The sequence below is a fragment of the Ureibacillus thermosphaericus genome (assembly GCF_012396605.1).
Taxonomy (GTDB): domain Bacteria; phylum Bacillota; class Bacilli; order Bacillales_A; family Planococcaceae; genus Ureibacillus; species Ureibacillus thermosphaericus.
Window position 1 is genome coordinate 1 of sequence record NZ_JAAXPW010000023.1, and the last position, 53,846, is coordinate 53,846.

Consider the following 53,846-nt stretch of genomic DNA (forward strand, 5'->3'; position numbering starts at 1 on the left):
TAAAGAGAACAGCTATTCACGGAAGTTATAAAGACTTGCGTCAATCATCTTAATTGAACCGCCGTATACGGAACCGTACGTACGGTGGTGTGAGAGGACGGGAGTTAATCGCTCCCTCCTACTCGATCGATAAAATCTGAAAACAAATTCGGTTTATCTCGATTAAGGATTTACTGATTGTTATGATTTTTTAAGGATTTTAACTTTTCATAGATCGTTGCCATCCTTTTTTCTTCTCCTGCAATGACAGGGCGATAAAATTCCATATCTTGAAGATTGTCTGGTAAATATTGTTGATTTACCCAACCACCAAAAGTGCCTATTGGATAGTCGTGAGGGTACTGGTAACCAACGTGACCTAATGTTTTTGCTCCCGCATAATGAGCATCCCTCAAATGCATAGGAATATCCCCAGTTTTTCCTTCATGAATGGCTTTAATTGCAGCGTCTAATGCCTGATATGCGGAATTGGATTTTTCAGATAAACACATTTCAATGACTGCATTGGCAAGGGGAATTCTCGCTTCAGGTAAGCCGAGTACTTTTGCTGCTTCTGTTGCTGCATATACATGGGCGCCTACATTGGGATTCGCAAGGCCAATATCCTCATATGCCATCACCAAAAGTCTTCTACAAACTGCAATTAAATCTCCATTTTCAAGCAAATGGGCTAAATAATATAAACTTGCGTTGACATCGCTTCCTCTCACAGATTTTTGCAAAGCGGACAATAAATTATAAAAATGCGTGCCACCTTTATCTCCATATACGCCGATGCGTTTCGCCAAGTGTTCGATAGTAGAATCTTCCACACGCACAATGTCATCTATTTCTTCTGAAGCATGAAAGACTGATTCTAACAAAGTTAAAGCTTTCCTAGCATCACCATTGGAAGCAATCGCAATTTTTTTTATTTGTTCATCATGAATATCAATTGAATATTTTCCTAATCCTCGTTCTTCATCATGCAATGCGTTTTTTAACAGTTGGACAAGTTCCTCAAGAGTCAAACGTTTTAGTTGAAAAATCTCCCCGCATCGGGAACGGATTGCTGGATTGACATCGTGAAATGGATTTTCTGTCGTAGCACCGATTAAAATAATTGACCCATCTTCCACATGGGGTAATAATGTATCTTGTTGAAGTTTATTAAATCTATGAATCTCATCTAAAAACAGTATGACTTTTCCTGTGAGCCTTGCTTCTGATACAATTTGTTCAACATCTTTTTTTCCAGCAATCGTTGCGTTTAAAGGAAAGAAAGGTAAATTTGTGCTTCCTGCAATAGCATAGGCGATAGAGGTTTTCCCAATTCCTGGTTCACCGTACAATAACATTGACGGAACATGTCCGTTTTGAATCATTTTATATAAAGCGGTATCTTTACCAATAATATGTTGTTGTCCAACTACTTCATCTATATTTCTAGGGCGCATTCGAAATGCCAATGGTTCATTTTGCATAGTACTTCCTCCGATGAACTTAAAAAACTTTTCATTTATAAATTATAATAGACCTTTTCCAAGTGGAATAAAAGGTGTTATGTTATACTAGACGAAGAATATGGGAATAGAAATTTGAGGTGTAGTAAGATGAAAATTTCAACTAAAGGTAGATATGGTTTAACAATTATGATCGAATTAGCAAAACATTATGGGGATGGTCCACTCCCATTACGTAAAATTGCGGAAGAAAAAAATCTATCAGAGGCATACTTAGAACAATTAGTATCTCCATTACGTATTGCTGGTTTAGTAAAAAGTGTGCGCGGTGCATACGGCGGTTATTTACTTGCAATTCCACCAAGTAAAATTTCAGCAGCAGATGTAATTCGTGTATTAGAAGGTCCAATCCAACCAGTGGAGGGAATTGAAGAAGAAGAGCCACCACAACAACAGCTTTGGATTCGCATTCGCGATGCAGTAAAACAGGTACTTGATACGACAACGATTGAAGATTTAGCAAATTATACTGACGAGACAGAGTATGACGGTTATATGTTCTATATTTAATTGCACTTAAGAATAAAGGAGTTTATCGGCACATTATGCAAACGTTTTACTTAGATCATGCAGCAACTTCACCAGTTCATCCAGAAGTCATTAATTCTATGACGGAAGTAATGGCTCGTGTGTATGGAAATCCTTCCAGCATTCATGCAGCAGGACGATCTGCAAGAAAGATATTGGACGAAGCGAGAAGTATTTTAGCTCAATCCATTGGCGCGAAAGATACAGAAATCATTTTAACAAGTGGTGGAACAGAAGCTGATAACACAGCAATATTTGGAGTAGCTCAAGCTTTAAAATCGAAAGGTAAACATATTATCACAACATCAGTAGAACACCATGCTGTTCTACATGCATGTGAACAGCTAGAAAAAGCAGGTTTTGAAGTAACATATTTACCAGTAAATGAAAACGGTCGCATTTCTGTTGAATCTGTAAAAAATGCATTGCGAGCTGACACAATTTTAGTAACGATTATGTATGGAAATAACGAAGTCGGTACGATTCAACCTATTAAAGAAATTGGCGAACTTTTAAAAGACCATCAGGCGATTTTTCATACCGATGCTGTTCAAGCTTATGGATTAGAAAAAATCGATATTAATGAATTACATGTTGATCTTTTAAGTGTCTCCAGCCATAAAATTAACGGACCAAAAGGAATAGGCTTTTTGTATCAACGAGAAAAAACGCCTCTCGTCGCTACTTTTTATGGTGGTTCACAGGAAAGAAAACGTAGAGCAGGGACGGAAAATGTACATGCTGCTGTAGGTTTTGCAAAAGCTGTTGAAATCTCACAGCGGGAAATGGAAAAAAGACAGGAAACATATCTTCAATTTAGAACGATCTTTTTAAACGTATTAAATCGGGAACAAATTACTTACAAGGTAAATGGCGATCATGAATATTTCCTTAAACATATATTAAACATTAGTTTTCCAGGAATGGACGTTGAATCGTTCCTCGTGAATTTGGATATGGACGGTGTTTATGCATCAAGCGGTTCAGCGTGTACAGCAGGTTCCATTGACCCGTCTCATGTGCTTGTTGCAATGTTTGGAAAAGGTGCATCAGAGCTTCGTAATTCCATTCGTTTTAGTTTTGGTTTAGGATTAACAAAGGAAGATGTTGAAATTGCAGCTGAACGTACAGCTAAAATCGTGAAAAGAATGACGAATTCATAGAATTAGAAAAGGTGAAATACATGGTAGAAACTCGTGACCCATCACAAATTCGTGTAGTCGTTGGAATGAGCGGTGGGGTTGACTCATCTGTTGCTGCTTATTTGTTGAAGCAACAAGGATACGACGTGATTGGTATCTTTATGAAAAACTGGGACGATACAGACGAAAACGGTGTTTGTACAGCAACGGAAGATTATGAAGATGTGATTAAAGTTTGTAACCAAATTGGAATTCCGTATTATGCTGTTAACTTTGAAAAAGAATATTGGGATAAGGTATTTACGTACTTTTTAGAGGAATATAAGGCTGGTCGCACGCCAAATCCAGACGTGATGTGCAATAAAGAAATTAAATTTAAAGCTTTCCTTGAACATGCATTAAAGCTGGGCGCTGATTATTTAGCAACAGGACATTATGCTCGAGTGGAAGAGCGAGATGGGGAAGTCGTGTTATTGCGCGGCGTCGATCGGAATAAAGACCAAACATATTTTTTAAATCAATTGAATCAGCAACAGCTGCAAAAGGTCATGTTCCCAATCGGGCATATTGAAAAGCCGAAAGTAAGACAAATTGCTGAAGAGGCTGGTCTTGCAACGGCGAAGAAAAAAGATTCAACAGGCATCTGTTTTATTGGTGAGCGCAATTTTAAAGAATTTTTAAGTAACTACTTGCCCGCGCAACCTGGTAACATGGAAACCCTTGATGGCAAAGTTATGGGGAAACATGATGGGCTAATGTATTATACAATTGGACAAAGACACGGCCTTGGCATTGGCGGTGAAGGTGAACCTTGGTTTGTTGTGGGGAAAGATTTAAAACGCAATGTGTTATATGTGGGACAAGGATTCCATAATGAAGCATTGTATTCTACATCATTAATCGCAACAAATATGGGCTTCACATCCAATCAACCGAAACCAAAGAAATTTACTTGTACAGCTAAATTCCGCTACCGACAAGAAGATACTCCAGTAGAAGTGGAGCTTTTAGATGATCAAAAGGCACATATTACGTTCCAAGTGCCGCAGCGAGCGATTACGCCTGGACAAGCTGTTGTTTTATATGATGGGGAAGTATGTTTAGGCGGAGGAACAATTGATGAAGTAATAAAAAATGGTGAAAAATTAACTTATGTAGGATAATTGGCGGCTAAGTTGGTCGCCAATTTTTGATGAGAGGTGAGAACATGAACTATAATGAAGAAGGCATCAAAGCATTGCAGGAAGAGCGTTATGAAGATGCAGTGAAAGCTTTCACGGAAGCAATTGAACAAAATCCGGATGATCCAGTAGGCTATATTAATTTTGGGAATGTCCTTGCCGCAATGAACGAGATAGAGCGTGCAGAGAGATTTTTTCAAAAAGCGATTACTCTTGATGAAAAAGCTGCAACGGCCTATTATGGATTAGCAAACTTATATTATAATTCGGAGCGATTTGTAGAGGCGGCAAAACTTTATCAAAAGTCGATTGAATATGGAATTGAAGGTGCCGATGCTTATTACATGTTAGGGAAAGCATTAGAAAAGGAAAATAAAGTAAAACTGGCACTTCCATATATGCAACGAGCTGCTGAACTTGCGCCGGATGATATGCAAATTCGTTTAAGTTACGGCATTTTATTATGTAAGTTAGAGATGTTTGATTTAGCAAAAAAGGAATTGGAGTATGTCTTACATAATGATGAACAAAATGCCGATGCTCATTATAATTTAGGTGTGCTCTACGCCCTCTCGACAGAGGATGCAAAAGAGGCGTTATATCACTTAGAACAAGCCTTTACAATTCAACCAGAACATGAACAAGCAAAATATATTTATGACATGGTAATGGAGCGCTTAAAGAATAAAAATTAGAATGTTGAAAGGCTATCTAGAAGTTAAGTTTCTAGATAGCCTTTTGAATTGGAAATTTTTGTATACTAGCCGGTAGATACCCAACATTGATGTTAACCTCTATTTAAGCTTCATATTATTATTTGTTTCAGAAACGAAATTTATCTTATCACGATAATAGATGTCAAGTCGTTGTGATTGAATTTCTATTGGAAAATTCACTATAGCTCATCAAAACTATGACTTACAATAATTCACCACATCTCGATATGGCAAATCGCCTCCAAAAATATCTAATGCACTGCCGATCGTTACGTGCAATTTTCCTCCTGATAATTTTTTAAACCTTTCAAGATCTTGTAATGATCGAACTCCACCTGCATAAGTTGTTGGAATCTTTGTCCATTTCGCTAAATCCTGAACTAATTCTTCCTGCATTCCGCTTTTTTTCCCTTCCACATCCACGGCATGAATTAAAAACTCATCACAATATTGTTCTAGGAAGGAAATATTTTCCTGATTGATTTCAAAATCGCTGAATTTCGTCCATTTATCCGTAACGACAAACCATTTGTCATCTCGTTTTCTGCAACTTAAATCAAGGACAATGTGTTCTTTTCCAATCTCTTGGACTAGACGTTCTAATCTTTCCATATCTAATTGTCCATCGTGAAATATGTATGATGTAACAATGACATGGCTGGCACCCGTATCAATCCATTTTTTTGCATTGTCCGCAGTGATTCCTCCACCGATTTGAAGTCCTCTCGGATATGCAGTTAAAGCAAATTGGGCTTGTTCTTCATTTCCAGGGCCTAACATGATAACATGCCCACCTGTTAAACCATCCTTTTTAAATAGTTCGGCATAATAGGAAGCATCTTTTTCAGAAATAAAATTTTCTACAACAGTTTCTTGTCCTAAAGTACTGCCAACAATTTGTTTGACTTTTCCATCATGCAAATCAATACAAGGTCTAAATTCCATAATGCACTCGAATCCCTTCAATAAGTATTTTTTATATCATATCATTGGTCTATTATTTAATCGAGAAGTGGAAGTTCCTATTTTGTTACACTCCGTAATAATGGTATCATATTAAAGAGATTTTTTCGGAGAGGAGCGTATGAAAGTGGAGGAAAACTTCACCATACTCAAAACGACAAAAACCTTTGTTTTAGGCCGGCCAATTGTTTCCATTTTTCATAACGCATCCAACATGTATTCTATTGTAAAAGTGAAAATTAAGGAAACCAATTTGCAATATACAGAAAAAGAAATCACAGTTGTAGGATATTTTCCAACCCTTGATGAAGAACATGACTATCGTTTTTTTGGAAGTTTGAAGCATCATCCGAAATACGGAATTCAATTCCAAGTAGAAATGTTTGAAAGGGAAGTTCCTGCAACTGAACAAGGTGTCATTCACTATTTATCGAGTGACTTATTTCCGGGTATTGGTCCAAAAACTGCTGAGTTGATTGTCAAAACGCTAGGGACTGATGCGCTGAAAAAAATGATGGAAAATCCACAAATTCTCGATGAAGTTCCAAGGCTATCTGAAGAGAAAAAAATGACTATTCGCAGCACTTTAGAACAAAATTTAGGTTTGGATAAAATTATGATTCAATTGAACGAATGGGGATTCGGACCGCAATTAGGAATGAAAATATATCAAACGTATCGAGAAGAAACAATTCATTTGTTAACCGAAAATCCTTATTGTTTAATTGAAGAAGTAGAAGGGGTTGGATTTACAAAAGCCGATGAATTGGGCAGTAAAATCGGCATAACAGGAAACCATCCCGACCGAATTAAAGCAGCAGTCTTACATGTGTTGAATCAAGCTGCTTTATCTGAAGGGCATGTATATTTAGAAGCGGAACATGTATTGCCTGAGGTTAAAGGTATGCTGGAACAGAGCCAACCTGTAGAAATTCCTTTTGAGTCTATTTCAAAAGCGGTTATTGAATTGGAAGAGGAAGGGAAAATTTGCGGCGAAGAGACGAGAATTTACTTGCCATCCTTATATTTTAGTGAAGTTGGCATCGCCACTAAAATTTTGCAACTTTTAAAGCAAAATGAACAAAGTCAAATTTTTTCAAAAGACGAGATACGAAAAGCAATCGGAGAAGTCGAAGAACGTTTGGAAGTGACTTATGCAGAAACGCAAGCAAGAGCCATTGAACAAGCTCTAAACTCGTCCGTTATGATCTTAACAGGTGGGCCAGGAACAGGGAAAACGACCGTTATTCGAGGATTAGTTGAAGTGTATGCAGAACTTCACGGAATTTCCTTAGATCCTAAAGAATATGCGAAGAGGGAAGAGCCGTTTCCAATTATTCTCGCAGCACCAACTGGTAGAGCTGCAAAAAGACTTTCGGAATCTACGGGTTTACCAGCGATGACAATTCACCGATTATTAGGTTTTAATGGTCAAGAAAAAGAGGAAGAATCAGATCGTGAAATCGAAGGCCGTCTTGTAATAATCGATGAAATGTCCATGGTAGATACGTGGTTAAGTCACCAATTGTTAAAAAGTATTCCTCTCAGTGCTCAAGTGGTTCTTGTAGGAGATCAAGATCAATTGCCTCCGGTTGGACCTGGACAAGTATTAAAGGACTTATTAGCTTCTAAAGTCGTGCCAACCATAGAACTAACAGAAGTATATCGCCAAGCAGATGGTTCTACGATTATCGAACTGGCCCATCAAATTAAAAAAGGGCAAATTCCAACTAACTTTACTGAAAAAACGACCGATCGTTCTTTTATTAAAGCTTCAAAAGATCAAATTGCCAGCGTCGTCACACAAGTTGTAAAAAGTGCATTGGCAAAAGGTCAATCTATACGTGATATACAAGTGTTGGCACCTATGTACAAGGGTCCAGCTGGTATTGATTATTTAAATAAAGAAATTCAAGAGCTTGTGAATTCAAACGAGGATGGAACGAGAAAAGAAGTAAAGTATGGCGATACGATTTTCCGCATTGGTGATAAAGTTTTACAGCTGGTCAACCAGCCGGAAAGTAATGTTTTTAACGGTGATATTGGAGAAATTGTAGCAATCTTAAAAGCGAAAGAAACGGTTGAAAAACAAGATATCGTTGTCGTTTCTTATGATGGCAATGAAGTGACGTATGAACGATCTGACTTAAATCAAATTACCTTGGCTTATTGTTGCTCCATTCATAAAGCGCAAGGCAGTGAATTCCAAACGGTGATTATGCCTATTGTTCGAAGCTATTCAAAAATGCTTCGTAGAAATTTGATTTATACAGGAATTACTCGTGCGAAAAATTATTTAATATTATGCGGAGAGCCAGAAGAATTCATGAAGGGAATTCAACGCACGGACGATTTGAAGCGTTTTACGACTTTGAGGACCCGATTGAATCCCGCGAAGATGAATGATGATCGAAATCAGGAAATGAAGATGGAAGGGGAGAAGCTTGATGAACAAATCGTGCATCTTTCACCGGACGATTGCAATGAACAGCAGACGACAGGCGATACTACTTCCCTTCCTCCAGTCCTTAATGCGGAAACAGCACCTAAAATCCATCCGATGATAGGGATGGATGGTATCACCCCTTATGATTTTTTGGATGAATAAAAGGTTGTATACACTTTGGATAAAAAACCGAACAATTGCCTGAATCTCTGATTCTGAGAGTCTGCAACGTTCGGTTTTACTATTTATATCGACATTCAAATGCAAATTCCGGTTTCCATTTGTTATTGAAAATTCTTCACTTTACGGCCATGAAGGAAAAAGTAAAGGAGCACGGTTGCCAAAACGACAAAACTTAAACTGAAATACAATTGGCTGTAAGTCGTATACGGCTCAATAAATCCCAACAGATATGGGCCAAAGCCCAGACCTGCATCAAGGAAAATGAAGAATGTGGATGTGGCAAGTCCCATTCGATGGATGGGCGTCACTTTCACTGCAACGGCTTGAATGCAGGATTGCATGTTGCCATAACCCAGACCGATCAAAACCCCTGAAAACAGCAGTACAAAACTGTTATGTGCCGCGCTTAAAACAATCAGTCCAATCGAAAAAAGAATAAACGCAGGATACATTACGTAATTTGCGCCTTTCACATCTAACAGACGCCCGGAGAAAGGACGTGAACACAAAATAGCGATGGAATAAACAAAGAAGAAGAAACTGGAGGCTTCCATCAAGCCGATTTCCTGTGCATAAAAATTTATGAAGGATAAAACTCCGGAATAGCATAAAGCGGCAATGAGCATAATGAAAGAAATCGGTATGGCTTTCGATTCAATAAAATTCGAAAGTTTGAACCCTTTAACGTCTTTCTCCGCCTTTTTCACCGCTTTAGGCTCTGATACTTGAATAAAGAATGAAGTGATGAATGCGATGATTCCTAATAAACTACACAATCCAAATACGATCAAAAAGCTTACATGCTGGCTCAAAAACAACCCTATGAAGGGACCGATGGCTGTCGCCAAAGTGGAACTCATACTGTAATACCCAATCCCTTCGCCCTTGCGGCTGTTGGGAATGACTTGGGCGACAATGGTTCCGGTTGCCGTTCCAGCAATACCGAGGGTCAAACCGTGCAAAAATCGCACAATTAAAAAGAACCAAATATTTAATTGAATAAAATAGAGGAAGCTTGATAATGCAAATAGGCAAGTGCCAATCAGCAATGTCCTTTTGTAGCCAATCGAATTGATGCCGCGGCCTATAAACAGTCTTCCAATTAATGTGGCGATGATGAAAATGCCTGTTGCAAGACCCGCTTGACTCGTGGTTGCGTGAAATTCTGTTTTTGCATAAACGGCTACAATGACAACTAGTAGATAAAAGACAGATGTTAACAAAAAATTAATGGTTGATGTGATAATAAAATCTTTTGTCCATAATTTTGATTCATTCATTGTTGTTTTCCTTCTTTACTGTAAAATTGCTGTTGAATTTTTGAAAGTGTATGGAAAAAGTTTTGCAGTTCATCCTCTGTAAGGTGTTCCATCATCTTTCTTTCGAAGCTCGATATTTTTTTACGGCAGGATGCATAAATTTCTTCACCCAACGGCGTTAACTGGATCACCTTTTCTCTCCGATCTCGGCTTTCCCTTTTTTCAATTAATCGAAGTTCCTCCAAAGCGTTCACCCTGCGAGTGATGGACGGCTTCTCTACACTGTATCGTTTGGCGATTTCCACCAGAGTTGACGGACCGTTATGCTTTATGTAATAGATAACTTGCCATAAAGAATAGGAAAGATTGTATTCGCTTAAAAGTTCATTCAAAGCATTGATCAGTGGCCGATACAATCGTAAATAATGTTGAAAAAATCCTTCCAAAGGATTTCACCTCCGATAAAATAGTTACCCTAGGTAACTATATCACTAAACTATTATATGTCAATAAAATGTTCTTTTCCAGTCATCCATTTTTTGCCCCTATCCGATTCAATGGCCATTTACCTGAATTGCGATGTATCCATGTTGGATCATCCCTTATGTACGATGTTATATATCAAATCGAGAATGTTTGTTAGCGATTTGAGAATTAAAAAGGATTTAAATGATATAAAAATATAGATTTATTTGAAAATTTTGTGTTTAGGTTTGATATAATTTAGAATTTAAATGCTGATTTTTGTAGTATTTACCAATTATTCATATGGATATTAGATAGGTTTCATTTAAAAATGAAATTGTTCTTTATAAACAAAAAATCATAAAATGAATAACAAGAAAAAATTATACTACGAAAGAGTGATGGATGATGTGTGGAATTACGGGCTGGATTGATTGGGAAAACAATTTGAAACATCAAGAAGTCACTATAAAAAAGATGACACAAACGTTAAACAAAAGAGGACCAGATGCCTCTAACATTTTTTGTGACACGCATGTTGCTCTTGGTCATACAAGACTGATCGTAGTAGATCCTGTTGGCGGTTCTCAGCCAATGTCGAAAACAAAAGGTTCTAATAAGTATACGATAGTTTACAATGGTGAGCTATATAATACTGAAGAACTGCGTAATGAATTGGTCAATCGGGGTTATTCATTTCAATCCCATTCTGATACGGAAGTATTGTTAACAGCTTATATCGAGTGGAAAGAAGAATGTGTTAAACATTTAAACGGTATATATGCTTTTGCTATTTGGGATGAGGAATGTGAAAAAATTTACATGGCGAGGGATCGGCTCGGTGTAAAGCCTTTGTTTTATAAATTTAGCGGAAAAAGCTTAATATTTGGTTCAGAATTGAAGGCAATTTTAGCCCATCCAAAAGTAAAATCCGAAGTTGATCGAGAAGGATTACAAGAATTATTTGGTTTAGGTCCTTCCCGAACGCCAGGGCACGGAATATTTCGAGGGATTAATGAATTAAGGCCAGCCCATTATCTTATTTTTGATCAACATGGCTTGAATATACAACGTTATTGGAATGTTAGAAGTACTAAACATGTTCATTCATTAGAAGAAACTATCGAAAATGTTCGTTTACTCATAAAAGATGCAGTTGAACGACAATTAGTTGCAGATGTTCCGGTTTGCACCTTTTTGTCGGGTGGTTTAGATTCAAGTGTTATTACCTCCATTGCTTCAAATTTTTTCAATAACCTAGAAAGAGGACCTCTTCATACCTATTCTATTGATTATGAAGAAAACAGTACTTATTTTCAAAAGAGTTTGTTTCAACCGGATGAAGACCGTCCATGGATTGAAAAAGTAGTTCAACATCTAGGTGTTGCTCATCATACGACCATTATTTCCCACGAACAACTTGCTGAAAAATTAAAGGAAGCTGTGATTGCTAAAGATTTACCTGGTATGGCAGATATTGATTCTTCTTTACTTTTATTTTCCGAAGAAATAAAAAAACATTTTACTGTGGCACTATCTGGTGAATGTGCTGATGAAATTTTTGGAGGCTATCCTTGGTTCTATAAAACAGAATTATTGAAAAACGATGGTTTTCCTTGGATGCAATCCGAATCAGAGAGACAAAATCTACTATTACCATACTGGCAAAATACATTGAAATTGAAAGATTATATAAAATTACGATATGAAGAAACGATCCAAGAAGTGCCGAAATTAGAAGGGGAAGAACCGAATAAAGCCCGACGCAGAGAAATGTTTTATTTGAATATGGTGTGGTTTATGTCGACATTGCTAGATCGAAAAGATCGAATGAGTATGGCTGCTAGTCTAGAAGTGCGGGTACCATTTGCAGACCATCGAATTGTTGAATATGCATGGAACATACCATGGTCAATGAAAATGCTAGGCGGAAGAGAAAAAGGATTATTGCGAAAAGCTCTAGAAGGCATTCTTCCAATGGATATTTTATACCGAAAAAAGAGCCCCTATCCTAAGACACATCATCCTAAATATACAAAGCTAGTAACTGACATGTTGCGACAGATTATTCAGAAGAAAAACTCACCAATATTGCAACTCATTTCGAAAGAAAAATTAGAAGAACTGCTAGATTCCAACAAATCATTTAAAATTCCCTGGTTCGGCCAACTAATGACGGGCCCTCAACTTATTGCCCATTTGGTTCAAATGAATATTTGGCTTGAAAAATATAATGTAAATTTAGTTGATTTGTAAACGCTTTTTGAAATAATATTAAACTTTAATATATACGGATTTTTCATTCATTTTGTTTAAAATTTTTCCATCATTAAATCGTCTGACAAATGCAATTAGAAAATAATCCGATTGGGTTTGCCAAAGTCGTGTAGGGATTCAGAGATACTCTTGCACGCTGATGACAAACAGCGTAGAAAGGAAGGGGTATTATTATGTTAAATGTAAATCCTGATCAATTTGTTATCAAACCATCATTAGCAACAATTAATTGTGAACCAAATTGGCAGTGGAAGCGAAAAGCACCTATTCCAAATTATGATTTACTTTACGTTTGGAGTGGAAAAGGAACTTTAATATTAAACGGAAAAGACTTTAAATTACAAAGAGGTAGTTGTTTTCTATTTAAACCAGGTGATTGGACGACGGCAACCCAAGATCCAATGCATCCGCTTGTAATTACGTACATTCATTTCGACCTTGAAATCGAGCCGAATATGATACCAAAATCTTATCGAATTTTACAAGATCGGATTCATTTTGAGTCGCTTCTTTCTCAATATGTAAGATTATTTTTAGTGAAAACTTTTGCTGCAGATATCGAAGGAAAGTTGATATTAAAACAATTAATGATTCAACTGTTAAGGGAAGATCAACAGTCAGAAACAATACAAATAGAAGAAAGCACGGAAATGCAAAGTCAGTTGTTCTTTACAATCAGGGAAGTGGCAAATTATGTTCAACAACATCCCGGAAAAAATCATACAGTAGAAAGTTTAGCTGCTCGCGCTAATTTTTCGCCACGTTATTTTTCAAAAAAATTTAAAGAAATCATGGGGCAAACAATTCAATCCTATGTTGTTGAAACTCGAATAAAAAGAGCGGAGCATTTGTTGCATTATACAGGCATGACCGTAACAGAAGTAGCTGATGCTCTTGGGTATAATAATATTCATTTCTTTAGCCGACAATTTAAAGCATATACAGGGAAAAGTCCATCGGAAATTCGGACATTACCGAGAATAAGAAAATCAACGATAAAAGAAATCTCGCTAAAAAGAAATGCTTAAATAGATTATTCAAAAAAACCGACATTTCCAATACGGAATATGTCGGTTTATTACGTGTATTATATTTTAAATCGCTTCACTAACAGTTGAAGTTGCTCAGCCATTGTTGCCAATGTTGTAGCGGATGTAGTAACTTCTTCCATTGTAGCCAGTTGTTCTTCTGAGGCAGAGGAAATTTCTGTTGAATGTTTCGCATTTGTTTCGGCCATTTTTGCGATTTCTTCAATGGAAGAATTAATTTGTTCAATATTTGTTGTAATTTCTTCTGTTATAGAATTTAATTCTTGGGTTTGAGCTGTAACATTCTCAATAGATTTTACTATTTGTTCAAATGATTTTCCGGATTCTTCGGTTATTTCTAATCCATTTTTTGCAACTGAATTAACATTGCTTGTCATATCAACAGCTGTATCAATGTCTTTTTGGATGATATGGATAATTTCAACAATTTGATCAGCTGATGATTTTGATTGTTCAGCTAATTTACGTACTTCGTCAGCTACAACTGCAAAACCTTTCCCGTGTTCTCCTGCACGAGCTGCTTCAATTGCAGCATTTAATGCCAACAAATTGATTTGTGATGCAATTTCGGTAATGACATCAATAATTTTTCCAATATAATTTGAATTTTGTTCTAAGTTTTTCATTACCTCTAGTGTATCGGATGATGCATCATGAATATTTTTTACTTGGCCAACTACTTTTTGAATGTGGGTATTACCTAAGTTGGCTTGAGCCATCATGACATTTGCGTTCTCGGCAACCGAACTAATAGAATCTGCAATATAATGCATTCCTCTTGTAATATCATGTATAGCTTCAGCACTCTCAGTTGTATTCTTACCTTGAATTTCTATTGTTTTTGCTACCTCTTGGATTGAGAGTACCACTTGATCGGTTACAGAAGCGGTTTGTTCAGAGCTAGATAATAATTCTTCTGAGGAAGCAGCGACTTGTTCAGAAGCCTCACTTACTTGACTAAGCATGGCTCGTAAAGAACCTAACATTTTATTAAAGGACAAAGCCATTTCACCAATTTCATCTTTAGTTTGAATTTGAATTTCTTTCGTTAAATCTCCTTCGCCCTCTGCAATTTCTTTCAGTTGATTATTGACGAGTTTAATTGGTTGAATAATTGAACGGATTAAGAATAACATTACAATCATTGTAATAATCCCAATAACTGCAATCGTCATTACAATATTAATTAATATTGTGTAAACATTTTTTTGTATTGATTCAATAGGTGTACCTGTTAGCCACATACCGATAATATTGTCTTTTCCATCTTTGATGGGTTGATACATTGTTAAATACAACTTGCCTGAAATATCGGCTTTTCCAATATAAACTTCACCTTTTTGAAGCACTGTTTCTAGAATGGCAGGATCGGCAGATGCACCAATTTTTCTTTCTCCGTTTACCTCAATATTTGTTGCTACAGTAGAATCATTTAAAAATATATTGGTAATACCACCAGTCGTCTCTCCGATTTTATCCAAGATTTTATTATTATCATTAATTTTAATAACGCCTTTATATAAGTTTCCTTCACGAACGTTCCAACTACCTGGATACTTTTCATCAATTATGCTTAAACCTAGTTTCGCTTCAACTGCAACTTTTTCCTCATAAATAGATAATAACTGTTTTTCAACTTGAATTTTTGCTACAAAACCAATTGAAAACATTAAGAATAAAATAACGAAGATTATTAAAATATTAAATTTCGTTTGGAGTTTCAATCTCTTAACAACGTTCATGATGCTCTCTCTCCTGAAAATATTGTAATTTTTATAGTAAAAATCTTACATCATTATAATATATTTATAAAATATTGTAAAAATATTTAGTATTTCGAAATAACTAGTAAATGATTAATTGTGTTACATATGAACTGTTAATTGATAAATAGAATACCTAGTAATTTAGAGGGAGTTTCATTTTTGGATTTTGCTTTGAATTAACGTATCCTCTCCTCCAGCAAAACACTTGGCATAAGTTCGACAAGTGTTTTTTTATTTCAAACATAAACCCGAAGAAAAGAAGAAGTGTAAAAAAGTGCAAAGATTCAACTTAATAGTCTAAATATTTTTGGTTTTAGACTTGTTAGGATGTATGTATAAGAAAACAGGAAGAATTAAGGGGTGCAGAAAAATGGATCAAGGATTAACACAAGGTTTATACAATCCACAATTTGAACATGACTCGTGCGGAATCGCCTTATTAGCGAATATCAAAGGTGAAAAATCACATTCACTTGTATCCCAAGCGTTAATTGCCCTAGAACGGTTAACTCATCGCGGAGGTCGAGATGATAAGGAAACGTTAGGTGATGGATCAGGCATTTTAACTGACATACCTCATGAATTATTTGAAAAAGAATGGGGAAAGCAGGGAAAACAACTGCCATCTTTAGGGGAATATGGTGTTATGATGATTTTTCTTCCAAAAGAGGAAACGAAACAAGAAGAATACAAGCAAAGAATTGAAGAAATTGTTGAAATGAACAGTTTGACAATTTTCGGATGGAGAACTGTACCAACAAACGATCAAGTATTACAAAATGAATTCATACAAACAGCCCCTTCAATTCATCAGTTATTTGTTATACCTACATCAGTTAATAGTCAAAATGATGATTTCGAAAGACGTTTATATATTGCCCGAAAAAAAATTGAAAACACCTTTAAACAATTCGAGCGTAATATTGATGCTTGTTATATTTCTAGTTTTTCATCGAAAACCATTGTTTATAAAGGGCTACTGTTACCGAATCAATTAAAAAATTTTTATGTCGATTTAACGAATGAAAATTACCAGTCTAAAATGGCAATGGTTCATAACCGCTTTAGTACAAATACTTTCCCGAGTTGGAGCAGAGCTCAACCAAACAGGATGCTCATGCATAACGGGGAAATTAATACTATTACCGGTAATGTAAACTGGATGTTTGCTCGAGAAGCAACAATGAAAACGGAAGTGTTTGGTGATGATTTGGAGGCACTTCATCCAATTGTCAATCTCGACGGCAGCGACTCTGCAATGTTTGACAATGTTTTAGAGCATTTAGTGATGTCCGGATGGTCTTTACCCCAAGCGATGATGATGATGATTCCGGAACCTTGGCAAAATAATAAATTACTTTCAGAAAAACAGAGAGCGTTTTATCAATATCATAGCTTATTAATGGAACCGTGGGATGGGCCAGCTGCAATGGGGTTCACAAACGGACACCAAGCAGGTGCTTGCCTTGATCGAAATGGTTTACGACCTGCTAGATTCATTTTGACGGAAGATGACTTTTTCTATTTATCTTCAGAAGTGGGAGTTGTCGACATACCAGAAGAAAAAATCGTCCAAAAAGGCCGCTTAAAACCAGGTCAAATGTTAGTAGTAGATTTCGAAAAGAAAGCCTTATTGTTCGATGAGGAGCTAAAACTGCAATTTATCAATGAACATCCATATGAACAATGGACAGCTGAAATGATTTTACCTATCGATAACATTCCTGAATTAAATGTAGAAACATCAAAAAATATGGATCGTACTCAAATAATTCGTCTCCAACGAGCATTTGGCTATACCTTTGAAGAATGGGAAAAATATATTAAACCTTTAGCAGTCCGTGGAGACGATCCAGTTGGTTCAATGGGGTATGATGGGCCACTCGCTGTATTATCCAAAAAACCACAACTATTATTCAACTACTTTAAACAACGATTTGCCCAAGTAACAAATCCACCAATCGATGCTATTCGAGAAGCGTACGTTACTTCAATGGAAGTGTATTTGGGCAGTGAAGGTAACTTATTAAAACCTAAAAAAGAAGACTATCAAAAAATAAAGTTAAAAACACCTATTTTGACTAAAAATGAATGGCTAAAAATTATTAGTTTAAATTTAAACAGTTGGAAAGTGTCTAAACTGTCAACTTTATTCCCTACTGAACAACCAGAATCGATGGAAATTTATTTGAAAAAACTTCTGAAAAACGCTGAAAAAGCTGCAAATGATGGATATCAATTACTTGTCATTAGCGACAGAGGTGTAAACAAACAAAATGCAGCCATTCCATCATTATTAGCTGTTTCCAGTGTCCATCACTACCTAATACAAAAAGGCCTTCGCAATAAAGTAAGCATTATTGTCGAATCAGGAGAACCGAGAGAAGTGCATCACTTTGCAGCACTACTTGGCTATGGAGCTAACGCTATTTATCCTTATTTAGTTTACGCATCCCTTTCACAATTGGAAGAAGCAGTAGATAACGATTTAATTGATAAGTATGTGAAAGGTATCACAAAAGGGATATTAAAAATCATGTCTAAAATGGGCATTTCAACGGTGCAAAGTTATATCGGTGCACAAATTTTCGAAGCAATTGGATTGAGTCGAGAAGTAATTGAAAATTATTTCCCTCGTACGATTTCTCAAATCGGTGGACTTGAATTAAATGATATTGCATTAGAGACAGTTATTCGCCATAAAGCTGCATGGGAAGATGATGAACTTTTATTGGAAGAAGGATCTGATTTCCAATGGCGAAAAAATGGTGAAGATCACCTTTATCGTCCTGAAACAATCCATACTTTACAGCTCGCTTGCCGTACAGGAAAATATGAACTTTACAAAAAGTATAGCGAAATGCTGTCGAAAGAAACGAATACAACGTTAAGAGGATTATTTGAATTAAAAAGTGATCGAAAACCAATTCCGATTGAAGAAGTAGAACCAATCGAATCGATTTTTAAACGATTTAAAACAGGTGCCATGTCTTTCGGTTCAATTAGTATAGAAGCTCATGAAGCAATTGCCATTGCAATGAATCGAATTGGCGGAAAAAGCAATTCAGGAGAAGGAGGAGAAGATCCAAACCGCTTTATTCCTTTGCCAAATGGTGATTCAAAATTAAGCCGCATTAAACAAGTGGCTTCCGGTCGATTTGGTGTAACAAGTCATTATTTAGTGAATTGTGATGAGATTCAAATCAAAATGGCTCAAGGTGCAAAGCCAGGAGAAGGGGGACAGCTTGCCGGCCATAAAGTGACAGAAGAAGTTGCAAAGACAAGAGGTTCTACGCCGGGCATTGAACTAATCTCACCACCGCCTCATCATGATATTTATTCGATTGAGGACCTTGAGCAATTAATTTACGACTTGAAAAACGCCAATCCCGAAGCGCGAATCAACGTAAAGCTAGTTTCCGAAAGTGGTGTTGGAACAATTGCTGCTGGTGTTGCAAAAGCTAAAGCCGATGTAATTCTCATCAGTGGTTATGATGGAGGAACAGGAGCAGCAGCAAAAACGAGCATTAAGCATGCTGGCCTCCCTTGGGAATTAGGGTTAGCAGAAGCACATCAAACATTAATGCTAAATGGCTTAAGAAACAAAGTAGTGCTCGAAACAGACGGAAAACTAATGAACGGTAGAGATGTAGTAATCGCCGCATTATTAGGAGCAGAGGAATACGGATTTTCAACATTGCCACTTGTATCGTTAGGGTGCGTCATGATGAGGGTTTGTCATCTAGATACATGCCCAGTGGGAATCGCAACTCAAAATCCAGTTCTTAGAAGAAAAATGATCGGAACTGCTGAACACGTTGTCCACCTAATGCACTTTATTGCGCAAGAAATTCGTGAATATATGGCGGAATTAGGCTTTAGAACAATAGAGGAAATGGTGGGAAGAACGGATATTATTCAGATTAAGAATGATGTGAATTGGAAGGAAAAGAAACTGGATTTATCTTCGTTACTCGTTAGCTATGATGGTGAACGTACAGCTACAAAAAGCCAAAATCACCAACTAGAAAAAACATTGGATTATGAAAAATTAATTCCATTAAGCAAGGAAGCTTTAAATCATAAGAAGCCAGTTCATATTGCTCTTCCTATTAAAAATACGAACCGCTCTGTCGGTACAATGCTTGGAAGTGTTGTTTCGAAAATACATGGAAGTGAAGGTTTAAATGAAGATACAATTCAAATTCACTTTACAGGATCCGCAGGCCAAAGTTTTGGAGCATTCATTCCAAATGGCATTACGTTGAAGTTGGAAGGAGAAGCAAATGACTATGTCGGAAAGGGATTATCTGGTGGAAAAATCATTGTAGCTCCTTCTTCAAATACAAAGATTGTTGCAGAGGAAAATGTCATCATCGGCAACGCGGCATTCTATGGTGCAACAAGCGGTAAAGCTTTTATTCGCGGTAAAGCAGGAGAAAGATTTTGTGTTCGAAATAGTGGAGCACTTGTTGTAGTCGAAGGTACAGGAGATCACGGCTGTGAATATATGACAGGTGGTAGAGTCGTAATTTTAGGGGAAGTTGGGAAAAACTTTGCAGCAGGTATGTCTGGCGGAATTGCTTATGTATATTCTCCAGCAAACAAATATTTTTACGAAAATTATAACGATGAGCTTGTATTACTTGAAACGATTGAAAGTGAAAAAGAAATCCAGTTTGTGCTTTCTTTAATCAAAGAACATGTTCAAGAAACGAATAGTCTTGTAGCGAAACGAATCATTCAAAATTGGAAAAAAGAAGTTTCGAATTTTATTCGTGTGATTCCTCACAAATATAAGCAGATTTTAGATGAACAAGAATTGTATTTATTAGAAAGTTACTAATTAAGAAAGTGTGGTGAACAAAATGGGAAAACCGACTGGATTTTTGGAGTATAAAAGACAAAATGCCCAGTATCGAAATCCACTAGAAAGACTTCAAGACTGGAAGGAAATATCAACATTACCTTCTGAAGACTTGTTAAAAACTCAAGCAGCTCGATGTATGGATTGCGGTGTTCCATTTTGTCAAAATGGCTCTACTGTAGGAGGAATGTCGACAGGTTGCCCGGTATTTAATTTAATTCCTGAATGGAATGAGCTTGTATACCAAGGTAAATGGAAAGAGGCTTATGAACGATTAAGCAAAACAAATCCATTTCCAGAGTTTACTGGAAGAGCATGTCCGGCTCCTTGTGAAGCTGGATGTGTCGCTTCCCTTTATGAAAGCTCCGTAACCATTAAAAGTATAGAGTGGGCAATCATCGAAAAAGCTTTTGAAGAAGGTTGGGTAACACCTGACATTCCAGAAAAACGAACAGGAGTAAAGATTGCGGTAATTGGATCTGGACCAGCTGGTTTAGCTAGTGCACATGAGTTAAATAAATATGGGCATTCAATAACAGTATTTGAAAGAGCAGATCGAATCGGAGGATTGCTCACTTATGGCATTCCAAAAATGAAAATTGAGCAACACGTAGTTGATCGTCGAATCCATCTGATGGAACAAGCGGGAATTACCTTCTTAACAAACGTTGAAGTTGGGAAAGATTATTCGATTGACCAATTACAATCAGAGTTTGATGCGGTCATTCTTTGCACAGGTGCAACGAAACCTCGTGATCTACAAATTAACGGAAGAAATTTAAAAGGGATCCACTTTGCGATGGATTATTTACACGCCAATACGAAAAGTATGCTGGATTCAGATTTTAAAAATGGTCAATATATTTCTGCTGAGGGAAAAGATGTGGTAGTAATAGGCGGCGGTGATACAGCAGTCGATTGTATCGCTACTGCTCTAAGACAAAATTGTAAAAGTGTCGTCCAATTCGATATTTATCCGAAACGTCCATCAGAACGTACGCCTGATAATCCATGGCCACAATATCCAATGACATATAAGTTGGATTACGGTCAAGAAGAAGCGCTAGCGAAATTTGGAGATGATCCAAGGCTATTTACAACTACTGCATTAGAATTTATTGGTGATGATAACGGTCAACTTGTTGCTGTGAAAAGTGTTGGTATGAAAACGACATTGAATGAAAAAGGTGAAAAAATTCGAGAACCGATACCAAATACAGAGAAAATGATACCTGCTCAACTAGTGTTACTGGCAATCGGATTTGAAGGACCAGAACAACAATTATTTGAACAATTAAATATTGATATTAAAAACTTGAAAAATAGTAGTGCTTACAAAACAAATATAGACAACGTGTTTGTTGCTGGCGATGCAAGACGTGGTCAAAGTTTAATTGTATGGGCAATTCAAGAGGGAAAAGAAGCCGCAAAATCTTGTCATCAGTTAATAACAAACAAAGTAAACCTATAATTTTAGGAGGGTTAAAGTGCAGACTGAAGATTATATACAACAATTATTTGCCGATCGAATTGGGGGTCCTTCATTCGGTTTAAAGGAAGAAATATTCAAATTTGAAAAAATTAAAAGAGCTAAAAGAATAGCCATTAAAGAAAAACCGGATATGGCTTTAATTGATTTGGGAGTCGGTGAACCTGATGCAATGGCAGACAAAAGAGTAGTTGAAAAACTATTCGAAGAAGCCTTAAAACCTGAAAACCGATTTTATTCAGATAATGGCATACATGAATTTAAAGTGGCTGCTTCCCGCTATATGTCAGAGGTATTTGGAGTAAATGGTTTAGATCCTGAAACAGAAATTAACCATGTTATTGGATCTAAATCAGGACTCAGTTTACTGCCAGCTGCTTTCATTAACCCAGGGGACATTACATTAATGCCATCACCATGTTATCCGGTGCTAGGAACTTATACAAAATACTACGGTGGCGAAGTTGTTTATCTTCCATTATTAAAAGAAAATAACTTTTTGCCTCGCCTTGATCAAATTGATCAAGAAGTATTAAAGAAAGCAAAACTGCTCTATTTAAATTATCCCAATAACCCAACTGGTGCAGTAGCGACGAAACAGTTTTTTGAAGAAGTTATTGAGTTTGCAAAAAGCAATCAATTAATCGTCGTCCATGATGCAGCATATGCCGCATTAATGTTCGACGGTGAGAAGCCACTCAGCTTTTTATCGGTACCTGGTGCAAAAGAGATAGGAGTTGAAATCCATTCCTTATCCAAGTCTTTCAATATGACTGGATGGAGAATCGGGTTTATTGCTGGAAATGCAAAATTAATAAAAGCTTTTCAAACGGTAAAGGATAACAGCGATTCTGGTCAATTTATTCCAATCCAAAAAGCTGCAAGTTACGCTTTATCCCACCCTGAAATAACCGAACAAACAGCAAATAAATATTCCCGTCGCCATGAATTACTAGTGAATATTCTTCGTGGGTGTGGTTTTCAAGTGGAAAAACCGAAAGGCTCTTTTTACTTATATGCTGAAGCTCCAATCGGGGTCAAAGATGGGCCTTCCTTTCAAACAGCGGAAGATTTTTCCCAATACCTTATTCGAGAACATTTGATTTCAACAGTTCCGTGGGATGATGCAGGGAGTTTCGTAAGATTTTCCGTTACCTTTGAAGCTAATTCAGAAGAAGAAGAACAGCAAGTGATGAAGGAAATTGAAAGACGATTGAAAGGAGTTCAGTTTATTTTCAAAGGAAGGTGATGAAATGTATTTTACAAAAATGCATGGTTTAGGAAACAATTATATTTTTATTAATTTACTAGAAAATACTTTGCAAGAACAAATACTTCCAACTCTAGCAAAAAATCTTTCTGATGTGAGATTTGGAATTGGTTCTGACGGGATGATTCTTATTTGCGATTCAAAAGTAGCCGACTTTCGAATGCGTATCTTTAACGCAGATGGTTCAGAGGGGAAAAATTGCGGAAATGGATTAAGATGTGTAGCGAAATATCTATATGATCATCAATTTATAGATTCAACGTGTTTTACTATAGAAACACTTGGCGGTATCGTTGAGGTTCACATTTCTCAAGAAAATACAAAAGAAGTGGAATTCGTCACAGTTGATATGGGTGAACCGAAATTGTTAAAAGGAATGATTCCAATGAAAGGTGACCCAACAACAAAGACTATCAATGAACCATTGACGATAGGAGGAAATGTTTACTACTTAACTTGTGTTTCAATGGGTAACCCTCACGCCATTATGTTTGTTGATGATGTTCATAATGTACCGTTAGAAACAATCGGCCCAATGATTGAATTCTCCGATTTATTCCCTGAAAGAGTAAATGTTGGTGTTGTAGAGGTAAAAAATGACAATGAAATCGACTATCGAGTTTGGGAAAGAGGCTCTGGTTTAACAATGGCTTGCGGTACAGGTGCTTGTGCGGCGGTTGTCGCAGCCACGCTCAATGGAAAACTGAAGCAAAACCAAGTAATAACAGTCCATCTTCCAGGAGGTGATTTAGAAATTCATTGGGATGAACATAACCACGTTTGGAAAAAAGGCAGAGCAGAATACATTTGCCACGGTGAAATAAAATTAGATTATTTCACAAAAGAAACAATGCTGTAACAAGCAATCAAATAAATGAAATTTCAATAGATAATAGGAGGAATTTAATATGAAAAAAAATTATACAAAAGAAGACATTTTAAAAATTGCTGAACAGGAAAATGTGCGCTACATTCGGTTACAATTTACAGATCTATTTGGAATTATTAAAAATGTTGAAATACCGCTTAGTCAATTACCAAAAGCTTTAGATAACAAGATTATGTTTGATGGTTCTTCTATTGAAGGATTTGTAAGAATCGAAGAATCAGATATGTATTTATATCCCGATTTAAATACTTGGCTTATCTTCCCTTGGGAAGCAGAACAAGGTAGAAAAATTGCACGTTTAATTTGTGATGTATATTTACCAGATGGTACTCCTTTCCCTGGTGATCCCCGTGGCGTATTAAAACGGGTACTAAAGGAAGCGAATGAACTTGGATTTACAGCAATGAACGTAGGTCCAGAACCGGAATTCTTTTTGTTTAAAGCAGATGAACATGGCAATCCAACAATGGAGTTGAACGACAATGGAGGTTACTTCGATTTAGCTCCAACAGATTTAGGGGAAAACTGCCGTCGTGATATTGTTCTTACCTTAGAAGAAATGGGCTTTGAAATTGAAGCATCCCACCATGAAGTTGCCCCTGGACAACATGAAATTGATTTCAAATATTCCGATGCAGTCGATGCAGCCGATCAAATTCAAACATTTAAATTAGTAGTAAAAAATATTGCTAGAAAACATGGTCTACATGCCACATTTATGCCAAAACCTCTCTATGGCGTAAACGGTTCAGGAATGCACTGTCACCAATCTCTATTCCGCGGTAAAGAAAATGCCTTCTTTGATGAGAAAGATGAATTAGGATTAAGTGAAACTGCTAAACAATATTTAGCCGGAATTTTAAAACATGCTTATAGTTTTGCAGCCATTACAAATCCGACAGTCAATTCTTATAAGCGATTAGTTCCTGGTTATGAAGCACCTTGTTATATTGCATGGTCAGGAAAAAATCGTAGTCCACTCGTTCGTATCCCAGCAAGCCGTGGTTTAAGTACCCGCATTGAATTAAGAAACCCAGATCCATCCGCAAACCCATATCTTGCCCTAGCTGTAATGCTGGCAGCTGGTTTAGATGGCATTAAAAATAAATTAACACTTTGTGACCCAGTAAACTCTAACATTTATAAAATGGATGAGGAACAATTAGATCAATTAAACATTCGCAGTCTACCAGCTAGTTTAAAAGAAGCGATTGACGCACTCGAACAAAATGAAGTCATTAAAGCTGCACTTGGCGAACATATTACAACGCACTTTATTGAAGCAAAACGTATTGAATGGGATGAATTTAGAATCAACGTGCATCCATGGGAACGTGAACGTTATATCACTTTATATTAACTACTTAAAGGAGGACGTTATATGAAAAAAGTTGAGGTAATTACGCGTCCAGAAGTGTTTAAAGAATTGCGAGATAATTTATTCTCAATTGGAGTCGGTGGCATGACCGTTACGGAAGCTGCCGGTACAGGCAAACAAAAAGGTGTGGAGGGGATGTTTCGAGGTACAACTTTTGAAATTAAAGTATTGCCAAAGTTGAAAATTGAATTGGTTGTAGAAGATGGGAAAGTAGATCAAGTGATAGAAGTGATTCAAAGAACATGCAAAACTGGATCGGTAGGTGATGGAAAAATTTTTATTATCCCTGTTGAAGAAGCAATTCGCATCCGAACAGGGGAACATGGTAAAGAAGCGATTATATAAGTTGAGAGGAGTCGAGTGAAGATGAAGAAAAAAATGCTATCTATTTTTCCATTATTATTGTTCGCTGCAATGCCAGCTTATGCACAAGCACCAACTGTTGAGTCGATAGAATTGTCTGTGAATCTAGTTTGGGTCATGTTAGGTGCTATATTAGTATTCTTCATGCATGCTGGATTTACTTTGGTGGAAACAGGATTTACGAGAGCAAAAAACTCGTTAAACATCATCATGAAAAACTTCTTAACGATTAGTATTGTTTCCATTTTGTATTATCTTGTTGGCTTCGGTTTGATGTTTGGTGATTCAGCTGGAGGTATGTTTGGAACAAATGGATTTTTCTTATCGGGAAGAGAAGATATCGACTTTTTCGTATTCCAAGCAATGTTTGCTGCAACTTCCATTACCATTATTTCAGGTGCTGTAGCAGAACGGATAAGAATCATGAGCTATATAATGATTGCTGTTGCAATGAGCATCATTGTTTATCCTATCATAGGCCATTGGGTTTGGTCAGGTGACGGATGGCTTGCACAGCTCGGATTTACAGATTTTGCTGGTTCCACAGTGGTGCACTTAACTGGTGCGATTGCCGCATTAACCGTTGTCATCTTCCTCGGGCCTCGTATCGGAAAATATACAGGTAAAAAGGTCAATGTGATTCCAGGCCATAACATACCTCTAGGTGCTTTAGGTGTATTCGTACTTTGGTTAGGCTGGTTTGGTTTCAACGGTGCAAGCACCCTTGCAGCAGATACAAGTTTAGTACCACATGTCATTGCAACGACACTACTTTCTACATCGGCAGCTTTTGTGACGTCTGCCGTTTATACAAAAATCCGCTTTGGAAAAATTGATCCGTCCATTTCACTAAATGGTGTACTCGGTGGATTAGTAGGGATTACAGCAGGTGCAGCAGATATTTCCATTCTAGGTTCAATTATAGTTGGATTCGTATCAGGTATTTTATTAGTAGAAGGTGTTCGTTTCTTAGATGCAAAAGTACGTGTCGATGATCCGGTTGGTGCTATTGCTGTTCATGGTATTTGTGGTATTTGGGGCACTCTTGCAATCGGATTGTTCTCGACAGCTAGCGGTTTATTCTATGGGTATGGAGCTTCTCAACTAGGCGTTCAAGCAATTGGAGTTTTAGCCGTTATCAGTTATACATTCTTAATTGTAAGTGTTGCAACAGTTCTGATTAACTTTATTCATCCGATTCGTGTATCAAGCGAAGATGAAATTGCAGGTCTCGATTATTCTGAACATGGCTCTTATGCATATGAATGGAGTCAAACCTTGCTTGAAAGAGTAATCAATGGCAATGACGAAAAACCTGAACACGGTTTAGGTTTAGCCGATCGTTTGAATAATCTAGGACACGGGGTAGTAAAAAGTAAAACTTCTTAAGTTGTTTTGAGTGGGAAATTCATACAGTGGGTTAACATTGTTTTGCGATTCTATTGAAGATCTGGAGACAATACTTTCAGCCTGAGGAAGATTTCCTCAGGCTTTTTTAATTTGTACAAAGATACATCCGTTACCACACTAACTAGTTGGAAAATGGATGTGAAATGGGAATAAGATTGACGCCAGAAACCAGTTAATCGAAGAAGGTAAACAGTATATGGTTACGTATAAATGGAATAATAAAAACCCTGATGAAAGGAAATTAATTCAAATTATGCCTGTCAATAATTAATAGATTTGATGATTCCCTAAAACCAGTAGGCGACGATTCATAAGTATGAATCGTTGCTTTTTTTAGTGCGCCTGGCATGGGTGTAATCTATAGGGTGTAAGTCCCGAACTGTGAAGGCAGAAGTAACAGTTAGCTTAACGCAAGGGTGTCCTTGGTGACGCGGAATCTGAAGGAAGCGAGCGGCAAACTTCCGGTCTGAGGAACACGAACTTCATATAAGGCTAGGTATCATTGGATGAGTTTGCTAAACAAAACAAAGTCCTTTCTGCCAAAGGTGGTACAGAGTAAATGAAGCAGATAGATGGAAGGAAAGATTACATTCTTACCCGGGGAGGTCTGGCGGATATGTGAAGTACGCTTCATAACCTACTTAGTGATAAGTAGCTGAACCGTCAGAAGTCAGCAGAGGTCATAGTATTAGTTGGTTTAGAACTACTAAGAAGGACCGAACAATTAAGAGAGAATAGCCCTTGGCATTCAGTGAGTCATGATGAACACAGAAAACGTAGTACCTCACTTGAGGAAGGAAGCGGTGAATCCCGTGGGAGACCTCTTGGAGGGTGGAGTGACCACTGGCATAAAGAGAACAGCTATTCACGGAAGTTATAAAGACTTGCGTCAATCATCTTAATTGAACCGCCGTATACGGAACCGTACGTACGGTGGTGTGAGAGGACGGGAGTTAATCGCTCCCTCCTACTCGATTAAATTGTAAAGTCTGATTTGTATGACTTTAAAACTATTTAATTTTGTTTTATAAGAGATAAAATCATATTTTGGTAAGATGGAAAATTAGACTGATTACACTAAATGAAAAATAAATCGATAATTCTAAAGTTTTACAAAATAAAGATTTTAAAAGAATATATCAAAAAGTTAGAAATTTATATCGATATAATAATGGGTTTTTTTTCAGCAAGTGTTGATTTAGAAAAGAAGATATTTCTTTTTAGGATCAATGCATGAATTTTATATTTTAAATACTGGAGGTTAAATGAAGTATGAGAAGATCTTAATTATTTTCCCAAGATTTACTTTTAACATTAATTATCAACATTATTCCAAACCAGTTAAGCTAAATAAATTAAACAAATAGAAAACAAAAATTTCAAAATCAGTTTTAGGCAAAGGAGATGCCACTTTTCAACTAGGGGAGGACTATCAGTGAAAAAAGTTTCAAAAAAAATCAGCAAGTTTAGCTTTCGTAATTTTCATATAAAATTATTTATTTCCATTACAATTATTGTAATCCTTTCTTCTTTGCTAATTGGCACATTATCTTATCAAACATCCAAGGAAGAATTAAGAAACCAAATATTGGATAATGTTTCGGCTAATGTATCTAGAATCGATGATGTTATCAAGGATCTAATTCAACCGAAAATGACGGATATTCAAATATTGTCAAATCGTATAAGAGGATCCCAATTTCAAGAATCCAATCATTCTGAAATACGTAAATGGCTGAAATTTTATCAAGAATCCCATCCCGAAATTGCTGGCGTCTATGTAGGAAATGAAGACGGAATATTTGTGAAGGAACCAGCACATTTAGCGGTTAAAGCTGGATACGATCCTAGAGAAAGAGATTGGTATATTCAAGCCATGGAGAATAAAGGAGAAACCTTTATTTCAGAACCTTATGTTGCTGCAAGTACAGGAAAAATGGTGATTACCATCTCCAAAGCTCTCGATGATGGCACTGGAGTTGCAGGAATTGACATCAATCTTGATAAGTTGGAAGAATTAGTGAAAAACATTCAAATTGGCAAGGCGGGATATGGACTCGTTTTAGACAAAAACAATAAATATATTGCTCATCCATCTGCTGAATTGGGAAGTGAAGCCATAGATTCGATTTACGACAAATTGTATGAGAAAGATAAAGGACAGGTTAATGGAGTATTAAATGGAGAATCCGTAATTTTACATTTCATTACGGATGAATTGACTGGGTGGAAAATCGGCGGACTGATTTATGAGAAAGAAATTGATGAAGCAAATGAAGCTATCTTACATTTATCATGGATTGTAGGAACTATTGCGATTATCTTTGGTATCTTTGCTGCTGTTTTCATCATTAAATCTTTAAGCAGACCGATTAAACAATTGGGTGATTTAGCCGTAAAAGTCAGTGGAGGGGACTTGACCCAATACGCAAAAATATCGACAAATGACGTGATTGGAAAGTTAGGAATGGCTTTTAATGAAATGATTGATGGGTTGCGTACTTTGACTCTTCAAATAGACGAAACAGCCGAAAAAGTCGCGGCTACATCGGAACAATTGTCTGCCAGCTCCGAAGAAACGACTGCAGCAACTGAACAAGTGTCCAATTCGATTCAAGAAGTATCGAAAAATGCAGAAGCGCAGACAAGTATGGTTGAGAATGTATCCCATATCTTTAAAAAAGTTTCGCAAGGAGTGGAGGACATCGCCGAACGTTCATCCAACGTGACGGAACTTTCACGCAAAGCTATTCAGGTGGCAGACATAGGCGGCCAAGCTGTTTCCAAAACGGTTGAACAAATGAAATCCATTCATACATCTGTTAGCCAATCACAGTCCATTATTCATTCTTTATATGATAGTTCAAAACAAATCAATGAAATTTTAAATGTAATTACTGGAATTGCCGATCAAACGAATTTGCTTGCTTTAAATGCGGCTATTGAAGCTGCCCGTGCAGGTGAACATGGCAAAGGATTTGCTGTAGTCGCTGATGAAGTAAGAAGCCTTGCCGAACAAACCCAATCATCAGCTAAAGAAATTCAGGAGATTATTAAGAAAATTCAAGATGATACGGAAAATACAGTAAAGATGATGAAACAGATTTCTGTAAATGTAGATGATGGGGTAGAGATTACAAGCGAAGCCATTGAACAATTCAACCACATTCTCCAAACAACGAAAGAAATTTCGCCGCAAATGGAAGAAGTTTCTGAAGCAGTGAAAGAAATGTCCAAAGCTCTTCAACATGTCAATGAAGAATTGGATGGTCTTGTGGAAGTGGCTCAAGGTAATAATGCGGCATCTGAAGAAGTTGTCGCAACAGTGGAAGAACAGTTGGCTGCGATGCAGGAAATTTCCGCTTCGGCCCAGTCCCTTGCATCAATGGCAGAAGAATTGAAATCTGTCACATCTAATATGAAATATCATTGATGAAGCAACTTCAATATTACATCTTGATGGCGTAATGAGAAAAGGGTTCTTTTCGATTCATCCATCAGTACAAACTGTTTTGAGTGACTAAATATTTTGGATGACGATGTAAATTAGGCAGGAGAGTTTAATCTTCTGCCTATTTTTCTTTTTAAAAAGTATTAGTCTAATTACAAATGTTATCCATTTGCAAAAAATTTTTGTATAATTCAAGATATGACTATCAAAAGAGAGGAAAAGAAGATGTTAAAGCATTTTTTTTCTTACTATAAACCACATAAACGATTATTTATCATCGACTTTTCATGTGCTGTCTTTGTGGCTATTTTAGATTTGTTTTTCCCAATTGCGGTGCAATGGTTTATTGATGTCTTATTACCTGAAGGCGATTGGGGAAAAATTGTACAAGTCAGCATTTTATTATTACTTGTTTACATTTTAAGCACCATCATGAACTTCGTTGTCAACTACTTGGGTCATAAACTAGGAATTAATATTGAAACCGACATGCGTCGCGATTTATTTAATCACATCCAAAAACAAAGCTTTAAATTTTTTGATAATACAAAAACGGGCCATATTATGAGCCGCATTACAAATGATCTTTTTGATATTGGTGAATTTGCGCACCATGGTCCAGAAGATTTCTTTATTGCAATGATGACATTTATTGGTGCGTTCATTATTATGTTCCAAGTAAATCCGACATTGACGTTTATTGCACTTGTTTTCACACCCTTTTTAATTTGGTTAGTGACTTACTGCAACAATAAAATGAACAATGCTTGGAAAGAAATGTATAGTAAAATTGCGGATGTTAATGGAAGAGTAGAAGATAGTGTTTCAGGAATCCGGGTTGTTAAATCATTTACAAACGAAGAATTTGAAATGAAGCGCTTTAAACAACAAAACGGATATTTCCGCGCTGCCAAACTATTTGCTTATAAAGTGATGGCAGGGACACACTCAAGCATCTATTTTATGACACGACTATTGACTTTAGTCATTTTAGTGGTAGGTGCTTGGTTGAGTTATAATGGCAAATTGACATATGGTGAATTAGTAAGTTTCGTATTATATACAAATGTATTAATTAAACCTATTGATAAAATTAGTGCATTACTTGAACTGTATCCAAAAGGAATGGCAGGATTTAAACGTTTCCGGGAATTACTGATGCAAGATCCGGAAATTCAGGATCGTCCCAATGCTGTAGCAGTTCCTCATTTACAAGGAAATATCTCTTTCAACAATGTATCGTTCCAGTACGATGAATCAAAGCCGGTATTACGGAATATTTCATTTAATATCCAAGCTGGCCAAACAATCGCATTTGTCGGTCCATCTGGAGCAGGGAAGACAACAATCTGTTCATTAATTCCCCGCTTCTATGATGTAAACGCAGGGGCGATTACTATTGATGGAATCGACGTACGAGATATCACACAAAAATCGTTGCGTGAACAGATTGGCATTGTACAGCAAGATGTATTCTTATTTACTGGTACAATTCGTGAAAATATAGAATACGGAAGACTAGGTGCAAGCTTTGAGGAAATACAAGCGGCTGCTGAGAAGGCTCATTTGAAAGAATTTATCGAATCTCTTCCAGATGGTTATGAAACGCAGATTGGGGAGCGCGGCTTAAAATTATCAGGAGGTCAAAAACAGCGTATAGCCATTGCACGTATGTTCCTAAAAAATCCGCCAATTTTAATATTAGATGAAGCCACTTCTGCACTGGATACTGAAACAGAAATGATGATTCAAAAATCTTTGAACGAGTTGTCCAAAAATCGTACAACATTAGTCATTGCGCATCGACTTGCAACGATTCGCAACGCCGATCGTATAATTGTTGTAACGAAAAATGGAATTGAAGAACAAGGCACTTATGAGGAACTAATTGCTTTAAATGGCGTATTTGCAAAATTGCATCATATCCAGTTTCAAAAAAATGAGGAGGAATTTATCTCTATCTAAAAGATTATTGGAGTTAATGGAGAAGCTGGGACAGAACTAAAATTGGCCTTCTTAAAATCGAATTATCATTAGCATTTCGATATTTAATTAAACCGAATGATATTGAAGCTCAGAATAGAGTTTCAATAATCGTTCGGTTTTTCTATTGGCTGAAAACCTTTTGTCTCAACTCTTTTCTTAATTAGCAATTATCTATTTTTTAGTCAAATTATCAAAAATCCCAGTAGCCATTCATTTCTAATATGTATTATTCCATATCTTCAATTTAATGAAAGAATAAGAAAAAAGGGAATCGTCTAAAAATTTAAAACGATCCCCTTTTTATGCTACACTTCCAAACAGAATTTTCTATCAACTTAGAAAACACTAATTCTTTTCTTAAAATAATACCATTAATTAAAAGGATTTTCTTTCTTTAAGCTTTCAGGAAGTTCTGGTTCATGAAAAACTAATGTACATCCCATAGTAGTTGCTGTATTAGCTAATAAAATAACCAAACCTGAAATTTTGCTGACAAGTAATTTTCTAAACATTCTCTTTACCTCCTACAAATTTTTGTGTTAATACAGAAATAAGTTGTAATGTTATTCCGTAAAAAATGAAAATTCTGCTGGAAGGTATAAATATGAAACAAAGCCATAAAACAAACAATCTAAAAGCTATTTTCTTTTTTAAATACTGTCTATGTTTATAATTAAAAACAGGACGTTTACTCGTACCAATTGGTGAAAAAATAAATAAAAATAAAGACATTGTACCAGTGAATAAAATCAACCATTCTATACTTAGATGAAAATCTTTTATGATGATTACACCAATTGGAAATGCAAGTATACTCATCAGTAAACAAACAATATTATTTTGAAAATGAAACCCCAAGCAAACTTGTCTCAAAATAAAAAATACAATGTGAGTGAAAAAAGTGATAAAAAAACAATCTAATAATATGGCGATCAGATAGATAATGATAATTTTCCAAATATCATTCAATATTAATCTCACGCCAAATTTTATTTTTTCTCTCTCTAAATTATTGTAATGTTCTAGAGTAAGCATATTGACTATTCGATTCTCAATATTCGATAGAAAATTCATAAACACCACCACATCATTATCTTAATGTAAATTTTGATTAAATGGAGTTTTATGTCATAAGTGTTTAAATTTTACTCCTAGATGTAACAAAAACTATTAAACTTAACGAGTATATTGCGAGTTTTACAGTAAAATAGTTATTGAACTTAATATATTTACAAGCATCTTCATTATTTTCTTTCATCTAAATTTTTTATTATAGGATTATGGTGTATAATGTGAAATGTGTGCTATTTTTTCGTATAAATATTTCCATAATCCTATTTCATTTATCTTAATTAGTGAATGTAAGTTGCGATAAATAATGTTTGGGATATGCCATCCCAAAATTACTAACATATAAAAATCACTATTTTTCAATCATGAAAAATAGTGATTTTCCAACTTATCCTTGATTAAAATAATACTCAAATCAATCAAACGAATTATTTTTTGATAACCCTATCATATATTCAAGGCTTAAAGGGGAGAGTTACAATTTCAGATTTACTTATTGTTAGTATTATTGAATTTACTGTAATCTGCCTATCGATTTTTTATTTGCAAAAAATAAAATTAAATCTATTTTCTGTTTCCATTAGTCTATCAATAGCTGTTATATCATTAGTTTCATTTTATTTTCTGGAATCATGGATTGCCATCATTATACTATTTGGTAGTATCGTGTTAGCTCTGATTTTTCACTCTAATTTATTTAAAATATGTATTGATTTATGTTTAATTATTTTCATCGGAATGATTTCAGACCACATTGCCCAACTGGTTTTAAATAAAAACAATAATGTCTTTTTCCACTCTCTAATCTTTGCACTTTGTTATGCAATATTATTTATAATCATTAATTTACTCATAAATTTATATAAACGAGATTATTTGCCCATTAATTTTATTACCAAGTTTCTCATCAGTATTTTATGTTGTGTAACTGTCATCGTCTTATATTTGAACATTTTTATTCCAACATCATACGAAGAATTGCAGCTAACAAGAATTAATCTAATCATTCAAATATGTTACTTAATTGTTATGTCATTTTTGTTCATCTTACTTATTTATAGTATCAACGAAACGAATAAATTAAAGCATGAGAAGATACAAAAAGCATTGTTTTCTCAATATATGAGTTCATTAAATGAAATTAATATTGAAATGCAAAAATTTCGTCATGATTATAAAAATATTTTAATTACAATGGAGAGATACATAGATAATAAAGATTTAGATGGTTTAAAAAAATATTTTAAAGAAAAAATCATAAATACTGAAAAAAATACACTATTAAAAAATTCCTTAATTCATGATTTAGGGAATTTAGAACTGATGGAACTAAAAGGATTATTACTAACAAAACTATTAACAGCTGTAGAGAAGAAAATTGATATACAAATCGAAATTCCAGAAAAAATCGATTCTATTTATATGGATATTATTGATTTATCAAGAATGATAGGGATTTTAATTGACAACGCTATAGAAGCAAGTATTGAATGTGAGAATCCCTTTATCAATCTTGCTATTATGAAAACAAATGATAATTCAGTATTAATGATTATTGAAAATAATTTCACCAATACATTAGATATTCATCAACTTTATAAAAATCATTATTCAACAAAAAAAGGAAACCGTGGCTACGGCCTAAACAATGTTAAGGATATTTTAAATAACTACCCAAATGTACTAATGAATACGAGCATTGAGGAAAATATCTTTATCCAAGAAATTGAAATAAGATAAAGGTGATGTTTCTTGAAGGTCATAATTTGCGAAGATGATTTAGAACAAAGACAATTTCTGCAGAATGTCATAAGAAGATATTCAAGTTTTCATTTGCCAAGTATTGAAATTGCATTATGTGCTTCAACACCAGAAGAAGTCATATCTTATATCGAAAATCATTCAGCTGAATGTTACATATTAGATATTGAATTGAATAGCAGTATCAACGGTTTAGAATTAGCTAGAATTATACGAAAACAAGATCCATTAGCAACTATTATTTTTGTAACGACCTTTGCCAATAAACTAAAATTAACCTTTAAATACAAAGTAGCAGCTCTTGATTTCATTATTAAAACGTCGAATCAACAATTACTTGCTAACAATATCATCGAAGCATTGACAACTGCATATCAACATTATTTGACACTTGGCCATAATAGTTCTACAAAAGTACTTCAAATAAAAGTAGGAGAGAATATAAAAAATATTCGTTATGAAGATATTTATTATTTTGAAACCTCTTCAATACCTCATAAAATAAGAGTGCATTCAAAAAATGGCATCTATGAGTTTTATGGAAAATTAAAAGATTTAGAGAAATTGGATCCAAGATTTTGTAGATCACATAACAGCTATCTAATAAATATTGATTATTTGCACGAATATGATGTAAAAAATAAAATATTAATAATGGAAAATGGACATGAATGCTTGGTTTCATACAGATATGCTAAAAATATTGTGAAACACTTAGTGTAATGGATGCGTAAAATGTGGGTTTCTAGAAAGTCGAAAACTTTGAACTGCTAACTGTCAAGTAGACAGTAATTCAAAATTGTTTAACGAATTCTAATCAATTATGATTATATGAAAAGGATAGATGAAGCAGGAAACCTGTTCATCTATCCTTTTTAAATGAAATGTTCAATGTGAATCCATTAAATAATTTAATAGATTTTCCTTCATACTATTTACTCATCCATTATTACAGTCATTTCAACATCTTTTGATTTTTTTGTTGAAAGTGCAAAATATCCAATCGTAATGAGGATAAAGGCAGCCATGTAGCTTAATAGTATGAAGTTGTTCTGCCATAAGAATGAAATATCCCCACTTGAGATTGCAGCTTTAAAGGATTGGATTGAATAAGTCATTGGCAATAGTGCATTGATTGGTTGAAGTGTGTTTGGTAGCAACTCCATTGGGAATGTACCTGCACTTGTTGTTAATTGTAAAATTAATATAATAATCGCTATAAATCGTCCAGTGTCTCCTAATAATGTGACAAGCATTTGAATAAGTGTCATAAACACAATGCTTACAATTATGGAAGTTAGGATGAACAACGGAAGATTTACAACTTCTAGTTTTAATGCCAATAATAAAATGCAATCTACTAATAGTGCTTGAATGATACCGACAATGGCAATCACACCAAATTTACTACCAAACCAAGTGAAAGCATTTTTCGGTCGGATGACTGGTCGTTTTAATTCAAATACAATGGATAACATTAGTGCTCCTACGAATAAGCCTAGTGACATAAAATATGGTGAGAAGCCTGTTCCGTAATTTGGCACTTCATTTACTGCCTCTTTTTGAATAACAACCGGTTCACCCATCATGTCATACGTATCTTCATTTGCCTTAACTGAACCAGCTTCTTCAGCTCCATCAGCAAGTTTGTCAGCTAATTCCGTTGTACCATCTAACAATTTATCTGTGCCGGATTTTAATTGATTTGAACCATCTGCTAGTTGATTTGCACCGTCTTGAAGTTGACCTGCACCAGAAGTTAACTGTTTCATGCCTAAGCTTAATTCCCCAGCGCCATTTGTTAAATCAACTGAACCAGTATAAAGTTTATTTACACCATTTTGCAATGTTTGTTGTCCAGCATTAATTTGGTCAAGACCTGCAATTAATTGATCAAAGGCAGGGCCAGTTTGAGTTTTTAATTGCTCTTCAATACCATCAGCTGAAGAAAGCAATTGATTTGTTAGTGAAGTTTCAAATTGTGTTAACCCTTCTTTGAGTCCTTTGCTGATACCCGTAGAAATTTGAGGTTCTAATTGGGCTTTTAATTGGGTTTTATATTGCTCTTCAATTTGTTCCTTCGTAGGAACATTGCTTGCTAGCTGCGCGATAAAGGCAGCAGCTTGTTCTTCACTCATAATGTTGTTGGCAACGAGAGCAGCCTGAATTTGTTCTAAGTTTTGAGTTTGTGTTGATATGGATTGTACTGCAAGTTGGCTTGATAGTTGATTGACAATTCCAGCTGTCAGTTGTGTTGAAAGTTCTGCAGATAATTGAGTTTCTAATTGATCGATTCCATTACTAATATTCTCAACACTATTTTTAAGATTTTCAGAAATTCCTGTAGCAACTTGAGCTGGAAGTTGATCTTTCATTTGTTTTAGGCCATCTTCTACTTGAGATGTTCCTTCGACAAGGGATGGAAGATTTTCGTTCACTTGACGAAGACCATCTTTCAATTGACTAGAGCCAGCAGCAATCGAGCTTGAACCATCACTTGCACGGTTTACGCCTTCTTTGAATTCAATCATTTTTGAAGCCAATGTTGCAAGATTGTCACTCAATGTTTTTGAACCATCATTTAAATCAGCTACACCATCTTTTAATTGGCTTGCTCCATCGCTTGCTTGGCTAATTCCATCTGCTAACTTTGAAATGGAATCAAACATGGTTTCGGAATAAGTTGAAATGATATTTTTGGAGATTTCCGCTTTGATTTCTCTCATGGCAGTTTCTCCAATTTGAGCTGAAAGGAAGTTTGTACTTTCATTCGGAACATATTTTAGTTCCAATTTTTTCGGTTCATCATCTAGAATCGTTGTTGCATTTTTAGAAAAATTTTCTGGTATTTCCACTAGCAAATAAAAATCTCGATTCTCTAAACCTTTATAACCTTCTTCCTTTGAAACTACTTTGAAATTAAACTGTTCACTGTCATTGAGTTTTTCAGCAAGTTCTTTCCCGATTTCCAACGTTTTTCCTTCAAATTCAGCACCGGAATCTTCATTGACAATGGCAACTGGCAAGTCTTCTAAGTGCGCATATGGGTCCCAAAATGCCCAAATAAACATTCCTGTATACAGTACAGGAACAAGCGCAACTGCTAAAACCGATATGAGAATTTTCCGGTTTGAAAGAAGAAATTTTAGTTCCGCCATAAATGACGATTTTTTCATTTTGTTACCTCCTGGAAGTAATGACTATTTTGTTCATTTGGTCATTCTTGCGTAATATATATAGGGTACTCTAATACATTGAGACCCTTAAAACCTTAAAGTTATTTAGCCAATCCATCAATGAAATATAATTTAAATAAATTAGATATTTCTTCTTTATCAATAGCTGGATGCTGCTTTTCCCAATCAAATATTAAAGCAACATACATTTTTAACATAACAAATGCTGTGATTTCAGGATTGCACTCTTTAATTTCACCACGGTCAATTGCTTCTTGTATAATTCCCTTCATGTAGTGAATGACTGCTTGTTCAACACGCTGTATTACTTCTGCTACTGCTTGTGTTCCCAGTTCTCTTTCTTCTTGAAAAAGTTTGATTGTGAGCTGATGAGACTGTCGAAATTCTAGAAGTCTTAATAATACACGATTAATGTTTTCATCGAAGCTACTATTAGGATTAATGGCTTTTTCTGCTTCAGTTTTCATATCTTTAATAAGAGATGTAATAATTTCATCAAATAGTTCTTCCTTATTTTTAAAGAATGTATAAATTGTACCTTTTCCCACATTGGCAAGTTTCGCGATTTGATCCATCGTGGTTGCTTTGTATCCAAATAAAGAAAAGGATTTTTTTGCAGCTTCAAGTATTAATTGTTTTCTGTCAACGCTCAATACATTCACCTCACTTTAATAAATTATGACCAAATGAGAAAATTAGTCATTTGTTTCACGTAATGTACTTTACCACACAATATCTCCCTTTGCAAGTGTATTTACATGTTATGTAGTTTTTTTATTATCTTAGTAAATTCGCTGATTCGTAAGAAACGATTCAATAAATCAATCGTTATATGCTGTAAATCTATGTCAGAAAATACTTCACTGAAACTTTATCGAAAATAGAATCGTAATAATGGGGAAATTTCTTAAATGAAGGAGAGTAAACTATGTCATTTTTTAACAAAATGCTAGCATCTTTTGGTATTGGTTCAGCAAAAGTGGATACTCAGTTGGAGAAGTCTTCCTACAGTGCTGGTGAAACGGTGCGCGGTGAAGTAGAAGTATATGGAGGAAATGTTGCTCAACAAATCAATACGATTTATTTCACTTTATATACGACTTATATAAAAGAAGTCGATGATCGAAAAGTTTCGGTTCCATTTGCATTCCATAAATTCAAAATTAGTGATCCTTTTATGATTCAAGCAAATGAAACAAAAATCATCCCGTTTTCTTTCGTGCTGCCAGTAGACACACCTGTAACGATAGGAAATTCTAGAGTATGGGTGAAAACGGAATTAGACATTCAAAGCGGTGTGGATTCAACAGATAAAGACTTTATAGAAGTTCGTCCATCAAGATTGGCTTCTCATGTGTTAAATGCTGTACAACATTTAGGTTTTCGTTTACGAAAAGCGGAAAATGAACAAGTATCATTCCGATACCGAAAAAACTATCCTTTTATTCAAGAATTTGAATTTGTTCCAGTAACAGGGCCGTTTCGAGGTCGATTAGATGAACTAGAGATTGCTTTTCTTTCCCAAGAGGAAGGCTACGTGGAATTATTATTGGAAGTGGACAGAAGAGCAAGGGGACTTGGTGGATTGTTTGCTGAAATGTTGGATGTGGATGAAAGCCACGTGCGCGTTACATTTACAGAAGCGGATATGTACCATATTGAATCTAAGCTTCAACAAATTATTTCGAGATATTCATAATGTAAAAATCTATTATCTTTTATATAAAACAGAGATTGCCAACAGAATGAGCGGACTAGTGAAGTTAGGATCCTAGTTCGCTCGTATAACAGGCTATTTTTTCCTACATTTTCAGTGAGTTAGTAATTTTAAGTGTTTCAAATCTAAAACAAATTCACCGGATTTTAATATATCAAGTCCAATCAAACCTTGAATATTAAATCCTTGCAATGTTCCAAAATCAATATGAACATTAGGAAACGTCTTTTCGCCAATTTTTACATAATCCAATTTTTTCATAAAACTATATTCTACTCCACCGATTCCATAATGACGAACTAGCGAATCTCCGTTTTCAAAATAGATACCTATCTCTTGTACTGAATCAATATTGATAAAGGAATGGGAGGCACCTGAATCGATTGCAACTCGGCTTAACAATTTACTTTTCCCTTTATAGCAAATTTCAATTGTTGATAGCAATAAACCATCTTCAAAGAGAAGCTGCATATTTTACCTCCCAAAAGCTTTTATTTCCATTCTATTTCAATTTGTTAATCAATATTCAATTTGTACTTATATGTGTTTTATTTCTATTACGCAGAATAAAACCAATTGCAATAACGATGAATATTAATAATAATTGGAACAAGATTATAGGTAACGGATTTGTTAAATAAGGCTGAACATAAGCATCTTGAATAATCATTTTTGATGCAGTCCATGCAAGGACACCAGCACCTAAATAGATGAAAATAGGAAATTTTTCGATGATGCGAATGACAATTGTACTTCCCCAAACAATTATGGGAATAGAGATAAGGAGACCAAAGATGACTAGTAGCATATTTCCATAAGCTGCTCCTGCAACCGCAATAATATTATCAATGCCCATTAAAAAATCTGCTAACATGATTGTCCAAGCTGCACCCCAAAAGGATTTCTTTGATACGCGTATATCGGTATTTTCTTCAGTCACTAGCAGTTTTATCGCTATATATACTAACAATACGCCGCCAATAAATAGTAATCCATCAATTTCTAACAATTTCACTGCAAGCAGTGTAAAGATAATGCGCATAAAAATGGCAGCTAGCGTTCCAATGATAATAACCTTTTTTTGTTGTTTCGATGGCAGATTTTTTGCAACCATTCCAATCAATAATGCATTATCGCCAGCAAGAACAAGATCGATAAAAATAATAGACATTAGTGCAGTGTAAAATTCCATCGAAATAGTTTCCATATCTGCTCTCCCATCTATACTTTTTTGGAAAGTATATGTCCTACCATCCATGTTAAGAAGTAATTTACAAAGAAGGTATTTTTAATTGACATGAAATTATCGTTTTTTTATAATTTAGTGAGAATATTTCAATTCGTACTATGTATCATAAACAGCTTATACTTCAATACGATGATGGAGAGAGTACGTTTTTGTCCAGTGGAAAGAGAGAGATTCCGTAGGCTGAAAGAATCTTCACTAGTGGCAATTGCGGAAAGCTACTCCAGAGTGCAGTTAAAACCTGCCGTTCACTTACGTTACAGTGGCTAGAGTGACAGTTTCAAAATGAAACGGTTAAACGAGTATTTAGGTGTACGATATGAAATGAAACTGTAACGAGGGTGGTACCGCGAAATTTAATGTCTTCGTCCCTTATTGGGATGAAGGCTTTTTTTTAATTTCAAAAATATTAGTAGGAGGTAATATTGAATGAAAGCAGCAGACATTCGTCGCAAATTTTTAGATTTTTTTATTGAAAAAGGCCATGCAGTTGAACCATCAGCTTCATTAATTCCAGTGAATGACCCGTCTTTACTTTGGATTAACTCTGGGGTAGCGACTTTAAAAAGATATTTTGATGGTCGTGAAATTCCTGAAAATCCACGTATTACAAATGCTCAGAAATCCATTCGTACAAACGATATAGAAAACGTAGGGAAAACGGCTCGCCACCATACATTTTTCGAAATGTTAGGTAACTTCTCTATTGGTGACTACTTTAAGCGAGAAGCAATTCATTATGCTTGGGAGTTTTTAACAGATCCAAAATGGATGGGATTTGACCCAGAACTGCTTTCAGTAACAATCCATCCAGAAGATGAAGAAGCTTATAACATTTGGAAAAATGAAATTGGCTTACCAGAAGAACGTATCGTTCGCATTGAAGGAAACTTCTGGGATATCGGGGAAGGTCCATCTGGTCCAAATTCAGAGATTTTCTATGATCGCGGTCCAGAATATGGCGATGATCCAAACGATCCAGAATTATTCCCAGGTGGCGAAAATGAACGTTACTTAGAAGTTTGGAACTTAGTGTTCTCTCAATTTAATCACAATCCAGATGGCACATATACGCCGCTACCTAAACAAAACATCGATACGGGTATGGGCCTTGAACGGATTACTTCTGTCGTACAAAACGTTCCGACAAACTTTGATACAGATTTATTTATGCCAATCATTGAAAAAATTGAAGAGTTTGCAAACCGTCGTTACAAACGACCTGGTGAAATTGATTTGAAAGAAATTTTCAACAATAAAGAAGATATCAACACACCGTTTAAAGTAATTGCGGACCATATTCGAACAGTCGCATTTGCCATCGGTGATGGAGCGCTTCCATCAAATGAAGGACGCGGTTACGTAATTCGCCGTTTATTACGTCGTGCTGTAAGATATGCAAAACAAATCGGTATTGAAAAGCCATTTATGTTTGAACTCGTTCCAACTGTTGGAGAAATTATGAAAGACTTCTATCCAGAAGTAAGTGAGAAAAGTGAATTTATTCAACGAGTTGTGAAAAATGAAGAGATTCGTTTCCTAGAAACATTAGATGGTGGCCTTGAAATTTTAAATGAAGTAATTGAACGTGAAAAGAAATTAGGGCGTAATGAAATACCAGGTGAAGACGCGTTCCGCTTATATGATACGTATGGATTCCCAATTGAATTAACAGAGGAATATGCTGAAGAACAAGGAATGACAATCGATTACGAAGGTTTTGAAGCGGAGATGGAAAAACAGCGTGAACGAGCAAGAAGTGCACGTGTTGATGTTGATTCTATGCAAGTGCAAAATGAAGTATTAACGAACTTAAAACAACCTTCCGTATTCGTTGGATATGAAGTGGCAGAATGTGACTCAACCATCGTTGCTATGGTAGGAAACGGTCAGGAAGTAAATGTAGCTTCTGAAGGAGAAGAGGTATTAGTCATTTTAGCGGAAACACCATTCTATGCTGAAATGGGTGGTCAAATCGCTGATAAAGGTACTCTTGAGAGCGATACATTCAAAGCTGTTGTAAAAGATGTTCAACTTGCACCGAACGGGCAGCATCTTCATACAGTAATTGTTGAATCAGGTGAAATGCATCTTAACGATCATGTAAAGGCGCAAGTGAATGCAGAAGAAAGAAAACTGATTGTGAAAAACCATACGGCAACTCACTTATTACACCGTGCTTTAAAAGATGTATTAGGTGAACATGTAAATCAAGCTGGTTCATATGTAGGTCCAGATCGTTTACGCTTTGACTTTACACACTTCGGACAAGCAACAAAAGAAGAGTTAGAAAAAATTGAACAAATCATCAATGAAAAAATTTGGGACGACATTGAAGTAGTTATTGAAGAAATGCCGATTGACGAAGCAAAAGCTCTTGGTGCTATGGCCCTCTTCGGCGAAAAATATGGAGATATCGTTCGCGTTGTACAAGTAAGCGATTATTCAATTGAGCTTTGCGGTGGTTTACACGTAAACCGCACATCTGAAATTGGATTGTTCAAAATCGTTTCAGAAGGTGGAATTGGTGCCGGGGTAAGACGTATTGAAGCTGTTACTGGTAAGGGGGCATATCTTGCAGTAAAAGAAGAAGAAAAAATCTTGCAAGAAGCAGCTGCACAATTTAAAGCAAATCCAAAAGACTTAGTAATGAGAATTCAAGGCTTACAAAGTGAATATAAAGAATTACAACGAGAAAATGAATCATTATCACAAAAATTGGCAAACCTTGAAGCAGCAAACGTTCTTGATTCAGCACAAAAAATCGGCGATATAACTGTTTTATCTACACGAGTAGAGGCAAAAGATAATAATCAACTTCGTCAAATGATGGATGATTTAAAAGTGAAGCTTGAAAAAGCAGTTATTGTTCTTGGAGCTATTGACGGAGATAAAGTCATGCTTTGTGCAGGTGTAACAAAAGATATTGCTGGTAAAGAATATCATGCAGGTAACATCGTCAAAACAGTAGCTGAGAAATGCGGAGGAAAAGGTGGCGGTCGTCCTGACATGGCAATGGCTGGTGCGAAAGAAGTTTCAAAACTTGATGAAGCCCTTCAATCTGTGTATGATTACGTTAAATCTATATAATAATTAAAAAGAAATCTATTTCACTGACTAATTGAATCAGTTATAATATAGAAAATGGAGCTAGAATTTCCAACTCCTTATTTCCGAAAGCGAGGTGCTGGTCTTGAGTTCGTTTGATCAAACAATGAAATTTAGCTTTCCAGAAGAATCAATGGAAGATGAAGTCAAGCAAGTAATGCTAAAAGTGTACTCTGCACTTGAGGAGAAAGGGTATAACCCGACAAATCAAATCGTAGGGTACTTGTTATCTGGTGATCCGGCATATATTCCTCGCCATCAAGATGCACGAAATTTAATTCGTAAACTTGAACGTGATGAAATTTTAGAAGAGCTTGTGAAATTCTATATTAGAAATAACAAATGAGGAATAATCAATGAGAGTAATGGGATTAGATGTCGGTACGAAGACAGTTGGCATTGCAATCAGCGATCCATTGGGTTTAACAGCTCAAGGAATTGAGACGATTCATATAGACGAAGAAACTGGCGAATTTGGGATTGAGCGAATTAAAGAGCTTGTAAAAGAGTACGGGGTTACCGAATTTGTTGTCGGATATCCTAAAAATATGAACAACACTGTTGGTCCACGAGGAGAAGCTTCCGAGAACTATAAGAAGCTTTTAGAAAATGCGTTCAATTTGCCAGTAACGCTTTGGGATGAACGTTTAACAACAATGGCTGCTGAACGAATGCTCATTGAAGCCGATGTCAGTCGAAAAAAGAGAAAAAAAGTAATCGATAAAATGGCAGCGGTCATGATTTTACAAGGATATTTGGATAGTAAATCATTTAAATAAGATCCCATGTTGGGTGAATAAAGTGATTTCATCATGTTTTATACTTTCCTAAAGACAATTATGTCGAGGGATGATTATATATTTTGTTTATATTCTTAAAAAGAGGTGACCAACATGGTACATGAACATGATTATGAAGAAAGACATATTACTGTAATTGATGAAGACGGAAATGAGCAATTATGCGAAGTAATACACACTTTTGATTCTGAGAAATTCGGAAAGTCCTATGTATTATATACAATCGTCGGTGCGGAAGAAGATGAAGATGGTCAAATCGAAATTTTCGCTTCTTCATTTACTCCTGCTGAAAATGGAGAAGATGGAGAACTTCAGCCGATTGAAACGGAAGAAGAATGGGATATGATTGAAGAAGTATTAAATTCTTTGGAAGAAGAATTTGAACTAGAAGACGATGAAGAATAATCATATAAAGTAGGCAAAATTTTGCCTACTTTTTTCATGCTTATGATTGATTTACTTGTTAATAATATCGATTATTTTTCATGGAACGTTCCACACTAAACTTGAAAAGGTTATAAATATTAGGAGGAAAACATGGATCAACAATATTTTTATTTAACAACAGAAGATGGTGTAGAGATGAAATGCAAAGTATTATTTACCTTTGATACAGACGACCATTCTTATTGCATTTATACGATAATCGATGAAGATGGTAATGAAAGCGAAGAAATTTCAGCAGTACGATATGAACTTGATGAAAATTTAGAAATGACGAATTTTCAGGAATTGGAAACAGAAGAAGAGTGGGACATGGTTGAAGAAGTATACAATACACTAGTTGATACATTTTCTGAAGAAGAAAGAGACGCATTTATTGCAACGGATGAAGAAGGAAATGAAATAGAATGCAAAGTCATTTATCGATTTACATTAGATGAATTCGGAAAAAAATATGTCGTGTATACAACCGATGAAACGGAACCAATTGAAAACCTTTATGTTGCAAGCTACGTCGATTCGGAAGATGGTGAAATACAAGAAATTTTCCCAGTAGAGTCAGATGAGGAATGGAAAAAAATTGAAGAAACAGTTGAGTTTTTGAATCAATAACTCTAATCAATCCTTTTAGGCTGAAGAATTCCTGCGGTTTGATTTTTTCATACCGCAGGGAAACATAATAAAAACAGTTGTATTGACAATTTATTAAATCATCATTGTTATAAATTGTTGTTTGAAAATTCGTATTTATCAGAAATGATAAGATTGATAGAACTTTTTCTTGTGAAAAAACGTACAAATACATATACAAAACGAAAGAGTCAACCGAAAGCGCATTTCAATATTGTTAATTCTTTCATAATTTTATATGATATGTTAAGAGTTGCAAGGGGGGAAACCAGTGGAGCAAGAACAACAAAGGAAAAATGAAATAATGGATAAAGTAAAATTGCGTAAACAAGAAGGAAAAGTAGTCCGTCGAATTGTAACAACAGTAACGCTGTTTATTTTGACGTTAATTGTAGTTGTTGGGTTATCTGGCACGTTATTTGTAAAAAGTGCATTACAGCCTGTTGATCCACAATCGGAAAAACAAATTCAAGTAGAAATTCCTATGGGCTCTGGGTTATCTACCATTTCAAAAATATTAGAAGAACATGGTATTATAAAAAATGCGACAATCTTTAAATATTACGCAAAATTTAATAATCAGTCGAATTTCCAAGCCGGCAATTATACGATGTCGCCAAGCATGACTTTAGATGAAATTTTAGAAAGCTTGAAAACAGGAAAAGTATATAGAGAACCTGTACTAGCGATAACGATTCCAGAAGGATTAACATTAGAGCAGATTGCTAACATTATTGAAAAAAAGACGAAATACACAAAAGAACAGTTTATGGAGAAGGTAAACAGCGAAGAATTCATTAATAGCATGATGGCTTCTTATCCTGAACTTATTACGGAAGAGGTATTGGATTCCAACATCCGTTACCCGTTAGAAGGATATTTGTTTCCTGCGACTTACGCATTCTATGAAGAAGATGTTACTTTAGATGATATCGTTATTCCGATGATTGAAAAAACAAACGATGTCATCAATGAGTATCAATCTTTAATTGCAGAAAAAGAGATGACAGTTCATGAGCTATTAACATTTGCTTCATTATTGGAAGAGGAAGCCACTGAAAAGACGGATCGCGAGACGATTGCAAGCGTATTTTATAACCGATTAGAAATCGGCATGCCTCTTCAAACGGACCCAACTGTATTATATGCATTAGGCGGACATAAAGAAAGAGTATTATATGAAGATTTAGAAGTTCAAAGTCCATACAATACTTATGTGAACCCAGGATTACCACCAGGTCCAATTGCTAATGCTGGTGTCGTTTCAATTGAAGCTGCTTTAAATCCTACAGATACTGATTATCTCTATTTCTTAGCGGATAAAGAAGGGAACAATCATTTCGCGAAATCATACGATGAACATCTACAAAACAAAAGTCTTTATTTGAATAATAAATAAAATGCAAAAATAGCAGAATTAACCATGTTGGTTAACTGCTATTTTTTATTCATTCAATTCCGATATTGGTAATCATTCGGTCAATAGTCTGAATTCTAAACTTTTCAATATGAAAATAGTAAAGAATGTTCGCTTTCCATTGATTTTCATGTTATGATTAGATGTGATTTTTCCATAGTGTAGTTGATTAAAGCCAACTCGTTTGGTTTTTTTCTTTTTATATATAATCTGAAGGAGAGAAAACATGGAGTTTTCAGATCAGTTCATAGAGTCCTTCATTCATCCTCGGAATGAATTGCTGCAAAAAATGGAACAATATGCACAAAATCACCATGTTCCGATTATGAAAGCTTCGGCAATCGAAGTTTTAACTCAAATACTGCGTATTCAACGACCGAAGACAGTTTTAGAAATTGGTACAGCAATTGGCTATTCGGCTATTCGCATTGCTGAAGCGGTGCCTTATTGCCGTATCGTTACAATCGAAAGAGATGAACAACGCGTCCAACTTGCTAAGCAGTTTATTGAGGAAAGTCACGTTGGAAACCGAATTACGGTGATTGAAGGAGATGCGTTAGAAGTAGATGTAACGAAGTTTCAATCTACTTTTGATGCTGTTTTTATTGATGCAGCGAAAGGGCAAAATATGCGCTTTTTTGAAAAATATTCTCCCCTAGTTCCGTCAGGTGGAGTCATTTATATTGACAATATTTACATGCACGGATTATCGGACATTCCATTGGAAGAAGTACCAAAACGAAAACGCTCGATGATTCGCAATTTAAAAGAGTTTACCGAGTGGATTAAAAACCATTCAGATTATTCTACGACCTTTGTCCCCGTTGGCGATGGTTTACTAATTTGTTTAAAGAGGTGAAGACATTTGAAAAAACCAGAATTACTCGTGACGCCTAAATCAATACCCCATATTAAAGAATTAATCGAGGCTGGTGCCGATGCATTTGTTATCGGTGAACAAAAATTTGGATTGAGACTTGCCGGAGAATTTTCCATTGACGAAGTAAAAGAAGCCACGCAAATCATCCACGAAGCAGGTAAGAAAGTTTATGTTTCTTGCAATGCTTTATTCCATAATGATCGCATTGATGCGTTGGATGAATATTTAAAACAATTACAACAAATTGGACCTGATGCGATTTTATTCGGTGACCCTGCAGTTCTCATGTCAGTTCGGGAATTTGGTATTACAATTCCTCTACATTGGAATCCAGAAACAACAGCAACAAACTGGTTCCAAGTAAATTATTGGGGAGAACGAGGAGCGAAGCGTGCAGTATTAGCCCGTGAGTTATCCCTTGATGAGATTTTAGAAATAAAAGAAAACTCCAAATACGAAATTGAAGTACAAGTACATGGGATGACTTGCATGTTCCAATCAAAACGGAAATTATTAGGAAACTATTTCCTTTACCGAGGAGAAGTAATGGAAATTGAAAATCGAAAAGAAAATAAAAACATGTTCTTACACGATAAAGAACGTAACAACAAATATCCGATATATGAAGACTTGAATGGAACGCATATTTTCTCACCAAATGATATTTGTTTAATTGATGAATTAACAGAGTTTTTCGAAGCGGGAATCGATTCGTTGAAGATTGATGGAATTTTGCAAACTGAAGAATATATTACGACAGTAACAAGCCTTTATCGACAAGCAATTGATGCTTATTTCGATGAAGGGGAAGATACTTATGATGAAATAAAAGATGAATTATTCGAAAAAATTAAAGCAATTCAACCGCCATTACGTCCATTAGATACTGGATTTATTTATAAGGAAACAGTTTATTAAGAAAGGGGGATCTCCATTGTTACAATTAATTGAAAATGAAAGCATTCGTGAAACAATAAATGGCAAACGCATTATTACGAAAAAGCCGGAATTACTTGCTCCTGCGGGTAGTTTAGAAAAATTAAAAGTAGCTGTACATTACGGTGCTGATGCAGTATTTATCGGTGGTCAAGAATTTGGATTGCGTTCCAATGCAGATAATTTCACCATTGAAGAAATGCGTGAAGGTGTTGAATTTGCAAAAAAATATGGTGCAGTAATTTATGTAACGACAAATATTTTTGCCCACAATGAAAATATGGCAGGCCTAGAAGAATATTTGCGTGCAATTGCTGACGTAGGTGTAAAAGGAATCATTGTAGCAGATCCATTAATTATTGAAACATGTAAAAGAGTAGCGCCAGAGTTGGAAATCCATCTTTCAACTCAGCAATCTTTATCGAACTGGAAAGCGGTAAAATACTGGAAATCTGAAGGTTTGGATCGGGTTGTTTTAGCCCGTGAAGTAGGTGCGGAAGAGATTCGTCTAATCAAAGAAAAAGTGGATATTGAGATTGAAACATTCGTTCACGGTGCTATGTGTATTGCATATTCTGGGCGTTGTGTGTTATCAAATCACATGACAGCTCGTGACTCAAACCGTGGCGGTTGTTGTCAAAGCTGCCGTTGGGATTATGACTTATATGAAAATGTAAATGGGGAAGAAAAACCTTTATTTAATGAAGGAGACGCACCTTTTGCAATGAGCCCGAAAGATTTAAAATTAATTGAATCCATTCCTCATATGATAGAATTAGGAATTGATTCATTAAAAGTAGAAGGGCGCATGAAATCCATTCATTACGTTGCTACGGTAATTTCAGTTTATCGCAAAGTGATCGATAGCTATTGTGCGGATCCGGAAAATTTCAAAATTAAAAGAGAATGGTTGGAAGAATTAGATCGTTGTGCAAATCGTGCCACAGCTTCAGCATTCTTTGAAGGCGAACCTAGCTATAAACAACAAATGTTTGGTTTCCATGCGAAGAAGCCGGAATGGGATTTTGCTGGATTTGTTTTTGATTATGATGAGGAAACACAAATGGTTACATTGCAACAGCGCAATTACTTCAAAACAGGAGATACGGTAGAATTCTTCGGTCCAGAAATCGATACATTTACTATGACAGTCGGTCAAATGTGGAATGAAGAGAATGAACCGATTGAGGTGGCGAACCACCCACTTCAAATCGTGAAATTTAAAGTCGAAAAACCACTTCACCGATACAATATGATGAGAAGAAAAAATAAATAAGAACTGCTCTTGAAACAAAACTCATAGTATAATATGATGAGTATGGTATTGATTCTTTTGCATGATTTTTACATTATTCACTATTAAATGACAATTTGATATATTGTTGAAATAAAATTCGGTTATTAGAAAGCGTCCGTTGGATTCTTCTAAATTGTCCAAAGGCAACATATGCTTTTCTAATAACCGGGTTTTATCATATATAAGAAATTTTTCTTCAGAAAAAGAAAACGATTGCATTACAAAATATGGTAATGTGATTGGATGAAAAAAGTGATGTTTCTTAAGGAGTGAGTGTCTTGTCAAACGAAAAACAATACCCAATGACTTTAGCGGGTAAAGAAAAATTAGAAAAAGAACTTGAATATTTGAAAACAGAAAAAAGAAAAGAAGTTGTAGAACGCATTAAAGTTGCTCGTGGTTTTGGAGATTTATCTGAAAACTCCGAGTATGATTCTGCAAAAGAAGAACAAGCATTTGTAGAAGGGCGTATTTCTGCAATTGAAAATATGTTGCGTAACGCAGTGATTATTGAAGAAAGCGAAGAAGATGCAGATATCGTTACCCTTGGTAAAGCGGTAACATTTATTGAATTGCCGGATGGCGAAGAAGAAGAGTATGTAATCGTTGGTTCTGCAGAAGCAGATCCTTTTGAAGGAAAAATTTCGAACGATTCTCCAATCGCGAAAGCATTATTAGGTCATAAAGTTGGAGATGTAGTGAAATTAACAACTCCTGGCGGCGAAATGGAAGTTAAAATCGTAGCAATTCGTTCTTCAAACGACTAATGGATAATAAAGTCGACAAATTTTATAAAAATTTGTCGACTTTTTCATTTGTAATATTCATATGACAACAATATTAAAAATTTAGTTGAAGTATTTGTTTATCTCAATTTCTTGGTAATATGGAAAAAGAAATATAAGGAGGAATCATATGGCGAAGGAAAAACAAGAATTAAATAGCCGTAGAATGAAACGTTATTCAGATAATAAACGAAAAATGAATCGTATACTCAATGTATTGATAGCCATTGTATTTACGTTAATTGTGATTAATATTTATTTCATCGTAAAAGATGATGAAGAAGATGAAGTGGCTAGAGAAGATACGAAAGTGGAAGAATTAAAAGAACATGAAGATAGTGAAGAATTGGAGGAGCAGGATAGTAAAAAGGATGAAGAAGAATCTTTAGACGCTTCAAATAAAAATGAAGAGCCAAATAATCTGCAAGAAGACAATTCGTCCATTCATGATGAAAACAATGATGAAATTATCGTGTCTACTTCCTCAGATGCCAATGTGGAAAAAGTCATTGTTAATAACAACTGGCAAGTGACGCCTACGAGACAAACTGGTGAGCACGTTTCTGCTTTTGAAGAGGGCCATGTAGATTATGAAGAAAAATTATTGACGATTCGAAATGCTGTGGAATTACAAGAAGATAATATTATTTATTGGTCTGTAAGAAATGATGGCACAGGAAAAGGGGCAGTTGCCGTTGTATCATCAAAAGATCAAACAGAAAAATATCGAGTTCACATAAAATGGATTGAAAATGCAGGATGGATTCCAATTAAAGTAGAAATACTAAAAAAAATTGATGGCACGTATGAAGTAATGAATTGACCTCAATGGATATTTCCGTTAAGTTGGAATAGATGTGGATTTCAAGGAGGAATTAAAATATGAAAATTGCAGTTATCGGTGCAATGGAAGAAGAGGTTGAATTATTGCGAAAAGCATTAGAAAATAAAACCGTTACGACCATTGCAAATTGTGAATATACTACTGGTACATATAAAGGAAAAGATGTCGTTTTATTGAAAAGCGGAATTGGAAAAGTGAATGCTGCCATGTCCACAACGATTTTACTTCATCATTTTCAACCAGATGTTGTTATCAATACAGGTTCTGCTGGCGGCTATGACCCTGATTTAGAAGTAGGTTCCGTTGTAATATCAGATGAAGTTAGACACCATGATGTGGATTGTACTGTTTTTAAATATGAAATGGGGCAAGTACCGCAAATGCCACCTGCTTACAAAGCAGATGAAAAGTTAATGAAACTGGCTGTTGAGTCGGTAAAAGAAGTAGGGGAACATCAATATGGAGTAGGGCTCATTTGTTCCGGTGATTCATTTATGTATGACCCTGAACGAGTTGAAGCGGTTCGAAAACATTTTCCGCAAATGAAAGCATGTGAAATGGAAGCTGCTGCGGTTGCCCAAGTATGTTATCAATTTCAAACGCCATTTGTAGTCATTCGCGCCTTATCAGATATTGCAGGGAAAGAATCCGACATTTCATTTGATGAGTTTTTACCATTGGCGGCGAAACATTCAACTGCAATTGTTCTGAAAACGATAGAGAAATTATAAGGATTCTAGAAGGTCTTGACTGCATCATTTGGTAAAAAGTAATATATATGTAAGCTCGTTATGCATTTTTGGAGGAGGTAAAGGTATGATTTTAACATTAATGTTAGTTTCTGTAACAATTACTGCACTTGTTGGATTGATTGCTTGGTACGGTGCAAATGACGGTTCTGTAAAATCAAAATAAAAAACAATTAGCTCGTTTAAATTAATATTTAAATGAGCTTTTTCTATTTATATAAGAATTGAGCCGGCTCAACATTTGAGCTGGCTCATTGTTGTGCGCCCGGCATGTACATGAACTATAGGGTGTAAGTCCCGAACCCCGAAGACAGAAGTAGAGGTTAGCCAAGAGCAAGGGTGTCCGTGGTGACGCGGAATCTGAAGGAAGCTGGAGGCAAAACA

General features: G+C 35.6%; 42 protein-coding genes and 1 other annotated feature. Of the genes, 31 read left to right on the top strand and 11 right to left on the bottom strand.

Annotation, left to right across the window (positions count from 1 at the left end; genetic code table 11):
* Window positions 1-170: 170 nt before the first annotated feature.
* Window positions 171-1,463: a replication-associated recombination protein A gene (locus tag HF990_RS09795; protein WP_016839402.1), complete on the bottom strand. Its 1,293-nt coding sequence runs from the start codon at window positions 1,461-1,463 to the stop codon at window positions 171-173.
* 129 nt (window positions 1,464-1,592) lie between these two features.
* On the opposite strand from HF990_RS09795, the gene cymR reads away from it, so the two are divergent.
* The 4 genes from cymR to HF990_RS09815 are packed head-to-tail and all read left to right on the top strand — an operon-like array spanning window position 1,593 to window position 5,048.
* A complete protein-coding gene (cymR, locus tag HF990_RS09800) occupies window positions 1,593-2,012 on the top strand; it encodes a cysteine metabolism transcriptional regulator CymR (protein WP_016839403.1) in 420 nt (139 codons plus the stop codon).
* Between the two features lie 35 nt (window positions 2,013-2,047).
* A complete protein-coding gene (locus tag HF990_RS09805; protein WP_168412513.1) occupies window positions 2,048-3,193 on the top strand; it encodes a cysteine desulfurase family protein in 1,146 nt (381 codons plus the stop codon).
* 20 nt (window positions 3,194-3,213) lie between these two features.
* Window positions 3,214-4,335, top strand: a complete 1,122-nt coding sequence (gene mnmA, locus HF990_RS09810) for a tRNA 2-thiouridine(34) synthase MnmA (RefSeq protein WP_168412514.1) — start codon at window positions 3,214-3,216, stop codon at window positions 4,333-4,335.
* A gap of 44 nt (window positions 4,336-4,379) precedes the next feature.
* Window positions 4,380-5,048, top strand: a complete 669-nt coding sequence (locus tag HF990_RS09815) for a tetratricopeptide repeat protein (RefSeq protein WP_016839406.1) — start codon at window positions 4,380-4,382, stop codon at window positions 5,046-5,048.
* Window positions 5,049-5,264: 216 nt separating this feature from the next.
* Here HF990_RS09815 and hisA read toward each other — a convergent pair whose 3' ends face one another.
* Entirely contained in the window at window positions 5,265-6,014 is a 750-nt protein-coding gene (hisA, locus tag HF990_RS09820) for a phosphoribosylformimino-5-aminoimidazole carboxamide ribotide isomerase (protein ID WP_168412515.1), read from the bottom strand.
* Between the two features lie 139 nt (window positions 6,015-6,153).
* Between hisA and recD2 the strand changes: the two genes are divergently transcribed.
* Window positions 6,154-8,640 carry an SF1B family DNA helicase RecD2 gene (recD2, locus tag HF990_RS09825; protein ID WP_168412516.1) on the top strand — a complete coding sequence of 829 codons (2,487 nt, stop codon included), beginning with the start codon at window positions 6,154-6,156 and terminating at the stop codon, window positions 8,638-8,640.
* Between the two features lie 122 nt (window positions 8,641-8,762).
* On the opposite strand, the gene HF990_RS09830 is transcribed toward recD2, so the two are convergent.
* Window positions 8,763-9,941 carry an MFS transporter gene (locus HF990_RS09830; protein WP_168412517.1) on the bottom strand — a complete coding sequence of 393 codons (1,179 nt, stop codon included), beginning with the start codon at window positions 9,939-9,941 and terminating at the stop codon, window positions 8,763-8,765.
* Window positions 9,938-10,366 (bottom strand): MarR family winged helix-turn-helix transcriptional regulator, encoded by a 429-nt coding sequence (locus tag HF990_RS09835; RefSeq protein ID WP_016839410.1) that lies wholly within the window; start codon window positions 10,364-10,366, stop codon window positions 9,938-9,940. The genes HF990_RS09830 and HF990_RS09835 overlap by 4 nt, the downstream gene beginning before the upstream one ends.
* Before the next feature lie 427 nt (window positions 10,367-10,793).
* Between HF990_RS09835 and asnB the strand changes: the two genes are divergently transcribed.
* Both asnB and HF990_RS09845 read left to right on the top strand, forming a co-directional pair.
* Window positions 10,794-12,641 carry an asparagine synthase (glutamine-hydrolyzing) gene (gene asnB / locus HF990_RS09840; protein WP_016839411.1) on the top strand — a complete coding sequence of 616 codons (1,848 nt, stop codon included), beginning with the start codon at window positions 10,794-10,796 and terminating at the stop codon, window positions 12,639-12,641.
* 194 nt (window positions 12,642-12,835) lie between these two features.
* Window positions 12,836-13,690, top strand: a complete 855-nt coding sequence (locus HF990_RS09845) for a helix-turn-helix domain-containing protein (RefSeq protein ID WP_168412518.1) — start codon at window positions 12,836-12,838, stop codon at window positions 13,688-13,690.
* 59 nt (window positions 13,691-13,749) lie between these two features.
* On the opposite strand, the gene HF990_RS09850 is transcribed toward HF990_RS09845, so the two are convergent.
* Window positions 13,750-15,453, bottom strand: coding sequence for a methyl-accepting chemotaxis protein (locus HF990_RS09850; RefSeq protein ID WP_016839413.1), 1,704 nt, complete (start codon window positions 15,451-15,453; stop codon window positions 13,750-13,752).
* 394 nt (window positions 15,454-15,847) lie between these two features.
* Here HF990_RS09850 and gltB point away from each other — a divergent pair, with 394 nt between their 5' ends.
* From gltB to HF990_RS09895, 9 genes are all read left to right on the top strand, one after another.
* Window positions 15,848-20,323, top strand: coding sequence for a glutamate synthase large subunit (gene gltB / locus HF990_RS09855; RefSeq protein ID WP_168412519.1), 4,476 nt, complete (start codon window positions 15,848-15,850; stop codon window positions 20,321-20,323).
* Window positions 20,324-20,345: 22 nt separating this feature from the next.
* On the top strand, window positions 20,346-21,815 hold the full coding sequence (locus HF990_RS09860) for a glutamate synthase subunit beta (RefSeq protein ID WP_168412520.1): 1,470 nt from the start codon (window positions 20,346-20,348) through the stop codon (window positions 21,813-21,815).
* Between the two features lie 16 nt (window positions 21,816-21,831).
* Window positions 21,832-23,082: an LL-diaminopimelate aminotransferase gene (locus HF990_RS09865; RefSeq protein WP_016839416.1), complete on the top strand. Its 1,251-nt coding sequence runs from the start codon at window positions 21,832-21,834 to the stop codon at window positions 23,080-23,082.
* Window positions 23,083-23,086: 4 nt separating this feature from the next.
* Complete coding sequence (gene dapF, locus HF990_RS09870; RefSeq protein WP_016839417.1) at window positions 23,087-23,962, top strand: diaminopimelate epimerase; 876 nt, start codon at window positions 23,087-23,089, stop codon at window positions 23,960-23,962.
* Window positions 23,963-24,011: 49 nt separating this feature from the next.
* Window positions 24,012-25,352 (top strand): type I glutamate--ammonia ligase, encoded by a 1,341-nt coding sequence (gene glnA / locus HF990_RS09875; protein ID WP_016839418.1) that lies wholly within the window; start codon window positions 24,012-24,014, stop codon window positions 25,350-25,352.
* 21 nt (window positions 25,353-25,373) lie between these two features.
* The gene (locus HF990_RS09880; RefSeq protein WP_096551303.1) at window positions 25,374-25,715 is read left to right on the top strand and encodes a P-II family nitrogen regulator; all 342 of its coding nucleotides are present in this window, start codon (window positions 25,374-25,376) and stop codon (window positions 25,713-25,715) included.
* 21 nt (window positions 25,716-25,736) lie between these two features.
* Entirely contained in the window at window positions 25,737-27,122 is a 1,386-nt protein-coding gene (locus HF990_RS09885) for an ammonium transporter (protein ID WP_168412521.1), read from the top strand.
* Window positions 27,123-28,578: 1,456 nt separating this feature from the next.
* A complete protein-coding gene (locus HF990_RS09890; RefSeq protein ID WP_016839650.1) occupies window positions 28,579-30,576 on the top strand; it encodes a methyl-accepting chemotaxis protein in 1,998 nt (665 codons plus the stop codon).
* 243 nt (window positions 30,577-30,819) lie between these two features.
* Window positions 30,820-32,559 (top strand): ABC transporter ATP-binding protein, encoded by a 1,740-nt coding sequence (locus tag HF990_RS09895; protein WP_016839649.1) that lies wholly within the window; start codon window positions 30,820-30,822, stop codon window positions 32,557-32,559.
* A gap of 392 nt (window positions 32,560-32,951) precedes the next feature.
* On the opposite strand, the gene HF990_RS09900 is transcribed toward HF990_RS09895, so the two are convergent.
* Together HF990_RS09900 and HF990_RS09905 are read right to left on the bottom strand one after the other, a co-directional pair.
* Window positions 32,952-33,092, bottom strand: coding sequence for a cyclic lactone autoinducer peptide (locus HF990_RS09900; protein ID WP_016839648.1), 141 nt, complete (start codon window positions 33,090-33,092; stop codon window positions 32,952-32,954).
* Window positions 33,085-33,654, bottom strand: coding sequence for an accessory gene regulator ArgB-like protein (locus tag HF990_RS09905; protein WP_016839647.1), 570 nt, complete (start codon window positions 33,652-33,654; stop codon window positions 33,085-33,087). Before HF990_RS09905 ends, HF990_RS09900 begins: the two co-directional genes overlap by 8 nt.
* 540 nt (window positions 33,655-34,194) lie before the next feature.
* Here HF990_RS09905 and HF990_RS09910 point away from each other — a divergent pair.
* Together HF990_RS09910 and HF990_RS09915 are read left to right on the top strand one after the other, a co-directional pair.
* Window positions 34,195-35,391: a GHKL domain-containing protein gene (locus tag HF990_RS09910; protein ID WP_168412522.1), complete on the top strand. Its 1,197-nt coding sequence runs from the start codon at window positions 34,195-34,197 to the stop codon at window positions 35,389-35,391.
* 12 nt (window positions 35,392-35,403) lie between these two features.
* Window positions 35,404-36,135, top strand: coding sequence for a LytR/AlgR family response regulator transcription factor (locus HF990_RS09915; protein ID WP_016839645.1), 732 nt, complete (start codon window positions 35,404-35,406; stop codon window positions 36,133-36,135).
* Between the two features lie 212 nt (window positions 36,136-36,347).
* Here HF990_RS09915 and HF990_RS09920 read toward each other — a convergent pair whose 3' ends face one another.
* Together HF990_RS09920 and HF990_RS09925 are read right to left on the bottom strand one after the other, a co-directional pair.
* On the bottom strand, window positions 36,348-38,588 hold the full coding sequence (locus tag HF990_RS09920; RefSeq protein WP_168412523.1) for a YhgE/Pip domain-containing protein: 2,241 nt from the start codon (window positions 38,586-38,588) through the stop codon (window positions 36,348-36,350).
* A gap of 101 nt (window positions 38,589-38,689) precedes the next feature.
* Entirely contained in the window at window positions 38,690-39,262 is a 573-nt protein-coding gene (locus tag HF990_RS09925) for a TetR/AcrR family transcriptional regulator (protein ID WP_016838617.1), read from the bottom strand.
* Between the two features lie 275 nt (window positions 39,263-39,537).
* Here HF990_RS09925 and HF990_RS09930 point away from each other — a divergent pair, with 275 nt between their 5' ends.
* Window positions 39,538-40,308, top strand: coding sequence for a sporulation protein (locus HF990_RS09930; protein ID WP_016838616.1), 771 nt, complete (start codon window positions 39,538-39,540; stop codon window positions 40,306-40,308).
* Window positions 40,309-40,419: 111 nt separating this feature from the next.
* On the opposite strand, the gene HF990_RS09935 is transcribed toward HF990_RS09930, so the two are convergent.
* On the bottom strand, window positions 40,420-40,797 hold the full coding sequence (locus HF990_RS09935) for an aspartyl protease family protein (RefSeq protein ID WP_016838615.1): 378 nt from the start codon (window positions 40,795-40,797) through the stop codon (window positions 40,420-40,422).
* A gap of 55 nt (window positions 40,798-40,852) precedes the next feature.
* Window positions 40,853-41,533 (bottom strand): TerC family protein, encoded by a 681-nt coding sequence (locus HF990_RS09940; RefSeq protein WP_016838614.1) that lies wholly within the window; start codon window positions 41,531-41,533, stop codon window positions 40,853-40,855.
* A gap of 162 nt (window positions 41,534-41,695) precedes the next feature.
* Window positions 41,696-41,948: a binding site (T-box leader), on the top strand.
* Window positions 41,949-42,001: 53 nt separating this feature from the next.
* Between HF990_RS09940 and alaS the strand changes: the two genes are divergently transcribed.
* The 12 genes from alaS (at window position 42,002) to mtnN (ending at window position 53,444) form a co-directional block, all read left to right on the top strand.
* The gene (gene alaS, locus HF990_RS09945; RefSeq protein ID WP_168412524.1) at window positions 42,002-44,662 is read left to right on the top strand and encodes an alanine--tRNA ligase; all 2,661 of its coding nucleotides are present in this window, start codon (window positions 42,002-42,004) and stop codon (window positions 44,660-44,662) included.
* Between the two features lie 103 nt (window positions 44,663-44,765).
* Window positions 44,766-45,026, top strand: coding sequence for an IreB family regulatory phosphoprotein (locus HF990_RS09950; RefSeq protein ID WP_016838611.1), 261 nt, complete (start codon window positions 44,766-44,768; stop codon window positions 45,024-45,026).
* A gap of 10 nt (window positions 45,027-45,036) precedes the next feature.
* Complete coding sequence (gene ruvX / locus HF990_RS09955; protein WP_016838609.1) at window positions 45,037-45,459, top strand: Holliday junction resolvase RuvX; 423 nt, start codon at window positions 45,037-45,039, stop codon at window positions 45,457-45,459.
* A 114-nt stretch (window positions 45,460-45,573) separates the two neighbouring features.
* The gene (locus HF990_RS09960) at window positions 45,574-45,885 is read left to right on the top strand and encodes a DUF1292 domain-containing protein (protein WP_016838608.1); all 312 of its coding nucleotides are present in this window, start codon (window positions 45,574-45,576) and stop codon (window positions 45,883-45,885) included.
* 132 nt (window positions 45,886-46,017) lie between these two features.
* Entirely contained in the window at window positions 46,018-46,536 is a 519-nt protein-coding gene (locus HF990_RS09965) for a DUF1292 domain-containing protein (RefSeq protein ID WP_016838607.1), read from the top strand.
* 322 nt (window positions 46,537-46,858) lie between these two features.
* Window positions 46,859-47,953, top strand: a complete 1,095-nt coding sequence (gene mltG, locus HF990_RS09970; protein WP_040764647.1) for an endolytic transglycosylase MltG — start codon at window positions 46,859-46,861, stop codon at window positions 47,951-47,953.
* A 244-nt stretch (window positions 47,954-48,197) separates the two neighbouring features.
* Window positions 48,198-48,830 (top strand): O-methyltransferase, encoded by a 633-nt coding sequence (locus tag HF990_RS09975; protein ID WP_016838605.1) that lies wholly within the window; start codon window positions 48,198-48,200, stop codon window positions 48,828-48,830.
* 6 nt (window positions 48,831-48,836) lie between these two features.
* Window positions 48,837-49,769, top strand: coding sequence for a peptidase U32 family protein (locus HF990_RS09980; RefSeq protein ID WP_016838604.1), 933 nt, complete (start codon window positions 48,837-48,839; stop codon window positions 49,767-49,769).
* A 28-nt stretch (window positions 49,770-49,797) separates the two neighbouring features.
* Window positions 49,798-51,063 (top strand): peptidase U32 family protein, encoded by a 1,266-nt coding sequence (locus HF990_RS09985; RefSeq protein ID WP_172597920.1) that lies wholly within the window; start codon window positions 49,798-49,800, stop codon window positions 51,061-51,063.
* A gap of 299 nt (window positions 51,064-51,362) precedes the next feature.
* A complete protein-coding gene (gene greA, locus HF990_RS09990) occupies window positions 51,363-51,851 on the top strand; it encodes a transcription elongation factor GreA (RefSeq protein WP_016838602.1) in 489 nt (162 codons plus the stop codon).
* Window positions 51,852-51,999: 148 nt separating this feature from the next.
* Window positions 52,000-52,692 carry a YrrS family protein gene (locus HF990_RS09995; protein ID WP_016838601.1) on the top strand — a complete coding sequence of 231 codons (693 nt, stop codon included), beginning with the start codon at window positions 52,000-52,002 and terminating at the stop codon, window positions 52,690-52,692.
* Between the two features lie 59 nt (window positions 52,693-52,751).
* Window positions 52,752-53,444: a 5'-methylthioadenosine/S-adenosylhomocysteine nucleosidase gene (gene mtnN / locus HF990_RS10000; RefSeq protein ID WP_016838600.1), complete on the top strand. Its 693-nt coding sequence runs from the start codon at window positions 52,752-52,754 to the stop codon at window positions 53,442-53,444.
* Window positions 53,445-53,846: the final 402 nt, after the last annotated feature.

Bases quoted from the DNA above. Each gene is read 5' to 3' on its own strand.
- cymR (WP_016839403.1), top strand. From the start codon at position 1,593: ATGAAAATTTCAACTAAAGGTAGATATGGTTTAACAATTATGATCGAA.
- mltG (WP_040764647.1), top strand. From the start codon at position 46,859: ATGGATAAAGTAAAATTGCGTAAACAAGAAGGAAAAGTAGTCCGTCGA.
- gltB (WP_168412519.1), top strand. From the start codon at position 15,848: ATGGATCAAGGATTAACACAAGGTTTATACAATCCACAATTTGAACAT.
- HF990_RS09940 (WP_016838614.1), bottom strand. From the start codon at position 41,533: ATGGAAACTATTTCGATGGAATTTTACACTGCACTAATGTCTATTATT.
- HF990_RS09815 (WP_016839406.1), top strand. From the start codon at position 4,380: ATGAACTATAATGAAGAAGGCATCAAAGCATTGCAGGAAGAGCGTTAT.
- HF990_RS09935 (WP_016838615.1), bottom strand. From the start codon at position 40,797: ATGCAGCTTCTCTTTGAAGATGGTTTATTGCTATCAACAATTGAAATT.
- HF990_RS09900 (WP_016839648.1), bottom strand. From the start codon at position 33,092: ATGTTTAGAAAATTACTTGTCAGCAAAATTTCAGGTTTGGTTATTTTA.
- mnmA (WP_168412514.1), top strand. From the start codon at position 3,214: ATGGTAGAAACTCGTGACCCATCACAAATTCGTGTAGTCGTTGGAATG.
- HF990_RS09920 (WP_168412523.1), bottom strand. From the start codon at position 38,588: ATGAAAAAATCGTCATTTATGGCGGAACTAAAATTTCTTCTTTCAAAC.
- HF990_RS09995 (WP_016838601.1), top strand. From the start codon at position 52,000: ATGGCGAAGGAAAAACAAGAATTAAATAGCCGTAGAATGAAACGTTAT.
- HF990_RS09930 (WP_016838616.1), top strand. From the start codon at position 39,538: ATGTCATTTTTTAACAAAATGCTAGCATCTTTTGGTATTGGTTCAGCA.
- asnB (WP_016839411.1), top strand. From the start codon at position 10,794: ATGTGTGGAATTACGGGCTGGATTGATTGGGAAAACAATTTGAAACAT.
- HF990_RS09975 (WP_016838605.1), top strand. From the start codon at position 48,198: ATGGAGTTTTCAGATCAGTTCATAGAGTCCTTCATTCATCCTCGGAAT.
- HF990_RS09905 (WP_016839647.1), bottom strand. From the start codon at position 33,654: ATGAATTTTCTATCGAATATTGAGAATCGAATAGTCAATATGCTTACT.
- HF990_RS09805 (WP_168412513.1), top strand. From the start codon at position 2,048: ATGCAAACGTTTTACTTAGATCATGCAGCAACTTCACCAGTTCATCCA.
- glnA (WP_016839418.1), top strand. From the start codon at position 24,012: ATGAAAAAAAATTATACAAAAGAAGACATTTTAAAAATTGCTGAACAG.
- HF990_RS09830 (WP_168412517.1), bottom strand. From the start codon at position 9,941: ATGAATGAATCAAAATTATGGACAAAAGATTTTATTATCACATCAACC.
- HF990_RS09895 (WP_016839649.1), top strand. From the start codon at position 30,820: ATGTTAAAGCATTTTTTTTCTTACTATAAACCACATAAACGATTATTT.
- HF990_RS09795 (WP_016839402.1), bottom strand. From the start codon at position 1,463: ATGCAAAATGAACCATTGGCATTTCGAATGCGCCCTAGAAATATAGAT.
- HF990_RS09850 (WP_016839413.1), bottom strand. From the start codon at position 15,453: ATGAACGTTGTTAAGAGATTGAAACTCCAAACGAAATTTAATATTTTA.
- ruvX (WP_016838609.1), top strand. From the start codon at position 45,037: ATGAGAGTAATGGGATTAGATGTCGGTACGAAGACAGTTGGCATTGCA.
- HF990_RS09845 (WP_168412518.1), top strand. From the start codon at position 12,836: ATGTTAAATGTAAATCCTGATCAATTTGTTATCAAACCATCATTAGCA.
- alaS (WP_168412524.1), top strand. From the start codon at position 42,002: ATGAAAGCAGCAGACATTCGTCGCAAATTTTTAGATTTTTTTATTGAA.
- hisA (WP_168412515.1), bottom strand. From the start codon at position 6,014: ATGGAATTTAGACCTTGTATTGATTTGCATGATGGAAAAGTCAAACAA.
- HF990_RS09880 (WP_096551303.1), top strand. From the start codon at position 25,374: ATGAAAAAAGTTGAGGTAATTACGCGTCCAGAAGTGTTTAAAGAATTG.
- dapF (WP_016839417.1), top strand. From the start codon at position 23,087: ATGTATTTTACAAAAATGCATGGTTTAGGAAACAATTATATTTTTATT.
- HF990_RS09965 (WP_016838607.1), top strand. From the start codon at position 46,018: ATGGATCAACAATATTTTTATTTAACAACAGAAGATGGTGTAGAGATG.
- mtnN (WP_016838600.1), top strand. From the start codon at position 52,752: ATGAAAATTGCAGTTATCGGTGCAATGGAAGAAGAGGTTGAATTATTG.
- HF990_RS09860 (WP_168412520.1), top strand. From the start codon at position 20,346: ATGGGAAAACCGACTGGATTTTTGGAGTATAAAAGACAAAATGCCCAG.
- recD2 (WP_168412516.1), top strand. From the start codon at position 6,154: ATGAAAGTGGAGGAAAACTTCACCATACTCAAAACGACAAAAACCTTT.
- HF990_RS09960 (WP_016838608.1), top strand. From the start codon at position 45,574: ATGGTACATGAACATGATTATGAAGAAAGACATATTACTGTAATTGAT.
- HF990_RS09885 (WP_168412521.1), top strand. From the start codon at position 25,737: ATGAAGAAAAAAATGCTATCTATTTTTCCATTATTATTGTTCGCTGCA.